The organism is Spirillospora sp. NPDC048823 (assembly GCF_043198445.1).
Classification (GTDB): domain Bacteria; phylum Actinomycetota; class Actinomycetes; order Streptosporangiales; family Streptosporangiaceae; genus Spirillospora.
This window is the reverse complement of the sequence record NZ_JBICUT010000012.1, coordinates 1-55,033: the sequence shown is the minus strand read 5'-3', so window position 1 is coordinate 55,033 and position 55,033 is coordinate 1. Positions and strand designations below refer to the sequence as shown.

The following is a 55,033-nucleotide window of genomic DNA, read 5'->3' as shown; positions in this document are numbered from 1 at the left end:
CCATCGTGTACGCGCGGGAGGACCCGCCGGATCACTGGGAGGCCGCCGTCTTCCTCGCGGGCCCCACACCGCGCTCCGCGGCGGTCGCGTCATGGCGGCCCGCGGCGGTGGGCGAACTGCGCCGCCGGTGGCGCGGGGACGGGCGGCTCGTCGTGTTCGTCCCCGAGCACCGGCACGACCGCTACACCGACTACGACGCGCAGATCGACTGGGAGGAGCGCTGCCTGCACCTGGCCGACGAGGTGATCTTCTGGGTCCCGCGTGAGCCGGTCACCATGCCCGCGTTCACCACGAACGTGGAGTGGGGGATGTGGCACGACAGCGGCCGCGTGGTGTTCGGCGCACCCCCCGATGCGCCGAAGAACCGGTACCTGCTGCACTACGCCGCCGCGTTCGGCGTGCCGACCGCGAACGATCTCGCGGGGACGGTGGCGGCGGCGCTCGAACGGATCGGCGCGGGCGCGTCCCGTACGGGCGGGGAGCGGGAGATCCCCTTGCTGCTGTGGCGCGAGAAGCCGTTCCAGGACTGGTACAGAGGGCAGGCGGACGCGGGGAACACGCTGCTCGGCGCCCGGGTGGTGTTCCGGTTCGGCGCTTGGTGGGGCCTGCACGTCCGGGTGCGCGTGGCGGCCGAAGACCGGATCAAGGACAACGAGATCGTCATCGGGCGGCCGGACGTCTCGGCCGCCGTCCTGTACCGGCCGGGGGAGACGCTCGACGACGCCGAGGTCGTGCTCGTCCGGGAGTTCCGGAGCCCGTGCGCGGAGGGGTTCGTCCATGAGCTGCCCGGCGGTTCGGGGATGGGCACGGCCTTCGAGAACGCCCTTGCGGAGGTCGCCGAGGAGACCGGGCTGCCGCTGGACCCGGCGCGGCTGCGCGAGCACGGGACGCGGCAGGTGAACGCCACGATGTCCGCGCACCGGGCGCACCTGTTCTCGGCCGAGATCACCGGGGACGAGTCGGCGCGGCTGCACGGGTCCGGGCCGCACGGGGTGGCGGCGGACGGGGAGCGCACCTACGTCGAGGTGACCGCGTTCGGGCGGATCAGGCGGGAGCGCCTGGTCGACTGGGCCACCCTCGGGATGATCACGGAGGTGCTGCTGGAGATGGTGCCCGAAGGATGACCCGCCGATCGGCATTCGCTATGGCGATCGGCTGATCCGGATCGCATTTCATGTGCTGCTCGATTTTTTTGACTCGCATCTGCAAGGGGTAGGCTGTGCCTCGTGACGACGTTCAGGATCGGTGAGGCGGCGGCACTGCTGGGGGTCAGCGCGGACACCGTCCGCCGCTGGGTGGACGGCGGGCGGCTCCCGGCGTCCCGGGACGGGCACGGGCACCGGCTGGTGCCCGGCGCCGAGCTCGCGGCCTTCGTGCGCGACCAGGCGCGCGGGGGAGGGCCGTCCGACCAGGCGGAGCGGTTCTCGTCCGCGCGCAATCGGATGCGGGGGATCGTGACCGACGTCGTCCGTGACGGGGTGATGGCGCAGGTGGAGATCCAGGCCGGGCCGTTCCGGCTGGTGTCGCTGATGAGCCGAGAGGCGGCCGACGAACTCGGGCTGCGGGTGGGCGTGGTCGCCGAGGCCGTCGTGAAGTCCACCAACGTCGTCGTCGAAGTGTCCGAGCCGGGCTGACGCCCCGGGGGAGGGTCCGTGTTCAAGCGAACGGCGGCGGGGTTCTTGCTGCTCACGGTCATGACCGGGTGCGGCGACATCGGGGACGGCGGCTCGTCGTCCGGGACGGGGAGCGGTGAGGCGCTGACGGTGTTCGCGGCGGCCTCGCTGACCGGGGCGTTCACCGCGCTCGGCGAGGCGTTCGAGGGCTCGCACCCCGGCGTGCGGGTCAGGTTCAACTTCGGCGGCAGCTCGACGCTCGCGCAGCAGATCACGCAGGGTGCCCCGGCGGACGTGTTCGCGTCCGCGAGCCCCGCCACGATGACCACCGTGACCGGCGCGGGCGGCGCGGGCGGCGCGGCCGGCCCGCCGCGGGTGTTCAGCCGGAACCGCCTGGTCATCGCCGTCCCGCCGGACGACCCCGGCGGGGTGGCGACGGCCGGCGACCTGTCCGCGCCCGGGCTCAAGGTCGTCCTGTGCGCCGTGCAGGTGCCCTGCGGGGCGGCCGCGCAGAAGGCGCTCGGCGCCGCCGGCGTCGACGTGGAGCCGGTGTCGCGGGAGCGGGACGTCAAGGCCGTCCTCACCAAGGTCGTCCTGGGTGAGGCCGACGCCGGGCTCGTCTACCGCACCGACGTCAGGGCGGCGGGGCGGAAGGTCAGGGGGATCGAGTTCCCCGAAGCCGCGCAGGCCGTGAACGACTACCCGATCGTCGAGGTCGCAGGTGCTCCGCACAGTGCGCTCGCCGGGGAGTTCATCCGGCTGGTGCTGGGGGAGCGGGGCAGGGCGGCGCTGAGCCGCGCCGGATTCGAGGCGCCGTGACTCCGAAGCCGAAGGCGCCCCGGGGGGCGCGAAGGGCCTTCCTCCCCCGGCGGGCAGGGCCGTCCGGGGTGCGGGAGGGTGCCCCGCCGGCGGGGCGGCCGCCGGGGATCCTGCTGCTGCCCGCGCTCGCGGGGCTCGCCTTCCTGGTGCTGCCCCTGTTCGGGTTGCTCGTCCGCGCCCCATGGTCCACGCTCGGCACCCGCTTCATGCAGCCGCAGGTGCTGGACGCGCTGCGCCTGTCGCTGGTCACCGCCACCCTCGCCACCGGCCTGTGCGTGCTGCTCGGCGTCCCGCTGGCCTGGACGCTGGCGCGGGTCCGGTTCCCGGGCGTGCGGCTCGTGCGGGCCCTGGTGACCGTTCCGCTGGTGCTGCCGCCGGTGGTCGGCGGCGTCGCGCTGCTGCTGGTGCTCGGGCGGCGCGGGCTGATCGGGGGCTGGCTGGACTCGGCGTTCGGGATCACGTTCCCGTTCACCACCGCCGGGGTCGTGCTGGCCGAGACGTTCGTGGCGATGCCGTTCCTGGTGATCAGCGTGGAGGGCGCGCTGCGCGGCGCCGACCTGCGCTACGAGGAGGCCGCCGCCACCCTCGGCGCGGGCCGCTGGACGGTCTTCCGGCGGGTGACGCTGCCGCTCGTGGCGCCCGGCGTCGCGGCGGGGGCCGTGCTGTGCTGGGCGCGGGCGCTCGGCGAGTTCGGCGCGACGATCACGTTCGCGGGCAACTTCCCCGGCCGGACGCAGACGATGCCGCTGGCCGTCTATCTGGCGCTGGAGACCGACCCGCAGGCCGCGATCGTGCTGAGCATCGTCCTGCTGGCCGTGTCGGTCATCGTCCTCGCCGCCCTCCGGGGCCGCTGGATGGACGCCTCCACATGAGCGGAGCGAACAGGGAGGCATGGGAGGCCGTCCCCCCGCACGGGGCAGGGGACCGGGGGCTGGACGCGCGGCTCGTCGTGCGGCGCGCCGCTTTCGACCTCGATCTCGCGCTCACCGCCGAACCCGGCGAGGTCGTGGCACTGCTCGGCCCGAACGGGGCGGGCAAGAGCACCGCGCTGCGCGCTCTCGCCGGGCTCGTCCCGATGGCCGGCGGCCATGTCCGGCTGGACGGGGCCGATCTGCGCCCGCTGCCGCCCGACCGCCGCGGCATCGGCATGGTGTTCCAGGACTACCTGCTGTTCCCTCACCTCACCGCGCTGGAGAACGTCGCGTTCGGGCCCCGCTGCCAGGGCGCCGGCCGCCGCGCCGCCCGCCGCCGCGCCGCGGACTGGCTGGACCGGGTCGGGCTCGCGGAGTTCGCGTCCGCCCGTCCCCGGGCGCTGTCGGGCGGGCAGGCGCAGCGCGTCGCGCTCGCACGCGCGCTGGCCGTCGAGCCGGGCCTGCTCCTGCTGGACGAGCCGCTCGCCGCCCTCGACGCCCACACGCGGCTGGACATCCGGGCCGCGCTCCGCGGCCATCTCGCCGGGTTCTCCGGCGCGGCGGTGCTCGTCACCCACGACCCCCTGGACGCGATGGTCCTGGCCGACCGCCTCGTCGTGATCGAGGGCGGACGTCTCGTCCAGGAGGGGACGCCCGCCGACGTCGCCCGCCGGCCCCGTACCGACTACGTCGCGCGCCTGGTCGGGCTGAACCTGTACCGGGGCCGCGCGGCTGCCGGGTCCGTGCTGATCGGTGACGGTCCGACCGGCGAGGGCGCGGGGACGCTCGACACTGTGGACTCGCTCGAAGGTGAGGTCTTTCTGGCCTTCGCGCCATCCGCGGTGGCGCTGTACCGGACCCGTCCCGACGGCAGCCCCCGCAACCTCTGGCGCACCCGCGTCGCCGCGATCGAACGGCAGGGAGACCGCGTCCGGGTCCGGCTGTCCGGACCGCCTTTCGACGCCGTCGCGGAGGTGACCCCGGCGGCCGTCGCGGAGCTGCATTTGGCCGAGGGCAGCCTGATATGGGCGGCTGTGAAGGCCACCGAGACACACGTTTACCCAGCTTGACCGTATCTGGACCCGGGCATGGTGGCGCACCGCCCTCAACGGCCGTACGTAAGTGATATCAGCCACAAAAGGGGCAGGGAAGGGCCAATAGCGGACCGGATTGGTCCAGACCAAATGGCAAAAACGGCGGGTCTTGTTCATCATGCAAACATCCTGTGAACAGCTGAAGGAGTTGCCCGTGTCCAACCAGGTCTCCGGCCTCGACCAGGCCCCAACCGGCCACACCGAACTGATCGAGTGGGTACGCGGGATCGCCGAGCTGACCAAGCCGGACCGCGTCGAGTGGTGCGATGGCTCGGATGCCGAGTGGGAGCGCCTGACCGGCCTCCTCGTCGAGCAGGGCACCCTCACGCGTCTCGACCCGGCCAAACGGCCGAACAGCTTCCACGCGGCCTCCGACCCGACGGACGTGGCGCGCGTCGAGGACCGGACGTTCATCTGCTCGGAGAAGGAGGAGGACGCCGGCCCCACCAACAACTGGGTCGCGCCCGCCGAGATGAAGCAGACCCTGGACGGTCTGTTCGACGGCTGCATGAAGGGCCGCACCATGTACGTGGTGCCGTTCTGCATGGGGCCGCTCGGCGGCAACATCTCCCAGCTCGGCGTGGAGATCACCGACTCCGCCTACGTCGCCGTGTCCATGCGGATCATGACGCGGATGGGCGAGGGCGCGCTGCGGCTCATCGAGGAGCGCGGGTCGTTCGTCAAGGCCGTCCACTCCGTCGGCGCCCCGCTTGAGCCCGGCCAGGAGGACGCGAAGTGGCCGTGCAACTCCACCAAGTACATCACCCACTTCCCCGAGACCCGGGAGATCTGGTCCTACGGGTCCGGGTACGGCGGCAACGCGCTGCTGGGCAAGAAGTGCTACGCGCTGCGGATCGCGTCCACGATGGCGCGCGACGAGGGCTGGATGGCCGAGCACATGCTCATCCTGAAGCTGACGCCGCCGTCCGGTGAGACCCGCTACGTCACCGCGGCGTTCCCGTCGGCGTGCGGCAAGACCAACCTCGCCATGCTGGAGCCGACCATCCCGGGCTGGAAGGTCGAGACGATCGGCGACGACATCGCCTGGATGCGGTTCGGCGACGACGGCCGCCTCTACGCGATCAACCCGGAGGCCGGGTTCTTCGGCGTCGCGCCCGGCACCGGCGAGAGCACCAACGCCAACGCCGTGAAGACGCTGTGGGGCAACAGCATCTTCACCAACGTCGCGCTCACCGACGACGGCGACGTGTGGTGGGAGGGCCTCACCGACGAGCCGCCCGCACACCTCACGGACTGGAGGGGCAACGACTGGACGCCGGACTCCGACACCCCGGCCGCCCACCCGAACGCCCGCTTCACCACCCCGGCCGGGCAGTGCCCCATCATCGCCGACGAGTGGGAGGACCCGAAGGGCGTCCCGATCTCGGCGATCCTGTTCGGCGGCCGGCGCGCGTCCGCCGTCCCGCTGGTCACCGAGTCGTTCGACTGGCAGCAGGGCGTGTTCCTCGGCGCCAACGTCGCGTCCGAGAAGACCGCCGCCGCCGAGGGCGCCGTCGGCGAGCTGCGCCGCGACCCGTTCGCCATGCTGCCGTTCTGCGGCTACAACATGGGCGACTACTTCGGCCACTGGCTGGAGATCGGCAAGGCCACCGACGCCGAGAAGCTCCCCCGGATCTACTACGTCAACTGGTTCCGCAAGAACGCCGCCGGAAAGTTCATCTGGCCCGGCTTCGGCGAGAACAGCCGCGTCCTGAAGTGGATCGTCGAGCGCCTGAACGGGCAGGCCGACGCGGTCAAGTCCCCGATCGGGCACCTGCCGACCAGGCAGGCGCTCGACACCGAGGGCCTGAACATCGCCGGCGACGACCTCGACATCCTGCTGTCGGTCGACACCGAGGTGTGGAAGCAGGAGGCCGCCCTGGTCCCCGAGCACTTCGAGAAGTTCGGCGACCACATGCCGAAGGCGCTGTGGGACGAGTACCACGGCCTGGTCCGCCGCCTGGACCACTGACCTGCCCGTCTCCCGCGCGCCCGTCCGCCGATCCGCTCGGCGGGCGGGCGCGCCGCCTTCCCGGGGGAACGCGGCGGGCGGGCGCCCCCCCGGGGAACCTCGACCGCGGTTGAGGTCGCATAGGATCCGGGTATGACGCGGCTTGAGCACCGGGTACACGAACTGACCGTCGGGCAGGTCGCCGAGCGGAGCGGCGTGGCCGTCTCGGCGCTGCACTTCTACGAGTCCAAGGGTCTGATCAGCAGCCGCCGGACGGCGGGCAACCAGCGGCGCTTCAGCCGCGACACGCTCCGCCGGGTCTCGTTCATCAAGGTCTCGCAGCGGGTCGGCATCCCGCTCAGCGACATCCGCGACGCCCTCGCCACGCTCCCCGAGGAGCGCACCCCCACCGTCGCGGACTGGGCGAGGCTGTCGGAGACGTGGCGCAGCGACCTCGACGACCGCATCCGCCAGCTCGAACGGCTCCGCGACGACCTCACCGACTGCATCGGCTGCGGCTGCCTGTCGATCAGCAAGTGCGCCCTCGCCAACCCCTACGACCGGCTCGGCGACGAAGGGCCGGGGCCGCGCAGGCTCCTCGTCGGACACGGCGCCGGCGACACCCCGTCCGGCCCGGCGGCCGGGCCGGACGCGGACTGCGCCGCCCCCTGCGCCCCCGCGGACCAGCGGCCGCAGGGGCGGGCCGGGGCCGCGCCGGCGGGCTAGCTGCTAGCGGCCGCGGGGATCGCGGCCGTGCGGGTCGATGCGGCGCGGGGCCGGCTCCCGTCCCGCCGGCTGCGTCGGCGCCGGACGCGCCGGTATCTGCTCGATCGGCAGCTCGACCGGCTCGGCGCCGAGGGAGAACGGCTCCCCGTGATGCCACAGCTTGATGGCCGGGCCGTCCAGCAGCTCGTAGCAGGCCGCCTCCGAGGCCACGGTGACCTTGATCCGGCTGCCCCGGTACCGCATCCGGAACGCCAGCCGGCTGATGCCGCCCGGCAGCCGCGGCGCGAACCGCAGCCGCCCGCCGCCCGCCCGCATCCCGCCGAACCCGGCGACGAGCCCGCTCCACGCCCCCGCCATCGAGGCGATGTGCAGGCCGTCGCGGGTGTTGCGGTTCAGGTCGTGCAGGTCCATCAGCGCGGTCTCGCCGAGATAGTCGTGCGCCAGCTCCAGCTGGCCGACCTCGGCCGCCACCACCGCCTGCGTCTGCGCCGACAGCGAGGAGTCCCGGACGGTCAGCCCCTCGTAGTAGGTGAAGTTGCGGGCCTTCTGCTCCTCGGTGAACGCGTCCCCGCACAGGTGCATCGCGAGCACCAGATCCGCCTGCTTGACGACCTGCTTGCGGTACAGGTCGAAGTACGGATAGTTCAGCAGCAGGGGATAGTGGTCGGGCTTGGTGGCCGCGAAGTCCCAGCGGGCGTGGTTGGTGAAGCTCTCACTCTGCGGGTGGACGCCCAGCCGCTCGTCGTAGGGGATCAGCATCGCCGCCGCCGCGTCCCGCCACGACGCGGCCTCCTCGGCGTCCACCCCGAGCCGGTCGGCCACGTCCGGGTGGCGCATCGCCATCTCCGCGGCCTCCTCCAGATTACGGCGCGCCATGAGGTTGGTGTAGACGTTGTTGTCCACGACCGCGCTGTACTCGTCGGGGCCGGTGATCCCGTCGATGCGGAACACGCCGCCGACGTCGTGGTGGCCGAGGCTGCGCCACAGCCTCGCGGTCTGCACCAGGATGTCCAGCCCGATCTCCCGCTCGAACTGCACGTCCTCCGTGGCGTCCACGTACCGGACGACGGCGTCGGAGATGTCGGCGTTGATGTGGAACGCGGCCGTCCCGGCGGGCCAGTACCCCGAGCATTCGTGGCCGCGGATCGTCCGCCAGGGGAACGCCGCGCCGTCCAGGCCGAGCTGGGCGGCACGCTCGCACGCCAGCGGCAGCGTCATGTGCCGCCAGGCGAGCGCGTCCGCCGCGGCGCCCGGTGAGGTGTACGTCAGCACCGGCATGACGAACGTCTCGGTGTCCCAGAACGTGTGGCCGTCGTAGCCGGGCCCCGTCAGGCCCTTGGCCGGGATCATGCGGCGTTCCGCGCGCGCGCCCGCCTGGAGGACATGGAACATCCCGAAACGCACGGCCTGCTGGATCTCGGCGTCGCCGTCGACCTCGACGTCCGCGCCCTCCCAGAACTCGTCCAGGTAGTCGCGCTGCTCGGTCAGCAGGCCGTCCCAGCCGGTCCGCCGGGCACCCGCCAGCGCCCCGACCACCTGGTCGTGCAGCGCCGGGCGGGACCGCCGGCTCGACCACCCGTACGCGATGAACTTGACGATGCGCAGCCGCTGCCCGGGCTCCAGCCGCGTCGCGACCGTCAGCCGCCCCACGTCCTTCGAGCTCTCGGTGTCGATCGTCATCGACTCCGGGCCCTGGATGTCGTGCGACATGCCCGCCGCCATCCGCAGCCCGCTCTGCCGCGTCCGGTGCAGCAGCAGGACCTTCGTGCCGTTGGCGACGTGCTCCTCGCCGACCAGCGGGCTCTCCAGGATCGCGGACGCCCGCGGGTCCTTGCCGCCGCCGGGCAGCGCCTCGTTGGCCACCAGCTCCGACTGCGCGACCACCCGGACCGACTCGTCGACCGGCTCGACGTCGTAGCAGATCGCCGCGATGGCCCGCTGCGTCAGCGACACCATCCGGACCGAGGTCACCCTGACCGTCTTGTCCGCCGGGGACGTCCACTCCACATGCCGGGTTAGCGTGCCCGCCCGCATGTCCAGCACCCGCTCGTGATGGTGGACGCGGCCGTAGCGCACATCGAACGGCTCATCGTCCACCAGCAGCCGGATCACCTTGCCGTTGGTGACGTTGATGACCGTCTGGCCCATCTCGGGGTAGCCGTAGGCGGTCTCGGCGTGCGGAAGCGGACGCTGCTCGTAGAAGGAGTTCAGGTACGTGCCGGGCAGCCCGTGCGGCTCCCCCTCGTCCAGGTTGCCGCGCATGCCGACGTGCCCGTTGGACAACGTGAACACCGACTCGGTCTGCGCCAGCCGGTCCAGCCGCAGCTCCGGCTCCCGCAGGCACCACGGCTCCACCATGAACACAGGCCGGTCGACCGCGGCCTGGCCATCCCGCTCCGTCACGGCACCTCCAGCAGTTCCGACAGGTCGGAGACGACGATGTCGGCGCCGTGCCCGGCCAGCGCCTCGGCGTGCGCACCGTCCACCCGGTTGACGCCCACCACGTATGCGAACCCGCCCGCACGCCCCGCCTGGACGCCGGCGAGCGCGTCCTCGAACACCACCGCCCGCGCGGCGGGGACGCCGAGCTCCCGCGCCCCCTCCAGGAACATGTCGGGGGCGGGCTTGCCGGGCAGGTTCCGCTCCGCCGCCGTCACCCCGTCGACCCGCGCGTCGAACAGGCCGGTGATGCCGACCGTCCGCAGGACCTGCACGGTGTTCGCGCTGGACGACACCACCGCCGTCTTCAGGCCCGCCGCCCGCGCCGCGCGGACGTAGTCGATCGAGCCGTCGAACGTCTCGACGCCCTTCTCCTCGATGAACCTGAGCACCAGCGCGTTCTTGCGGCTGCCGAGCCCCCGGATGGTCTCGGTCTCCGGCGGATCGCCGGGGACACCCTCCGGTAGTTCGATGCCGCGCGACTCCAGGAACGAGCGCGTCCCGTCCTCGCGCTTCTTGCCGTCGACGTACCGGCCGTAGTCCTTCACGGCGTCGAACTCGGTGAACGGCTCACCGGTCCGCTCCGCGTGTTCGCGCAGGTAGCCGTCGAACATCTCCTTCCAGGCGGCGGCGTGGACGGCCGCCGTCCGGGTCAGCACCCCGTCGAGATCGAAGAGACACGCCGCCGACTCGTCCGGCAGTCCCAGCATCCATACCCCCTGGAGAATGACACCATCGAAGAGATCCTGAACGCGCCCCGTTCCCGGCCGGACACCGCCACGCGGGACGCGCGCTCGAACGAGAGGATCATGATCCACGTACAACCCCTTGGTCAGGGTCGCACACGAGGAGGAGAGAGCCAATGCAAAAGGCGCGCATAGGCGTCACGGGGCTGGCGGTGATGGGCCGGAACCTCGCCCGCAACCTCGCCCGGCACGGGCATCCCGTCGCCGTGCACAACCGCACCCACGCGCGCACCAAGGCCCTGGTCGAGGAGTTCGGCGACGAGGGCACGTTCCTGCCGGCCGAGACCGCCGAGCAGTTCGTCGCCTCCCTCGAACGCCCCCGCCGCCTCGTGATCATGGTGAAGGCGGGCGGCCCGACCGACGCCGTCATCGACGAGTTCGCCCCGCTGCTGGAGCCCGGCGACATGATCGTCGACGGCGGCAATGCGAACTTCACCGACACCCGCCGCCGTGAGGCCGCGCTCCGCGACCGCGGCGTCCACTTCGTCGGCACCGGCATCTCCGGCGGCGAGGAGGGCGCGCTGCACGGCCCGAGCATCATGCCGGGCGGCTCCGCCGAGTCCTACGCGGCCCTCGGCCCGCTGCTGGAGGACATCTCCGCCAAGGTGGACGGGACGCCCTGCTGCACCCACGTCGGCCCCGACGGCGCCGGCCACTTCGTGAAGATGGTGCACAACGGCATCGAGTACGCCGACATGCAGCTGATCGCCGAGTCCTACGACCTGCTCCGGCACGCCGCGGGCCTCGCCCCCGCCGAGATCGCCGAGGTCTTCCGCACCTGGAACGGCGGCCGCCTGGAGTCCTACCTCATCGAGATCACCGCCGAGGTCCTCGCGCACACCGACGCGTCCACCGGGAAACCGTTCGTCGACGTCGTCCTCGACCAGGCCGAGCAGAAGGGCACCGGCCGCTGGACGGTCCAGACCGCCCTCGACCTCGGCGTCCCCGTCGGCGGCATCGCCGAGGCCGTCTTCGCCCGCTCCGTCTCCGGCCACGCCGCCCTCCGCGAGGCCGCCCGGAACCTGCCGGGCCCGTCCCGCACCGGCGACGCCGGCCCCGGCTTCGCCGACGCCGTCGAGAAGGCCCTGTACGCCTCGAAGATCGTCGCGTACGCGCAGGGCTTCCACGAGATCCAGGCGGGCAGCGCCGAGTACGGCTGGAACGTCGACCTCGGCGCGATGGCCACCATCTGGCGCGGCGGCTGCATCATCCGCGCCCGCTTCCTGGACCGCATCCGCGCCGCCTACGAGGCGGACCCGAACACTCCGACCCTGCTCACCGACGACCACTTCACCGAGGCCGTCGGCGACGCCCAGTCCGCCTGGCGCGACGTCGTCGCCGCCTCCGCGCGCCTCGGCATCCCCGCGCCCGGCTTCTCCACCGCCCTGGCCTACTACGACTCCCTGCGCGCCGACCGCCTCCCGGCCGCGCTCACCCAGAGCCAGCGCGACTACTTCGGCGCCCACACCTACCGCCGCGTGGACCGCGAAGGCTCCTTCCACACCCTCTGGGGCGCCGACCGCACAGAGGTACCCGGCTAGACCAAGAGCTGCCGCTGCGGGCCATGGAGACGGGGAAGCGGTACAGGACGATCCGAGATCCGCCTGCAGGAGCAGGACCGCGCCACCCTGCCAGCTGTATGGATGGCTTCGGAACGCGACCAGCCTTGAGGTTAAAGGGGCTCGTCTCAAGGCTGATGATGATTGGAGAGGTCAGAGAGAGTCTCTGCGGATCCTGTCGAGCAGGGTGCGCCATTCATCCCTGGTGAATTCGAGAGTCGGTCCGTTGCCGTCGAGTTTGGTGTCGCGGACGCCGATCGTGCCATCGGCGGCCTGACCCGCTTCGATGCATCCACCGTTCGGTTCGCTGCGGCGTGACTTGCGCCAGCCGTGAAACTTCTTGGTCATGTCCTCGATCCTGTCTGGTCGGCGAGCCTGTTGGCTACCTGATCGAGGAAGGTCATGCTGTCTTCGCGGGAGAGGGCAGCCTCTCGCAGACGGTTGTAGATTTCGGCGTAGCGGGCGATCTCGCCTTGCTGCGGCAGGACGAGGTCAGTGGTAACGGTATCGATTACCGCTATAGGCGAGTCGCCCGGCTCTGTGAACGTGTAGAGGTAGAACGCTGACTTGGGGAGAAAGCCTCCTGGGACGATGGCATCGTGCCGGAGCACGCGTACCGTGATCCGCTCCTCGTCCGAGACCGTTCTGATCATGAGCCGTAGTTGGGCGATCTTCGCCTGTGGCGGTACGGCCAACCGGTGGATCACGCACTCGTCCAGGACGGTCTCGTAGGACGGCAAGGGAGTCCATGATCTTTGGCTCACGACAAAGTGCTACCGGGGCCCCAGCGCCATCGCCGATCCACGGGGTCACACGCTCGTATAGATCGAGAGGATGCCCACATATGACCGGCGGCAAGACCATCTCACTCCGCCCGATGCCCTTCGCCTAAGCGGCCTGCCGCTCTCGCACCCATCGCCGCGCAAGATCAAGGGCCTCCCGGACGTACTCCTCTGCCGCGCCTTCATCGGATTCTTCTTCGGCGAGCAGTACGTCGAACAGTACGACCATTTGAGCAGCTATTAGATACTCCAGCCCCTGGACGTCCTCAATGGCTTCGACCCTGTCGTCACTTCGGAGGGTCGGATCCCCAAGGGCGCCTCGGATGGCGTTCTCGGCTATACGAGGATTGACGTCATCGTCGCCATGTTCCTTGAGTTCGATCCGCAGCTTGGCTGTATACCGCACGATATCGTGGGCCGTGTACGTCGGTGCGAACTTTCGTCGTACCGCGATGGTGAAGACGGCATGGAACATCTGCATGTAGGCGGCCGCGCCTTGGTCCGTTGACATCTCCTGCCTCTGCAACCGCTCCCATGCCTGGGGGCCGTCCTGGAGAAGCAGGCGCAGGGCTGCAACGTGATCGTCCTCGATAGTCACGGCTGCCCAGTCGATCACTGAAGTGACTCCTCCGCCAGTTCCCGTGCCTCGGCTATGAATGCCGCCAGCTCCGCTTCGCTGAAGTTCTCATCGGCAATCAACATGGTCAGCAGGAGTGCCTTGATCTTGAACGACGCATTGTCGTCCACATCTTTCTTGGCTTCGGGTGAGACCTTGCCGATCGAAAGATTGATGAGAAGTTCGGCGATGTCCGGGGCGATGATTTCTCTCGCGTTCGTGGTCCGTCCTCTTGCGTCGCGGACAAACTCAATTACTTCGACGTCGCCTGCAGCCTTTCCATCTACGATAAAGCGTTGCCGGACCGCGTTGAAGAAGGCGGCTGCAACGAGAGTGGCATAGCCTACGTCCGCCTCTTCTTTGCTCATGTCGTTCAGCATTTGCTTGTATTCGTCGAACCGCCCGGCAAGTTGAGCCTGCAGTGCGGCCGTCTGATTATCGGTTATCCTCATTGTCTCCCCCTCTGCGTCGTGCGATACCCTCAGAAATCTTTTGTTTCACGACAAACGCAATGAATGCGGTAGCGGCAGCGGCGTACATGATGTCACCTACTTGTGGCGCTGCCTGATGCTGAGGAGCGTCGGGTTGCGCGCGTGTGTCCTGACTGGTGGTCGGATTGCCTCGAGGTGCCTGCTCTGGAGCGGCCTCCGCCAGATCGCTTCCGATTCCATTAAGGTGTTTCTGGACGTCGTCCGGACTTTCGCGGAGTGCACGAAACAGCCGGGTTGGCGAATCGCTCTTCTCGGGATCAGGTTCAGACAAGTCTTGGTTTTCGTCCACCGGATCGAGTCTGCCGCGGTGGTACACCCATCGGTCGGTGCCGGGAGGGCCGAATTGTTCGCCGTCCGGCGTGCGGATCCGATAGGTGACCGGATTGTCCTCCTGTGATGCCGGGGATTCGGGTTGCTCCTCGGCATTCCTATCATGGTCGTCGTTGTCGTCGCCGGAACCGTCCGGGATTTCGTTCGCGTCATCTTCATCCACCGGGGAAGGCTCGGGTTCCTCATCCTCACCGGCAGGTTCGGCATCGTCACGTTCCCGGCCGAGGTCGGGAGCCGCCGCCCCTCCGGGAGCGCTGTCGTCATCATCGTCAGCGACAGCCTGTGGTCGCTCGGCGGGCTGGCCAGCGGCCTCCCGATCCGGTTCAGCGAGAGCGCTGGCGTCGGGCCGCTCGGCGGTGGCCGGGTCATCAGCTTCGATGGTGTCGGTGGGGTGCGGCTGGTCGGTGCCGTCGGCGAGAGGGGTGGGTTGCTCGGCTGATTCGGGCCGGGGTTGATCAGCGTTGTCGGTTGGCCCGTCCGTGATCTGTATGCCCTGTTCGGCGGTTCGCGGCGGGTCGGTGGTGCGGTCCTGGGAATCCAGCTCGCCGGTTGTGGTGCCTGGGCGGGGTTCTTGCGGGCCGGTGGGCTGGTCGGTGGTTTCCCCTGTCGGCTGGCGGGCGTGGTCGGTGGGCTTGTCGGCGTCGCGGAGGTTGTGCTCGTGAGTGGGTGGCGCCTCGGAGGTGTCGGGCTTGGGTTCGTCCTCGGTCTTGGCGTCGTCTGTCGGTGTGTCCGCGTCCTGGTTCTCGTCGGCGCCTTCGGCATTGCCTGCTGGCTCCGCTTTCACACCGTCGTTCTCGAGTTGCGGCGTGGCGGATTCGTGGTCGCGCTGCTCAGTGGGACGGCTGCCGGTGTCGCTGCTCTCATTCCGCTGTGCGGCGGCGGCTTGTTGTTGTTCGCGTGCGCGGGCGAGGCTTTCCAGGCGGGAGGGTTGGCCGGGGGAGCCGGGGTTGTCGGGTGGCGGTGTCCACTGTCGTTCGGGTGAGGTTGGCCGTTCGGCGGGTTCGGTGCGGGTGTCTGCTCGCGGTTCGGCGGGTTGGGCTTGGGGGCGGTCGTGGTTGCGGTCGCCGGGTGTGCCGGTGTCGGTCTCGCGGCTGCCGCTGGTGCCCTGGTCTTGGATGCGTGGGTCGTCCTCGCGCTGGTCTTCGTCCTGGCGCTGCTGCTTGTCCTTGGCTCCGGGCCTACCGGATGCCTCTGCATTCTCGGCGGCGCGGCCGGGCTGTTCCGAGGTGGTTTCGTCGTCGCGTTGTTCGCGCGGTGAGCTGCCGGTGTCCTTTTCCTGGGCCTGCTGCGCTCTGGCTTCTTGCTGCTCGCGGGCACGGCGGAGGCTTTCCAGGCGGGACGGCTGGCCGGGGGAGCCGGGGTTGTCGGGCGGCGGGGCGGAGGGGCGCTCCTGCGAGGTGGGCTTGTCGGACGTCTCCGTGCGTGTGTCGGTCTTGGTGGTGTCTTCAACGCCCACGCCCGCGTCCCTTTCCCTGGGGGAGGCGGACCGTCCATCAGGGCAGTGGGGGCGGACGGCTCGCCGTGGGTGTGCCTTGACGCGCGGGGCTGACGCCAGGCCCACACCGGCCCCCATGTAATCGTGCACGTCCGAACTTTGCACGTGCCGATATCGAGCACTCAGCGCCGTACATGCGTTTCACGCGGCATGGTGTCCTATACAGCGTGCTTTCGCCTTCCATGGGCATTGAATGCAGGACGGTCGGTGGTTGAGTTGCCCGATAATAAGCGAAGTGACGACACCCTGTTTGTTTGAATTCATGTCGGATGGGCTGATCGAATGCCATGCGGGACCCGTCGGCAACGGTCGTCCTGACTGAGCGGTGGCGTCGGGTTCTTCGGGGCTCGCAGGCTCAACTTTCAGGCGCCGACGCCGATGAGCCGCATGTCGTTGACCGGATGTGGGCGGGACAGCAACGGCCGGACGACCTTGATCTGCTGGGGATGGCGGCGTATCTGACCGGGCGGGTGGACGCCGCCGGGAGCCGTGACAGCGGGCGAATCGCACCTTCGTTGTGGGCGGTCAGACCTCGTGCGGTGCGGTGCGTGTTCTTGCTCGGCCGTGTCCTAGAACAGCGTGGCGAGCACACGCCCGGAGGCGGGTGGACGGCAGAAGCGGCCCGTGACGGGTCTGTGCGGGTCAACGGCAAACCGCCGGCCGAAGCGCCGGATGGCGGCCGGGGCGTCCGTAATTCGCCGGCGAGCAGAAGAGGCGCCATCTTCTGTGGACGGCATTTGGGTTCTTGTCCTGGTGCGGACGGCGGTGACGTCGACCAGGCCCCGGCGGCGGGCCATCACCGAGCCCCGCCGTCGATGAACAGCCGGGCGCGCTTGGCCGGGTCGTCCTCCGCCGCCTTCCGGACCGACTCCAACGCGGCCAGGACGGCGTCGGGCGCCTCGGCCGTCATGGAGCCGATGAGGCGCTGGTATCCGGCGTCGGTGAGGTTCGCGGCGGTGACGGCGCGCAACGCCTCACTGCCGCGGCGGGCGCGGGTGACGGTCGGCGGGGGGTCGACCTGGCCCTGCCCACCCTGAACATCGGCGCCCCGCACGTCCTGGCGGTGGACGGGTCGGTGTGCCACGAACAACCCGTCGGCGGGTTCGCCGCGATCGACGGGGCCGGCGCAGCGGTCGGCGGCACGTTCCGCGCCGACCCGCGGATGATGGGCCGGTCCCCGCAGATGTCCAGTTGCATCGCCGAACTGCAGGTGCTCCGGATCGGGCTGCGCCGCTACCGCGACGGCACCGACGTCGAGGCCGTCATCGACTCCAAACCCGTCCTGCGGCTGCTGAACATCGCCATGAACGCGGACGGGTTCAACCCGCGCCAATCCTGGCACCCGGCCGCCGAGCGGGAGCTGCGGCGGCACGTGCGGCGCCTCGGCACCATCACCGTCCGGATGGACCACGCCGCCGGTGGCGCCACCGCCACCGACCCGCTCATGGTCGCCGCGCACCGCCTGGCGCTCACGAGCATGCACGTCGGGCGGGACGGCGCCGACTTCGCGGCCGAGGCCGAATGGCTCGCCGCGTTCGCCGCACAACCCCACCGGGGCCCGCGGCAGATCCAACGACAGGCCAGGCAGCGGAGCGCGTCGCGTCTCCACCCCTGCGAAAGCTACGGAAGTTAAGTTTCTGCACATGCCCGCAACCCCACGCACCCGCCGGGCACCGCGGCGGGACCCGCGCCCGCCGGTGCTGCCCAAGACGTTAACGCCCGCCGAGGAACACGACCGGGCCCTGCGCCACGACGGCAAATACCTGTCGCTGGCCTACGGGCCCGACCCGGTCACCACCGGCGACACCGACGACGTTGAGGACGTCGAGTTCGAGCGGTGCCGGTTCGACCGGACCCGCCTGGCCGGCGCCCGGCTGGTCCGCGTCGGGTTCGCCGACGTGGACCTGTCCGGCTGCGACCTGGCCAACGCGCGGATGAACAACTCGCGGATGTTCAACGCCGCGGCCCGCAATTGCCGCATGACCGGGCTGCAGTTCGTCGAGGGCGGTATGCGCGACGTCCGGTTCGAGGGGTGCCGCGCCGACATGGCCACCTTCCGGTTCGCGCACCTGCGGTCGGTGGTGTTCACCGACTGCAACCTCACCGAGGCCAGCTTCCAGAACGCCGAGCTGCACGACGTCCGCTTCGAGGGTTGCCGGTTGAGCGCCGCACAATTCTCCGGCGCGACCATGAAGGGCGGCGTCCGGTTCTCCGGCTGCGACCTGTCCGGCGTGGCCGGGATCCAATCGTTCGCCGGCGCGACCGTCGCGGCGGCCGACGCGATGGCGCTCCTGGACGTCCTGGCCGGAGAGTTCGGCATCACCGTCGAGGACTGACCGCGGGCAAGGGCGTTCCACATGCTCTCTGACTATCCGGAAGGTCTGAATACTCTCACCGCGAACCAGCGATACAGTGAGGCACTGTTCGATAACATAGAGTCATGTGTTCGAGTGAAGTGATCGATGTGGCGTCGATGTCCACCAGTGCGCTGGTGGACGCGGCGGCAGCGATCGCGGCCGAACTCGCCCAGCGCCAGACCCCCGACTCCCCAGCCGCATGCATGCGGGACGCCGAGATGCTCGCCCGCGCCACCGACCTGCACGAGAGCGCCCTGGCCGGGCTGATCGGCCGGGTGGACGCCGCCGGGGAGATGCGCCGCTGGGGCTACCCCTCCGCCCGCAGCTGGCTGCGCTGCCGCATGGGCATGCGCGAGGCGCGCGCCAAGGAACGCATTCACCTGGCCCGCCAGCGGCACCGCCTCCCCGACGTCACCGAGCGGCTCGCCCGCGGGGAACTGTCCTACGGCTACGCCGCCACCATCGCCGCCGCGGTCGCCCGCCTGGACGACCCCGACTGCACAGCGGCAGAGGAAATCCTCCTCGACCTGACCGGGCAGGGACTCTCGGCCGGAAAAGTCGCCGCGTTCGGCGACCGGATCACTGACCTCATCGCCGAACGCGACGGCACCCCAACCCCCGACCCCGACTCCCGCCGCGGCTACGAACGCTCATGGGTCGATTCGACGCGTTCGCTGGACGGCGGAAGGTTCGTGAAGGGATGGCTGAACGCCGAGGACGCCGCCGTCTGGGACGGTACGCTGGGGCCGCTGGCCAAGCCCGCCGGGACGGATGATCCTCGGGATCTGTCGGAGCGGACGGCGGCGGCGTTGATGAGCGTCCTGTCGGGCGGGCACCAGGCCACCAAGGTCACCGTCATCTGCGACCTGGACACCCTGACGGGCGGCTCCGCCCCGGCGCGCCTGACCGATGGGACACCGATCCCGGCCGAGCAGGCACGCCGCATCGCCCTGGCCGCCGGAGTGTCCGCACTCATCCTGGGACGCGGCAACATCCCGCTGTACCTGGGGTACCGGGAACGGTTCGCCTCCCCGGGCCAGCGCCGCGTCCTGGAAACCCTCTATGCGACCTGCGCGGTCGACGGCTGCGAAGTTCCCGGGACGCTGTGCGAGGCCGACCACGTCGAGGGCTGGGCCCTGGGCCACAGCCCCACCGACATCGACCGGCTTGCCCTGGCCTGCGGGTTCCACAATCGCTGGAAGGCGGCCAACCCCGCGCAGATCCACATCACCAGGGGACCGGACGGCCGATACACCTACCGCCTCCGGCCACCCGGCACCCCCTCCCACCCGGCGCCACCGGCCCCGCGCGCCACGGACCAGTGGAATCCGGCCGCACACCACCGGGTCCAGCCACGGCCCCACCGGCTGCGCCCCCACCCGACCCGCGGCCCACGACAGGCAGCAGGCCCCTGAACCCATCGCGGACCATTGACCCCCGGCCACCCGACGGCAACCGCTCTCCTGACCGGGAGTCTGCCGTCCGATTGGAGCACAAGCGGATGGTTCGCGAGGTTCAGGCGACGCCGTGAGGCGTCCCGCACGTTGTTGCCGCAGAGGCAATTCCTAACCGCCGGTCTGGATTAGGGTCGGTCCGTGCGGATTCCAGGGGAAGCGGAGATTCGGGCGCTGCACGAGAGGCACGCGCCCAGCCGGGAGGCGTTCGAGGTCGTCTACACGCACTGCGTGATCGTGTGGCGGATCGCCGAGCGGATCATCAAGGCCGCGGGGCTCGACGTCGACGCCGGGCTCGTGCGGGCCGGTTGCCTGCTCCACGACGTCGGGGTCTACCGGCTGCACGACGGTGGCCTTGTTCCGGGGCAGTACGTGCGGCACGGGGTGCTGGGACACGAGCTGCTGCGCGACGAGGGGTTCCCCGAGGAGATCTGCCGGTTCTGCTCCCGGCACACCGGCATGGGCCTGACGCGCGACGACATCGCGCGGCAGGGGCTTCCGGTGCCGCCCGGCGACTACGTGGCCGAGACCGGCGAGGAACGGCTGGTCATGTACGCCGACAAGTTCCACAGCAAGACGCGCCCGCCGACGTTCGTGTCCGCCGGCTCGTACTCCGTTCACGTGCGCCGGTACGGGGAGGAGAAGGTCGCGGTCTTCGATGCGATGCGCGCGTTCTTCGGCGATCCCGACCTCAAGCCGCTCGTGGACGAATACGGCCACGCCCTCGTGTAGAGCGTCGCGGCGGATTCCCATGGGCGGCCGTGACGCGGGCAGTGGTCGTTCGGGGGCAGGATGGAGGGGTGAGTCTTCTTGATGAGCTTCCTTCTGGAAACGACGCCGACGCCGATTCGTTGTTCGAGGCGTTCGAGCGGTGGGTGTCGGGGCGCGGGATCACGTTGTATCCCGCGCAGGAGGAGGCGCTCATCGAGGTGGTGTCGGGCGCGAACGTGATCCTGTCGACGCCGACGGGGTCGGGGAAGAGCCTGGTGGCGGCGGGGGCGCTGTTCGCGGCGCTGGGCCGGGGGCAGGTGGGGTTCTACACCGCGCCGATCAAGGCGCTGGTGTCGGAGAAGTTCTTCGACCTCTGCGAGATGTTCGGGCGCGACAACGTCGGGATGATGACGGGCGACGCCAGCGTCAACGCGGACGCGCCGATCGTGTGCTGTACGGCGGAGGTGCTGGCCAACATCGCGCTCAGGGACGGCGCCGAGGCCGACATCGGTGTCGTGGTGATGGACGAGTTCCATTTCTACGCCGAGCCCGAGCGGGGGTGGGCGTGGCAGATCCCGCTGCTGGAGCTGCCGCAGGCGCAGTTCCTGCTGATGTCGGCGACGCTGGGGGACGTCGCGTTCTTCCAGAAGGACATCACGCGGCGGACGGGGCGGCAGACGGCCTGGGTGACGTCCGCGGAGCGGCCCGTCCCGCTGATCTACGACTACCGGGTCACGCCGCTGCACGAGACGATCGAGGAGCTGCTGGCCGAGCAGAAGGCACCGGTGTATCTGGTGCATTTCACGCAGGCGGCGGCGATCGAGCGGGCGCAGTCGCTGATGAGCATCAACGTGTGCACGAAGGCGGAGAAGGCCCGGATCGCGGAGCTGATCGGCAACTTCCGGTTCACGACGAAGTTCGGGCGGAACCTGTCGCGGTTCGTGCGGCACGGGATCGGGGTGCACCACGCGGGGATGCTGCCGAAGTACCGGCGGCTGGTGGAGCGGCTCGCGCAGGCCGGGCTGCTGAAGGTCATCTGCGGGACCGACACACTGGGCGTGGGCGTCAACGTGCCGATCAGGACCGTGGTGTTCACCGCGCTGAGCAAGTACGACGGGCACCGGGTGCGGCGCCTGCGGGCGAGGGAGTTCCACCAGATCGCCGGGCGCGCCGGGCGGGCCGGGTTCGACACGGTCGGGTTCGTCGTCGCGCAGGCGCCCGAGCATGTGGTGGAGAACGAGAAGGCACTGGCGAAGGCGGGGGACGACCCGAAGAAGCGGCGGAAGGTGCAGCGCAAGAAGGCGCCCGAGGGGTTCGTCGGGTGGGACGAGGACGTCTTCAAGAAGCTGCAGGAGGCCGAGCCGGAGATGCTCCGGTCGCGGTTCCAGGTCAGCCACGCGATGCTGCTGTCGGTGATCGCGCGTCCGGGCAACGCGTACCAGGCGATGAAGCGGCTGCTGACCGACAACCACGAGGAGCCGGCGGCGCGGCGCAGGCACATCTCGCGGGCCATCGCGATCTACCGGTCGCTGCTGGCGGGCGGTGTGGTCGAGGTGCTGCCCGAGCCCGATGATCTGGGCAGGTACGCGCGGGTCACCGTCGACCTCCAGGAGGACTTCGCGCTCAACCAGGCGCTGTCGACGTTCGCGCTGGCCACGTTCGAGATCCTGGATCCGGCGTCGCCCTCCTACGCGCTGGACGTGCTGTCGGTCATCGAGGCGACGCTGGAGGACCCGCGGCAGATCATCGCGGCGCAGATCAACAAGGCGCGGGGCGAGGCCGTCGCGGAGATGAAGGCGGAGGGCATCGAGTACGAGGAGCGGATGGAGCTGCTCCAGGACGTCGACCATCCGAAGCCGCTGGAGGAGGAGCTCGACGCCGCGTACGAGATCTACCGGGCCGGGCACCCGTGGGTGGGCGACCATCCGCTGCGCCCCAAGTCGGTCGTCCGGGACATGTACGAGCGGGCGATGACGTTCACCGAGTACATCGGGTTCTACGAGCTGGCCAGGGGCGAGGGTCTCGTCCTGCGGTACCTGTCGGGGGCCTACAAGGCGCTGCAGCAGACCGTCCCGGAGTCGATCAAGACGGATGACCTGATCGACCTGATCGAGTGGCTGGGGGAGCTGGTGCGGCAGGTCGACTCCAGCCTGCTGGACGAGTGGGAGCAGCTCGCGAACCCGGCCGACGAGGACCTGGACGAGCCGATCGAGGAGCGGGTCACGAAGGTGACCGCGAACACGCGGGCGTTCCGGGTGCTGGTGCGCAACGCGTTGTTCCGCCGGGTGGAGCTGGCCGCGCTGGAGCGGTTCCGCGACCTGGGCGAGCTGGATCCGGACTTCGGCTCCGACGCGTGGGCCGAGGCCATGGACGGCTATTTCGCCGAGCACGACGAGCTGTTCACCGGCCCGGACGCGCGGGGGCCGAAGCTGCTGCAGATCGAGGAGGTCCCGCAGGACGCGCTGTGGCGCGTCCGGCAGGTGTTCGACGACCCCGAAGGGCATCACGACTGGGGCATCAGCGCCGAGGTCGACCTGGCGGGCTCGGACCAGGAGGGCGAGGCCGTCATCCGCGTGACGGGCGTCGACCGGATGTGACGCGGCACCGGTCGGAGAACTGAGGAGGCAGGGCATGGTGCAGGTCGCGGTGGCGCAGTTCGCGCCGGGGGTCGACAAGGGCGAGAACCTGGCGGCGATCGGCGAGCTCGCGGATGAGGCGGCCGGACGCGGGGCGAAGGTCGTCGTGTTCCCCGAGTTCGCCATGTTCACCGCGCCGAAGATGGACGAGCGGTTCGTCGACTCGGCCGAACCGCTGGACGGCCCGTTCGCCGGCGGGCTAGGGGAACTCGCCCGGCGGCACGGCGTGCACGTCGTCGCGGGGATGAACGAGCGTTTGGACGAGCCGACGCGCCGCATATCCAACACGCTCGTCGCCGTGGGGCCTGGTGGCGACATCGTCGCCGAGTACCGCAAGATCCACCTGTACGACGCGTTCGGGTACAAGGAGTCGTCGCTGGTCCGGCACGGCGACATCGCGAACCCGGAGACGTTCACCGTCGAGGGCGTCACGTTCGGCATGCAGACCTGCTACGACGTCCGGTTCCCCGAGGTGACGCGGCGGATCGTGGACGCGGGCGCCGACGTGCTCGCGCTGCCCGCCGCGTGGGTGCCGGGGCCTTTGAAGGAGGACCACTGGCGGACGCTGGCCCGCGCCCGCGCCATCGAGAACACGATCTACGTGGCCGCGGCCGGGCAGTGCGCCCCGACCGGCGCCGGCAACAGCATGATCGTGGACCCGATGGGCGTGGTCGCCGCCGGGCTGGGGGAGAGCCCCGGTGTCGTGGCGGGGGAGGTGTCGCCGGAGCGCATCGCCGCCGTCCGCGCGAAGAACCCGGCGCTCGGCCTCCGCCGCTTCACGGTCGCCCCGGCGTAGCGGTTGTATCGAGGTGGCAACGTTCCGTGCGTCTCCGTGTCGGAGCGGGCGCGTAGCGTGACGATCGGACGGTGCGTCTTTCCTCCGACCTCCCGCCCGCCGGGTTCACCCGCGCCGAGCCCAGTCCCCCCGGGCGTCCGCGCCCGTTCCGGTCGCCGCGTCCGTTCGTCGCCGTCGTGCTCGTGCTGGGTGCCGGGCTGGCCCTCGGCGTCGGCCACGGGACGACGCGCCCGACCCCGGGCGGCACGCTGACGGAGGGCGCGGCCACGCCGGCCGCCACCCGGCCGCCGCCGTCCGGCCGGGCACCTTCGCCCGGACGGGCGGCGCCGGAACCGGGTGACGTGTCGTCCGGGACCCTCCCGGCGACGCGGAGCCGGCCGTCCCGCCGCGGGCATGCGGTCCCCTCGCGCGGCCGGCTGCCGCCTCGTTCCCGGCCGGATCCCCGCCCCCGGGCCACTCCGCGGGACGGGACCGCGGTTCCGTCCTGGATCGCCGCGGAGTGCCGCCGCCGCTTCCCGGACGACCCGCGCCGCAGGTCGGCCTGCGCCGCGGCCCTCACCGACGCGTTCGGAAGCTGATCGGAAGCTGATCGGGAGCTGATCGGGAACGGCGGGAACTCGCGGGAACTCGGGTGGTTCGCCGGGCGTCGTAAATGACCATGAACTCGAATCCCGACATCGTCGGCATGGCCCTCATAGATGCTTTCGCGCAGCGCGGATACCGGGCCGAGCTGCCCACCCCCGGCACCGTCGCCGTCACGCTCAGGGACGGTACCCGGGTGCAGGCGGACATCGCCGAGTGGCGGAGTCACGCCGGGCGGAACGCGCGTTCCGCGCTGCCCGGCATCGCGGCCCAGTACGCCGACCAGGCGGTGGGGGCGTTCGAAGGACGTCCGGCCCCCGCGCCCGGAGGCGGCGGCCCGGACACCGGTGACCTGCGCGTCCGCCTCTACCACGAGAACGCGCTGGACGAGCGGATGCGTGCGGCCCTCCTGACGCGGCCCCTCGCCGAGGGGCTCCTCCAGACCGTCGTCGTCGACCGTCCCGACTCGATGTCGCCGCTCAACAGGACCGAACTCGGCGGCCTCGGGGAGGCCGAGGCGTTCGGCGCCGCGCTGACGCACTCGATCGAGCGGGAGCCGCACTACGTCCAGGCGAACGACGTGCAGGGGCTCAAGATCGTCACGATCGGCGGGCAGCACCGCTACGTCGCCGCGCACGTGCACGTCCTGCGCCGGTACGTTCCCGGCCCGCTCCCGTTCGGGGCGCTCGTGACGTTCCCGCTCCCGGAGTACGTGATGGTCCACGAGATCGGCATGGACCGCCATGTCGTCGTGGCAATGAAGACCCTCCAGGACACGGCGGGCACGTTCGCGGCCACGGGGGAGAAGCCGATCAGCCCGCGCGTGTACTGGTGGCGGCCGGGGGACTACGAGGCGATGCCCGAGCGCGAGGCCCTCCACGGGGGCCGCGTGCCCGACCTGCGGCTGGTCGGGGTTCAGGTCGAGCAGGGCGAGGAGGGCCTGAAGGTCAGCGTCGCCGGGGAGGCCACCGCGGAGCTGGTCCGGGGCTGGGAGGCCGCGCGCCGCTGACGTGACGCGGCACCGGCCGGGCCGGGCGAGCCGGGCGGGGTCAGGCCGCCGCGGAGGTCACCAGGCGTTCGATGTGGGAGCGCAGCTCCTGGACGTCCGCCCCGGCCTCGGTCGTGAGCCGTACCGACAGGAAGTCGTCGTCGTGCAGGAGGCCGAGCAGGATGTGCCCGCCGCGGATCTGCTTCTGCTTGAGCCGGATCGCGTGCCGCAGGCTCAGCTCCAGGGCCTTCTTCGCCTTCGGTGTGAAGGGGATGTGCCCGCCGCGCAGGCGTGAGAGCTTCCCGGCGGGGACGTCGAGGGCGCCCTCGCCGAAGGTCTCCTCGGTCGCCTCCCGGATGGCGTCGAGGTCGACGCCGATGCTCTTCAGGGCATCGGCGTCGAGCACGTCTCCTCCGGTGGCGTTGACGCGGGTGATCCGGGTCCGCAGGTCGTCCGCGGACAGCCCGTGCTCGCGGAGCGCGCGGGCCACGGCGTCGTCGCCGCGCAGCACCGAGAGCAGGACGTGCTCCGTGCCGATGTGGTGGTCGCCCAGGTTCCGCGCCTCGGCCTGGGCGCCGATGACGGCCGCCCGCGCGTCCTCGGTGAAACGCTCGAACATCGTGTCACTGCTCCTTCTTGAGAAGGCGGCGGCCGCCGCCGTGCTTCTTGTGGACGGCCTGCCTGCTCACACCGAGGCAGACCGCGATCTCCTGCCAGGACCAGCCCTGGTCGCGGGCGCCGGCGACCTGGAGGGCCTCCAGCCGTTCGGCCAGTTCGCGCAGCGCGCGCACGGCCCGCAGCCCGACCGCGGGGTCCCGGCTGCTCGCCTCCTGGGCGAGCTTCACTCCATCGCTCATACTGTCAATGTAGGTTGACATCGGGTGCATGTCAACCAACGTTGACGCCGAGTGTGTGTCAGCGGACGGTCAACAAGGTGGTGAGGAGGTCGTCGAGGGTGATCAGGCCGGCGATGCGGCCGTCCGGGGCCACGGCCAGGCCGAGGTGGCTGTGGTGCGCCTTCAGCATGGCGACGGCCTCGCCGACCGGCGTGTCGACCGGCACCGCCGGCACCGGGTGCGCGAGCTCGCGGGCGGGGGTGCCGCGGCCGCGCGCACGGGCCAGGTAGGCGTCGCGGACGTGCACCATGCGGGCGGCCTGCCGCCCCGAGCCCCGCAGCATGATCCGGAGGCTTCCGGTCCGGACGGCGGTGTCGATGACCTCCTGCGGTGTCGCCGCGGCGGGGACGGACACGATGTCCGAGATCGGCACGACCAGACCGGTCAGCGGAGCGCGAGGCGCGTCCAGCGCGTTGGTGAGGAGCGCCAGCTCGGTCTCCTCGATCAGTCCGAGCCGCCGCGAGTCCTGCGCGATGCTGCGCAGCTGCTCCGGCGTCCGCGACACCTCCCGCGAATCGGCCGGCTCGATGCCGATCATGCGCAGCATCAGGTTCGTCGCGCCGTTCAGGGCGGCCAGGACGGGGCGGGCGGCCGCGGTGAACGCGCGGAACGGCAGGCCCAGCAGGACCGCCGAGCGTTCCGGGTCGGTGATCGCCCACGACTTCGGCGCCATCTCGCCGACCACCATGTGCAGGAACGTCACCACCGCCAGGGCGATGACGAACGCGACCGCGTGCGCCGCCCCGTCCGGCAGTCCCGCGGCGTGGACCAGCGGTGTGAGGGTCGCGGCGAACACCGGCTCGGAGACCAGGCCGAGACCGAGCGAGCACATCGTGATGCCGAGCTGCGCCCCGGCGAGGGTCAGCGACAGTTCGTCGATCCCGGCGATCGCGGCGGACGCGCCCCGGCCGCCGCGCGCGGCCGCCCGTTCCAGGCGGGGCCGCCTGGCCGCCACCAGCGCGAACTCGGTGGCGACGAAGAAGCCGTTGCCGGCAAGCAGCGCCAGGGTGACGAGCGCGCCGAGGGCGAGGCTCACCGGCCCTCCTCGACGGTGCGGACACGGATCAGCTCCGGCACGTGCCGGTGGACGGTCAGGACCTCGACCACCGCGGTGCGGGGCGGCTCGTCCAGCCGCGTCGGCGGAAGGTCCACGGTGACCACGTCCCCGGGCTCGGCCACCCGGCCGAGCCGCTTCAGCAGCAGGCCCGCGACGGTCTCGTAGTCGCCCTCGGGCAGCTCGATGCCGGTCTCGTGGGCGACCTCGTCCATCCGCAGCCCGGCGTCGGTCGTCCACCATTCGCCGGTCCGGATCACGAGGTCGTCGTCGGGCTCGTTCTCGTCGGCGATCTCCCCGACCAGCTCCTCCGCGACGTCCTCCCAGGTGAGGATTCCGGCGAAGCCGCCGTACTCGTCGACCACGCAGGCCAGCGACGCGGCGGCGCTCTGCAGCCGCAGCACCACCTCCGGCAGCGGCAGCGACGACGGCAGCAGCAGCGGCGCCCTGACGATGTCGCGGACCGCGGTCCGGCCGGTGTCCTCCGGGCCGAGCAGGATCAGCTCCTCCAGCCCGACCACCCCGACGACGTCGTCGACGCTCTCACCGACGACCGGGTAGCGGGAGTGCCCGCTCGCGGAGATGACGTCGTCCAGCTCGGCGGCGGACGCCGACGCGGACACGGTCACCACGTCGACGCGCGGGACCATGACCTCCTCCGCGTCCAGGTCGGAGAACGCCAGCGCACGCTCCAGCAGGTCGGCGTGCCCCTCCTGGAGCTTCTCGCCGGACTCGCCGATCATGCGCCCGAGCTCCTCCAGCGTCGCGCCGTGGTGCAGCTCCTCCACGGGCTCGATGCCCACCGCGCGGACGAGCCGGTTCGCGGACGCGTCGAACAGCCGGATCAGCGGCCCGGCCACCATCAGGTAGACGGCGGTGGACGCGGCCAGCGCGCGGGCCAGCCGCTCCGCCCTCGCGAGCGCCAGGTTCTTGGGGAACAGCTCGCCCAGCACCATCTGGATCACGGTGGCCAGCGCGAACCCGAGCGCCACCGCGACGGTGCCGGTCGCCGCGTCCGGTACCCCGCCCGCGCCCAGCGCCGGGGCGATCAGGTCGGCGAGCGCCGGCTTGGCGATGAACCCCACCACCAGTGCGGTGACCGTGATGCCCAGCTGGGCGCCCGACAGCATGAACGACAGCCGCCCCATCACCCGCAGCGCCCGCGCGGCCGACCGGTCGCCCTCCGCGGCGCGCTGGTCGAGGACCGGGCGGTCCGCGGTGACGAACGCGAACTCCTGCGCCACGAAGTACCCGGTGGCGACGGTCAGCAGCAGGACGGCCAGCAGCCCGAGCGCGGCGTCCACCCCGCCCTCCCTCCGCCGCCCGACACGTCCAAGATCTCCTTACCCCGCCCGCGCGGTCTTCCCCGCGATTCCGGGGCGGTTATCGACCGCACTGTGTGGAATGAACCCTGGACGAGTGGAAACTGCCCGCGCGGATGCCGCGGACACGGATGCGAGGGGGCGCCGATGCCCAGACCGTTCGCGTCGTCCGCGGATCTGGGCGACAAGACGCAGACGCTGGAGGTCCTGGCCGACGGGGTGTACGCGCTCACGGCCGAGGGGGACCCCAACGTCGGCGCCATCGAGGGCGAGGACTTCCTCGTCTGCTTCGAGGCCCTCGCCACACCCGCGGCGGCCCGCGACTGGCTCACCGTCCTGCGCGCGCACACCGACAAGCCGATTCGCTACCTCGTCCTGTCGCACTACCACGCCGTCCGGACGCTGGGCGCAAGCGCGTTCGGCGCCCCGGTGGTCATCGCGCACGACCTGACCCGCTCGCTGATCGCCGAACGCGGCAGGCAGGACTGGGAGTCGGAGTACGGGCGGATGCCCCGGCTCTTCAGGGAGCCGGACGGCATCCCCGGGCTCACCTGGCCGTCCGTGACGTTCTCCAGCACGCTCACCATCGACCTCGGCGGCGACCGCGGCGACCTCGACCTGGCGTACTGCGGGCGCGGCCACACCGAGGGCGACATCGTGGCGTGGCTGCCCCGGCACCGGATCCTGTTCGCCGGCGACCTCGTGGAGACGCAGGCCGCCCTCTACACCGGTGACGCGTTCCACCGCGAATGGGCTTCGGGCACGCTCGACCACGTGAACTCGTTCGGCGCCGAGACGCTCGTCGGCGGACGCGGCGCCGTCGCGCACGGCCGGGACGCCGCGCACGCCGCCGTCGGGCAGACCCGCGACTTCCTCGACACGATGCTGCGCGAGACCGGCCGGGTCCGCGACGGCGGCGGCACGCTCAAGGAGGCCTTCGCCGCCGTCCACGCCGCGCTGGCGCCCGCCTACGGCCGCTGGCCGATCTTCGAGCACTGCCTGCCGTTCGACGTGTCCCGCCTGTGGGACGAACTGGACGGCGTCGAACGCCCCAGGATCTGGACGGCCGACCGCGACCGCGAGGTCTGGGCACGGCTGCAGGACTGAGCGTCCCCGTGCGGCGGCGGATCAGTTCTCGGCCAGCACGATGACGCGGTCGTCGGCCGACAGCGTGAGCGGCGCCGTCTTGTCCGGGTTGAGCACCACCCCGTAGGCGGGCGGCTCGTGGAACCGCGCGGTCAGCCGGTAGCCGAGCGCGATCTCGCCGCGCCGCCGCGCCGCCTCGATGAGCGTCGCGAAGTCGGCCTCCTCGCCCGGCGCCAGATAGTCGCAGGCGGGCTTGAGGTAGATCTCCGAGCCGGCCGGGTCGAGCAGGTCGACGAACACGTCGTACAGGTGCCGGTTCTCGCTGAGCTGCGTCAGCATCAGGCTGATCAGCTTCTCGCTGACCACGAAGTCGTCGGCCTTGGTGACCTGCGCGATCTCCCGGTTGGCGTCGTCGTTGATCTCGCTGACGATGGCGAACGGGTCACCGAGGGCGTCCTCCATGTCGCGCAGGTGCAGCAACGTGACCAGCGTGCGGGCGTCGGCGTGCTCGCGGTCGAACCCCTCCGCCGACAGCACGATGACGTGCTGGTAGGAGCCGACGTCGAGGGACTCCAGGGACGGCCGCTCGGTCGGCTCGGCCCGGACGAAGCCGATCTTGAGGCCGGTGCACGGGCGCAGCCGCCCGGTCGGGTCCTCGCGCGGCGCGGCCACCATCAGGGCCGAACCCGGGGCGAGGAACTCGTCCAGCAGCTCGATGATCTTCGGTGCGCGGTGGTTCCAGCCGAGCATCAGCGTGCGCTCGGGGATCGGCTCGCGCGGGGTCGCCGTGGTGATCGCCGCTTCCCGGACCGGCGGCGGGGGCGCGGACGCGAGCCGGATCAGCAGGTCGTCCTCGGCCAGCACGATGATCTCGTCGTCGGCGCGGATGACGGTGTCCATCGGCGGGTTGAGCAGGACGGTCCCGTCCGCGCGCCGCAGCCCCGACGGGATGCCCAGGTCGTAGGCCGACAGCGACGCGCCGAACGTCCGCCCGTCCAGGTCCGGCTCGCGGCGCATGTAGAACTCGTGGCCGGCGAAGTCGAGCAGGTCGGTGCAGACCTGCGACAGGCCCGACTGCCGGTGCGACTGGACGATCAGCCGGATCGCGACGTCGTCGGCGTCGATCACGTGTGCGGAGCCGCCGCCCGCGAGCCGGGCGGCGGGCAGGTTCGCCGAGTCGTGGACGGCGGCGACCACGTGCGGGCGGCTCCGCCCCCACGGCCGGGAGCCGAGCGACAGCAGCACCTTGATGACCCGGGTGTCGGCGTCGTCGGCCTCTGGGGTGACGATCATGATGGAGCGGGCGGTGCCGGGACTGACCAGCTCCACGTCGGCGAGCTTCAGCGGGTCGCCGGTGCGGCACACGATGCGGGTGCGGCCGAGGTCGCCCACCCGGTCCCGGATCGCGTCCTCCATCTCCACCTTGTCGCGGTCGGCGAGGATCGCCACGCACGACCTGCGCTTGCTCTGGTTGGCCTCCACCAGTTCGGCGACCACGGTGAAGACCTGCTCGGACCAGCCGAGCAGCACGGTGTGCCCGTGCTCGACGATCCGCGACCGGCCCTTGCGCAGCTCGGCGATCTTGCCTTCGAGGCCGGTGGTGATCACGCCGATCAGCGAGCTGACGATGAAGATGCCGCCGATCGTGGCGACCAGCATCAGGGCCAGGAACGGGCCGGTGCCGGTGTCGTCGCCCATCGTGCCGGGGTCCAGCGTCCGCAGCAGGCTGCGCCAGACCATGCCGGGCCAGTTCCCGTTGTGGTCGCTGTCGCGCGGCGTGAGGACGACCGCCGTGGTCGCCACCACGAGCACCAGCCCGGCCGAGGCGAGACCGAGCCAGCCGATGAGCGCGGGCGTCCCCTTCGACATGGTCCTGTCGAACCAGTACCGGACCCGGTCCCATCGCGTCGCGCGTCTCAACGGTCTGCCCCCTCGGCCGTTACCCGGGATCTGCCCCCTCGGCCGTTCCCCGGGGATCAGCCTATTGTGTTGCCTTGCACTATTTCCGGCATTCTCCCCGGATCGGGATCGTTCGGGGGCCAGGCCGCTTCCGGGTGAAGCGCCCCCGGCGAATGCCGTGCCGGAAAGGCGATTTGCCCGTTGCGCACGCAAGAGGCCGGGGTGATGAGAATTCCATCACCCCGGCCCCTGGCGCCGTGCCGGAACGCCGCCGGCCACGCGGAGGACCGCTAGTGCGCGGCCTCGTACTGCTCGATCACATTGGCGGGGATACGGCCCCGCTCATTGACCTTGATGCCGCGGCTCTTCGCCCACTCGCGAATCTCCGCGGAGCGCTCACGGCTGCCCGCGGTCCGGGCGGCGCGGCCACCGCGGCCGGTCGGCTTGCGCGCCTTGCGCGCACCGGCCACGAACGGCTCCAGGCCGTTGCGCAGCTTGGCGGCGTTCTTCTTGCTCAGGTCGATCTCGTAAGTGGTCCCATCGAGGGAAAAGCTGACGGTCTCGTCAGCCTCTCCGCCGTCGATGTCGTCCACGAGAAGGACTTCGACCTTCTGTGCCATGCGGGGACTCCCTAGCTATGCGTCCGGCTTGGCGTCCGGATGTGCGTCGATGAATGCAGCATAGACCTCATCCGATATCTTGCCACGTTCAGAGACTTCGATGTCACTTCGCAATGCCCACTCGCGGACATCGCCGTTCGTGTAGCCCTTGATCTTCGCGGTGCGGGACTTGCGTCCCTTCCCGGCGGGCTTCACCTCGGCGGCGTTCTCGATGAAGGGCGCGAGCGCGTCCAGCGTCTCGTTCAGCCGCTTGAAGTTGTCATCGCTCAAGTCGATCGTGAACGTACGGTCCAGGACTTCGAAGTCCCGCTTTGCGACATCGGCCCCTTCGGAGCCGTCCATGTCGTCCACCCTAATGACCTTCTCGGCCATGTGTCTTCAGTCTTCCTTCCCCTGGCCTGCGCGGCGATCCCGACCGTAGCGGATTCCGGGACCCCGCATGACGTCAAGACGCGCCCGGCGGGGAAGTGGCCGTGAAGTGGCGAGGGGAATGGCGGGCGGATCAGGCGCCGTGCCGCTCGATCCAGGTGTGCAGGAGCAGCATCATCTCCAGCCGGATCGCCGGGTCCTCGATGTCGAACCCGAACATGCCGTGCAGCTGCGCCAGCCGGTAGCGGACGGTCTGCGGGTGCACGCACAGGACGTCGGCGGCGCCCGTGGCGTTGAATCCGTGCTTCATGCACTCCAGCAGGGTCACGGCGAGCCGCAGGCCCTGCCGGGGCCCGGCCTCGTCCAGCGGCGCCAGCCGCCGCGAGGCCACGATCGCGGCGAGCGTCCCGCCCTCCCGCAGCAGGAGTTCCGGCAGGTGCTCCTCCGCCCGGACGAGCACCCCGCCGCGCCGCGCGCCCCGGCCGGCGCCCCGGGTGCCCGGCCGCACGCCGGCCCGGCCCGGGGCGGCGGCGGACGCGAGTTCCAGCGCGCGCCGTGCCCACAGCAGCGATGTCCCGGCCTGGTCCACCGGGACCGACGGGCCGATCGCGCCGGTCCAGCCCGCGAGCGTCGCGGCCAGCTCGTCGATCCTGCCCGGCCCGTCGGGGTCGGGCATGATCAGGCAGGGGCGGCCGTGGTCGAGTCCCGTCAGCAGCGACGGCGGCAGCCCCGCCGGGCCCTCGCCGCCGCTGCCCGGACGCGGCCGCAGCACGATCACCGCGAGCCGTTTCGGCAGCGGCCAGCCCGCGCGGGCCGACTGCTCGCGGGCGACCTCGGGCGGCGCGGGCGGGTCCGACAGCAGCAGGGTCAGCAGCCGGCCGCGGCGCTGCTCGCGCTCCCCGGCCGCCTTCTCCCTGGCCCGCGCGTAGCCGTGCGCCGCGGCGGACGCCAGCGCGTCCAGATACGCGAAGTTGGCCTCGGCGAGCAGGCTGATCAGCGCGCGGGGGCGGCCGAGCCGCTCGGCCTCCACCGCCAGGTGCCGCCAGGCGAGCCGCGACCCGACCCGCATCGCGTTCTGCAGATGCTCCAGGCTGCGGCCCTCGACGGCCTCGCCGTAACCCACGTCGAAGAAGACCTGGTACACCTCCTTCCAGGAGGCGTCCGGGTCGGCGATCATGTGCACGAAGTGCTCCATGGCGTGCGCGACCGCAGCCTCGGCCACCCGCGAGTAGGCCGTGTCGCCCGGCCGGTCGTACTCGGGGACGTGCCTCAGCACGCCGTGCACCATGGGGCCGAGAAGGTCGGGGAGATGGGGCCGCATCCACCGGGCCTCCTCCGCGGGCACTTCGCGCCACGGCTCCTCCGTCAGGCCGTCCAGTTCGGACGATCCGGCGTGCGCGTCCTCGTATGCCGTCGTCACGGGGCACCTCCTCGGCCTGGCAACCGGCCTAACGCTCGGTCGTCTCAACCTAGGCACGCAGAGTGAGTCGCGACACTCACCGGCGTTCATCCCGCGGGCCCGTATTTGTCAGCCGTCTGACAAGCCCGCGTCCCGGACGGCGTGATCGTGAGTAAGGGGCGGACCGGGGACGGCCCCCGGTGCGGCGAGCCACCGCGCCGCGCCCCGCCGCATGACCGCATTCTGCCAATTAATTGTGGGCAAGGTCACAGCATCCGCCGTTTTCTGGGTGACGGAACAATAGTTTGAAAATATATCTTGTGCGACCGGCGGGCTAAAATGCCGCGTCGGGTGCGGACAAACGCTCGCGTAACGACCCGCATTGCGGCCTGATGACGTGCGCGCTTCGGCCGCCGGGCCGCCGTGCCGCCGGGCCGGCCCCTCCCGCAAGCGGACGCTGACATGCGCTTTTCGCGCGGGACCCCCTTGCACGGAGCGTGTCCGGGAGACGCCGGGTTGCCGGTCTGGGAAGACTCCCGCCGCCCGGACTGCCCAGGAGTGCAGTTCAGCTGTGCTCATTTCTGTAGCAAGATGACGGCCGTCTCGCCGGTTTTCCGGCCTTTACCGAGAAGGGCTTCCGGTGCCGTTTTCGGCACATGCCGGCGGGGAGCCAGGGGTCAGTAAATGGAGGGAGGGCGCATGGCCGCGTCCGTCATCGATCGATTCCGCGAGCTGGTCGTCGACGAGTCCGATCCCTTCTACTTCGACCATCCGCTCGACCACGTTCCCGGGATGCTGCTGTTCAGCGGCCTGCTCGACCTGGCCGTCCGCGCCGACGCGCTCCGTTCGCGCGGGCGGCCGCCCGGCCGGGTGGTCGCCGGACTCGACTTCACCCGCTTCTGCGAGCTGCGCGGCGCCACGACGCTGTCCTGCCGCGCCATCCCCGGCCCGAACCGGGCGTGGACGGCCGCCGCGCGCCAGGCGGGCGAGGAGGTGTGCGCGGGTTCCATCGCGTTCGCCGACGACGCCCCCGGCGCCCCGGCGGGCATGCGCGGTTCGCGGCCCCGTGGAGATCGTCGAGGCCGGACGGCAGTTCGCCGCGATGCTGGAGCACGAGGAGCACGGCAGGCCCATGGACACGACGCTGCTGTGGGTGGCGCTGCGGCTGGAGATCCCCTGCCGTATCGACCGCGGCGTCCCGCTCCTGCTGCGCTGGCCGATCGCGCACGTCCCGGGGCGCCGCTCCCACTGCAGGGCGACGCTGGCGGACGCCGTGACCGGCGCCGACCTGGGGTCGCTGACCTACGAGGCGTACGCGGCGGACCCGGAGCAGTACGCGCGGACCAGGACGCGGTGACGAGACGATGACCGACAAGCTCCTGGTGCTCGCGCCGCGCCTGCTGTTCGCGGCGGGCGCGGGCGCGCTGACCGCGGGGATCGTCCGCCACGCCGGGGGAGAGGACACGGCGGCCTCCTCTCGCCGCGGTGGGCCTGCTGGCGGCCCACCTGGGCCGGCTCCTCCTGGAGGCCCCGGTGACCTTCCGCAGCGCCGCCGCGGCACCCGCCGACGCGCGGACCCTGCTCCCGTACGCCCTGGCCCGCCTCCTCCTCATCGCGTCGGCATCGCTCGCGCCCCTTCCATGGGACGGCTGCTGGGCGTGCCCGCCGCCGTCGCGGTCGGCGGCGCCGCCGGCCGTATCCCGGACGGCGCCTGGATCGAGCCGGACGGGCGCGCCGGCACGGTCCGGATCCTGGACGAGCGTCCGGTGCGGTGACCGGCGCGCGCGAGGACCGGCACCCCTGAATCACCGGTACCCCCGAACCACCGGGCCCCGGCACGGCCCGGCACACCCCGCAGTAGCAGAGGAGTTGGCACGTGGACGAAGGAGTGTTCGGCAAGGCCGCCCAGGAACGGGCGATCGCCGAGGTCGAGGCGGAGATGGCGCGGCTGTGCGAGGTGCTCGCCGAGGGCCTCGCGATGGGCCTGGACGAGGGCCGGGAGATGGTCGGCGGCGCCATGTCGGAGTTCCTCACGGAGTTCTTCGACCTCGTCCGGGCCAAGGGATCGCGCGCCGGGACGGACGGCATGATCACGCTGCCGCTGCTGGTGCACACCGCCGAGACCGGTCATCAGGGCGATGCCCGTCCGCTGATCGGCGGCGGGTGGGTGCTGGAGGAGCAGAGGCCGGCCCGCCTCGCCGCCGTGGTGCACCTGCTCTGGTGGGCGGCGGCCCGCTATCTCGACGACCTCACCGACACGCCCGGCGCGCCGTCCCCGGGTAACGTCGCCGTCGGCAAGAAGGTGCTCACCGCGCTGGCCGTGGGAAGCCACCTGCCCGGCCGGCTCGTCGCGGACCTGCCCGTCACCGGCGGAGTCCGCGCCGCGCTCGGCGACGAGCTGTCGCGGTGCTGGCTGGACGCCGTGGACGGCCAGCTCCGCGACCTCACCGAACCGGTGTCGGCGGCGACCCCGGAGTCGGTCCTGCGCGGTTACGAGGGCAAGACCGGCTCCCCGTACGCGATGGCCGCGGCGTCGGCGGCGTGCCTGGCCGGGGCGGACGGCCGCCGCGTCACCGGCTGGCGCTCGTTCGGCCGGGCGCTCGGCGTGCTGCGCCAGCTCGTGAACGACCAGCGCGACCTCGCCTCCGGACGGCACGAGGACCTCGCCAACGGGACGGCGACGTACCTGCTCGTCCACCTGCTGGCCTCGCTGCCGGCCGGGCGGCGCCGGGCGGCGCTCGCCCTGCACGCCGCGGCCCGCCACTCCGGCTCCGCGCGCGCGGAGCTGACCGCCTGGATGCTGGACGACGAGGTCATCGACTCCTACGCGGGCTCCGTCGCGCCCCTGATCGAGCGGGCCCACGGCCACCTCGACCGGCTGGGCGGGGAGCCGGGCTGTGTCCGGGAACTGCACCGGCTGGTCGACGAGACCGTCGGCCACATGCCCGGGTTCCGTCTGGCCGTCGCGTAGGAAGGACCGTCGATGACCGCTTCCGGCGGACTACCGGAGATCCTCACGGCGCACTGCCCGCTGCTCGACGCGGCGATCGGCGAGGCCCTGAACGGCCATCCCGCCTACCAGCCGATCAGGCGGGCGGCGGGCCCGATGTTCGGCCGCCGCCGCGAGACGTGCGCCCGCCTGCTGGACCTCGTCCTGGCGGGCGACCCGCTCCCCGAGGACGATCTGGCGCGCTTCCGCGACCTCGGTGCCATGGCGGCGCGGCAGGCGATCCCGCTGCCGGTGCTGTCGGAGGCGTGGGACCTGGCGCTCGCCGCGGCGGCGCGGAGCTGCTGGACGGTCGTGCCCGCCGGGTGCTTCGCCGAGATGGCGGAGCTGACGGCGTGTGCGGCGCGGCTCGCCGGGCGGGCGCGGGAGGGATGCATCCGCGGCTACGCCGAGGCGCCCAGCGAGGGGAGCAGGTCGCGGCCGCTGCGGCGCCTCCTGGCCGAGACCCTGATCGACGGCGCGCCCGCGGACGTCATCGCCGACGCGGCCGGGGTCCGTCTGGCGCCCGCCTACCTCGTCCTGCTGTGCGAGGCCCCGGCGCTCGCGTCGGCCGCGCACTGGGAGCGGACGAGCGAACGCCTGGAGGCATGGGACGGCGTCCTGTACTCCGGTGACCTGTCCAGGCTCGTGGTGTTGTTGCCGGCCGCCGACCCGCTGCGCGCCGAGGACCGTGCCGCCGAGTTCACGGCCGTCCTCACGGGCTGGACGCGCGGACCGGTGCACGCAGCCGCGTCCCTCCTCGGCGGCCTTGAGGACATCCCCGCGGCGCTGGAGGAGGCGTCGCAGGTGCTGACGCTCGTCAAGGCCATCCCCGACGCCGAGGACCGCCCCTACCGGGCGGACGAGCTGCTGGTCGAGCTCGCCATCCTCGGGCAGCCCGGCATCCGCGGCCGGCTCGCCGCCGCGCTGTCCCCGCTCGACGCCGGCACCGACCTCCGCCGCACCCTGGAGGTCCTGCTCGCCTGCAACCTCGACCGGGAACGGGCCGCGCGGGAGCTGTGGATCCACCGCCGCACCCTCCACTACCGCCTGGACCGCATCAGGGACCTGTCCGGCATCGACCCGAGTTCGGCGCGCGGCATCCAGCTGTTCCGGGCGGCGCTCACCTCGGCGCGCCTGACGAGCCTGGACGGCGGCAGCGGCGGCGACGGCGGCGCCGGTGGTGACGGCGCCGGTGTTGATGGCGCGGGTGGTGACGGCGCCGGTGATGGGGGAGGCCGCGCCGGGGACACGTCCCTGCCCCCGCCGCTGAGCGCCTGAGGCGGCACCATGGACTTCCCCCTGCCGTCCCGGTGCTGTCGGCGGGCCTGCTCCTGGCCTGGTCGCGGGCGCCGGCCGGGTGGACCCTCGCCGCGCTGGCCCCGCTCGCCGTGCCCGCGGCCGCCTGGAGATTCGGGCGCGGGCGGGACCGGCGATGGCCGCGCACCGCACCGGCCCTGTATCTGCCGCTGTCCTTCGCGGGCTACATCGTCCTCGGGCTGGCCCGATGACGGAAGGGGCGGACCGCCCTCAGGCCAGGCCCATGTCCCGCTTGACGGCCTCGAACTCCACCGCCATCGCGTCGGAGAGCGCCTTGGCCCCCGACAGCGGCCGGACCATGACGCAGAACTCGTCGATGAGGCCGTCGTCGTCGTGGTGCAGGAAGTCGCAGCCGTGCACCTCCCGGTCACCGACCCGCGCCTTGAAGATCAGCGCGTGGTCGCGGCCGTCGCCGATCTCGTTGACGTACCGGAAGTCCGCGAACACCCGGGTCACCGCGCGCAGGATCGCCGACACCATCGCGCGCCCCTCGTACGGCGCGAACGCCACCGGGCTGAGGAACGTGACGTCCTCGGCCAGCAGCGCCGGGAGGGCGTCGACGTCGCCCTTCTCAATGGCCGCGCGGAACGGGTGCATCGGGCCCACCTCCAGGGTCGGATCATCGGCCCCGCGACGTCCCGGGGTGCCGGAAATCCTAGGGGGGAGGGTCCCGTCCGCGATCACCGGGGCGGCGCGTCAGCCCGCCGGCCGGAGCAGCACCTTGATCGCGCCGTCCTGCTTCTTCTGGAACATCTCGTACGCCCGCGGCGCCTCGGCCAGCGGCCAGCGGTGCGTCGCGAGGTCCATCACGCCGAGCGGGTCGGAGTCGTCGGTGACCAGCGGCATCAGCTCGTCGACCCAGCGGCGGACGTGCGCCTGGCCCATCCGCAGCGTCACGCCCTTGTCGAACATCCGCAACATCGGCAGCGGGTCCGTCATGCCCCCGTACACGCCGATGAGGGCGATCGTCCCGCTCCGCCGGACGACCTCGATCGCGGTGCCGAGCGCGGCGAGCCGGTCCACCCCGACGCGCGACATCAGTGGCGCCGCGGTGTTGCCGGGCATCAGCCCGGTGAGGGTCTGCGCGAACTTGGCGCCCGGCGAGCCGTGCGCCTCCATCCCGACCGCGTCGATCACCGAGTCGGTGCCGCGGCCCCCGGTGATCTGGCGGACCGCGTCGGGGACGTCGTCGGCGTCGTCGGAGTCGATCACCTCGATGCCGTGCCGCCGCGCCATCTCCAGCCGCTCGGGCACGAAGTCCACGGCGATCACCCGGTGCCCCAGATGACGGGCGATCCGGGCGGCCATCTGCCCGATCGGGCCGAGGCCGAGCACGGTGACCGTCCCGCCCTCCGGGATGGCGGCCCAGTCCACGGCCTGCCGCGCGGTGGGCAGCACGTCCGACAGGTACACGAACCGCTCGTCCGGCGGGCCCTCCGGCACCTTGATCGGCCCGAAATGCGCCTGCGGCACCCGCAGGTACTCGGCCTGCCCGCCCGGCACCTGCCCGTACAGCTTGGTGTAGCCGAACAGCGCCGCGCCCATTCCCTGCTCGCGGACCTGCGTGGTCTCGCACTGGGCGTACAGCTGCATGTCGCACATGTGGCAGCGGCCGCAGGAGATGTTGAACGGGATGACGACGCGGTCGCCGGGCCGGATGTGCGCGACGTCCGGACCGGTCTCCTCGACGATGCCCATCGGCTCGTGGCCGAGAACGTCGCCCTCACTGAGGAACGGGCCGAGCACCTCGTACAGGTGCAGGTCCGACCCGCAGATCCCGGACGAGGTCACCCTGATGATCGCGTCGTCCGGCTCCTTGATCTCCGGATCGGGCACGTCCTCGACCCGCACGTCGCGCTTGCCATGCCAGGTGACAGCCTTCATCGTCGTTCCTCCAAGCACAGGGGCCGCCCGGCGGCGAGCGGCAGGGACCGTCGCTGCCGCCCTACCCGGTCGACCGGGGCGAAACGTCGCGGGGCGGCCGGCCGTGCCGCCGCGCCGACTGAGGCGGCCTCAGCGGGGTAGAGCACGCCCATGGAAGTCGCCCCCCTGCGTCTCGGTGTACTCGACATCGGCTCCAACTCGGCTCACCTGCGGGTCGCCGACCTCGATTCCGGGCATCCGCCCCTGCCCGTCCGGTCGGTGAAGACCGCGGTCCGCCTCGCCGAGGCGACCGACAAGCACGGCGTCATCCACCGGCCCGCCGTCGAGCGGCTGATCCACGCGGTGCGGGAGTCGGTCGCCGCCGCGGCCGCGCTCGACGTCGACGAGCTGATCCCTTTCGCGACGTCCGCGCTGCGGGACGCCGCCAACCGCGACGACGTCGCCGCCGAGGTCCGCGCCGCCACGGGCGTCGGCCTCGGATTCCTCACCGGCGAGCAGGAGGCGCGGCTGACGTTCCTCGCCGCCCGGCGGTGGTGCGGATGGTCCGCGGGCCCGATGCTGCTGGCCGACATCGGCGGCGGCTCCATGGAACTGGCCTGCGGCGCGGGCCTGGAACCGGAGATCGCACTGTCGCTGCCGCTCGGTGCCGGCCGCCTCACCCGCCACCACCTTCCGCCGCGCCGGCCCGTGCCGAAACGCACCCGCAAGGCGCTGCGCGCCCATGCCAGATCCGTCCTGGAAGAGGCGACGCGGGGGATGGCGCAGCTGCCGCCGCCGGTCACCGCCGTGGCGACGTCCAAGACGTTCACCCAGCTCGCACGGCTGTGCGGCGCCGCGAAGGCGAAGGCCGGGCCCTACCGGGAGCGGTACCTCGACCGGCGCGAGCTGCACCGCTGGATCCCGAGGCTGGCGGCGCGAACCGACGCGGAGCGGGCCGCGCTGCGCGGGGTGAAGGCGTCGCGGGCCCGCCAGATCCTCGCCGGCGCCATCGTGGCCGAGGCCGTGATGGACGTCCTCTCCCTCGACCGGCTCGCCGTCTGCCCGTGGGCGCTCCGCGAGGGCCTCTTCCTGCACCGGCTGGACGCCCTCGTCGAGGGCCGCCGCCCCGGCGCGTTCCCCGAGCACGGTCCCGTGACCATGCGGGACATGCACCTGCGCGCCGTCCCCTGACCGCGGGCCGGGGCGGTCAGCGGGCGTAGGTGCCGACGAGGGTGGCGGTGGCGAGCACGTTGTCCTTCATGGCGGCGCGCAGGTCGTCCACCGAGAACCCGGAGGTCAGGCCGGACGGCCGGCGCAGCGCGTACAGGGTGAACACGTAGCGGTGCGGCGGGTCCCCGGCGGGCGGCTGCGGGCCGCCGTAGCCGACGTCGCCGAAGTCGTTGCGGCCCTTGGCGATGCGGGGACGGTCCTCCCCGGCCGCGAGCCCGTCGCGCTCCGGCGGAATCCCGCCCAGCATCCAGTGGACGAACGTCCCGCCGGGCGCGTCCGGGTCCTCGCAGGTCAGCAGGAGATCGAGGCAGGCGGCGGGTACACCGGACCATCTCAGCTCCGGGGAGACGTCCCCCGACTCGCGGGAGTGGGCCACCGGGATCGGCCCGTCGGCGGTGAACGCCGGGCTCGTCAGTGTCATCTGCTCCATGGTGCCGTGGTGCCCGCGGGAGGGCCGTCGATGCCCCGTCCCCGCGTTTGAAACGGGACTGCGCGGCAAGTGCCCCGGTGGGTTCGGACGAGGGAGGGGAGGCCGGATGACGGCGGTCCAGGGGAGGGACGAGGCGAGCGTCGCCGACGCGCTCGCGCGGCACCGCCGCGGCACCAGGATCGGGAACGTGCTGGCGACGACGGACCACAAGGTCGTCGGCTACCTGTATCTCGGCACCTCGTTCACGCTCTTCCTGATCGCCGGGCTGATGGCCATGGTCATCCGGGCGGAGCTGCTGGAGCCCGGGCTGCAGGTGGTGGACAAGACGCAGTACAACCAGATGTTCACCATCCACGGCACGATCATGCTGCTGCTGTTCGCGACCCCGCTGTTCGCCGGGTTCGCCAACGTGATCGTCCCGCTGCAGATCGGCGCCCCGGACGTGGCGTTCCCCCGCCTGAACACGCTCAGCTACTGGCTGTTCCTGTTCGGCGCGCTCATGGTGCTGGCGGGGTTCGTCGTGCCGGGCGGCGCGGCGTCCTTCGGCTGGTTCTCCTACTCGCCGCTGTCGTCGGCGACCTACTCGCCGGGCCTCGGCGGCGACCTGTGGGTGATGGGCCTGGTGCTGTCCGGGTTCGGGACGATCTTCACCTCGGTCAACCTGATCACCACGATCATCGCGATGCGCGCCCCCGGCATGGTGATGTTCCGGATGCCGATCTTCTGCTGGAACACCCTGCTCACCAGCGTGATGGTGCTGATCGCCTTCCCCGTCCTCGCCGCCGCGCTGCTGGCCCTGGAGGCCGACCGCAAGCTCGGCGCGCACATCTACGATCCCTCGCACGGCGGCGCGATGATCTGGCAGCACCTGTTCTGGTTCTTCGGGCATCCCGAGGTCTACATCATCGCGCTGCCGTTCTTCGGGATCATCACCGAGATCATCCCGGTGTTCGCCCGCAAGCCCATCTTCGGCTACCTCGGCATGGTGGGCGCCACCATCGCGATCACCGGGCTGTCGATGACGGTGTGGGCGCACCACATGTTCGCCACCGGCCAGGTCCTGCTGCCGTTCTTCTCCCTGACCTCCTTCATGATCGCCGTTCCGACCGGCATCAAGTTCTTCAACTGGGTCGGGACCCTGTGGAAGGGGCAGCTGACGTTCGAGGCGCCCATGCTGTTCGCGCTGGGGTTCCTCGCCACGTTCCTGTTCGGCGGCCTGACCGGGGTGATCCTCGCGTCCCCGCCCATGGACTTCCACCTCACCGACTCCTACTTCGTCGTCGGCCACTTCCACTACGTCGTCTTCGGCACCGTCGTGTTCGCCATGTTCGGCGGCTTCTACTTCTGGTGGCCGAAGATGACCGGCAAGAAGCTGAACGAGGCCTGGGGGAAGGTCCATTTCTGGTCGCTGTTCGCCGGCTTCCACACGACGTTCCTCGTCCAGCACTGGCTCGGCGCCGAGGGCATGCCCCGCCGGTACGCCGACTATCCCGAGGAGTTCGCCGCGCTGAACCTCGTCTCGTCGATCGGCTCGTTCGTCCTCGGCGCCTCGACGTTCGCCTTCCTGTGGAACATCTGGCGGACGCACAGGCGCGGCGAGACGGTCGGGAGGAACGACCCGTGGGGCGCCGGCGCTTCGCTGGAGTGGGCCACGTCCTGCCCCCCGCCGCGGCACAACTTCACGTCGATGCCGCGGATCCGCTCCGTCCGTCCCGCGTTCGACCTGCACTACCCGCCCCTGGAGCCGCCGCAGGAGGCCGAGCCGGCCCTCCCCGAGCCCTCGGACCGGCCCAGGGAGTAGGCGGCCCGGGGGGCTCAGCCGCCGTCCTTCTGCGCGTCGTGGTCGTGGTCCAGGTCGCCCTGGCCGCCGCCGTACGACTCGGTCTGGTAGTTCATGTAGAAGCGGTTGACGCGGGTCCGTACCTGGGTGCGGGCGCGGTCCGGCGTCGGCAGCGGGACGAGGTGGTTCGGGTAGGGGGCGACGAGTTCCCCCGGCCGCCGGGTCCGCAGGAGCGCCTCCTGCTCCTCCGACGTCTGCTCGTGCCGTTCGCTGTAACCGCCGTCCGGGCTCAGCGAGATCAGGCCGCTCTCCACGCCTTCGCGGCGCTCCCGCAGGTCCCGCCGCTGCAGGCTGAGGCAGATCCGCCGGGTGATGGCGAACGCCAGGATCGGCGCGGCGAAGAACCCGATGCGGAAGAACCACGTCGTCCAGTACAGCGGGATGCCGAAGACGTACGAGATGACGTCGTTGCCTCCCGCCGCCCACAGGTTTCCGTACCAGGCGACGGCGGCCATGCCGATCGCGGTCCTGGTCGCGGCGTTGCGCGGGCGGTCGAGCAGGTGATGGAGGCGTTCGTCTCCCGTGGCCCAGCGTTCCACGAACGGGTACATCGCGATGAGCGTGAAGAAGACCCCCGGCAGGACGACGGCGGGCAGCAGCACGTTCCACGAGATGTTGTGCCCGAACAGGGTCGTCTCCAGGGGCGGCATGATGCGCAGGGAGCCTTCGAGGAACCCGACATACCAGTCGGGCTGCGAGCCGAACGAAATCTGGTCCGGCTCGTACGGGCCGTAGAGCCACACGGGGTTGGTCTGCAGGAACGCCCCCATACCTGCCAGCACACCGAACGTGAACAGGAAGTACGCGGCGCTCTGCGCGGCGAAGTGCGGGAACGTCGGCTCGCCTGACACCGCCCGCTCCCGCCGTCCCCTGCCCGGCCAGATCGTGTGCGTCTGGTGCCAGAGGATCATCAGGTGCGCGGTGATGAGCGCGAGCAGGAGCCCGGGGATGAGCAGGATGTGCAGGGTGAACAGCCGCGGGATGAAGCTCTCGCTGGCGGGGAACTCGCCGCCGAAGACCCACAGGCTCAGATAGGTGCCGGCGACGGGGATCGACATCACGATGCCCTGCATGATCCGCAGGCCGGTGCCGGACAGCAGGTCGTCGGGGAGCGAGTACCCGGCGAACCCCTCGGTCAGCGCCAGCACGAACAGCGTCACGCCGATCAGCCAGTTGATCTCGCGCGGCTTGCGGAACGCCCCGGTGAAGAAGATGCGCATCAGGTGGACGCTGATCGCGGCGAGGAAGACGATCGCCGCCCAGTGGTGGATCTGCCGCATCAGCAGGCCGCCCCGCACGTCGAAGGAGATGTGCAGCGTGGACGCGTACGCCTCGCTCATCTCGACGCCCTTCAACGACGTGTACGAGCCGTCGTAGACGACGTGCGCGCCGCTCGGCTTGAAGAACAGCGTCAGGTAGACGCCGGTGATGAGCAGGATGATGAACGAGTACAGCGCGATCTCGCCGAGCAGGAACGACCAGTGCTTGGGGAACGCCTTGCCGATGTTCCTGTGAAGGAACTGCGTCGAGCCGAGCCGGTCGTTGACACCCCAGGCGACCTTCTCCAGCCTCTCGGCCCTCGACCTGCCCTTCCGTCCCGCCATCGCGCATCTCCCCTGGCAGAGCTGTGATCTCCGGAGGGCCGGTACCCGGGGCCGGGTAGGGCAAACGGTCGCCCCGCGGCCCCTCAGGCGCTCGCCGCGTAGAGAATTTCGCGCATGCCGGGAAGCGCTTCTCGGTCGGCGCGCCAGACCAGGCGGAGGCTGAGGCCCGGAGAGTCGAGCGCGAGCCTGGCGAGTGCGCCGGAGCCGAGCCGGTCCGCGACCGCGAACTCGGGGACCAGCGCGATCCCGAGCCCCCGCTCGGCCCACGCCGCCATGACGGTCACGCTGCCGGCCCTGACCCGTTCCACGGCGGAGCCGAAGAGCCGCTCACCGGCCAGCCAGAACGAGCAGGCCGGCACGTTCACCAGCAGCTTCTCGTCCCGCAGGTCGGCGGCGGTGACGGCCGGCGCCCCGGCGAGCCGATGGCCGGGGGCGGCGACGAGGACGAGCGGCACCGGTTCCAGGTCGAGGTGGTCCAGCGGCGCGGGCGGCGGCGCGAACCCGAGTCCGCCGACGCCGTCGCCGGCGTCCAGCAGCAGCGCGGCCTCCAGGTCACCGGCGGCGACCGCGTCCAGCAGCCGGTCTCGGGCACCGTCGGACCGGACGTCGACCCGCAGGTCCGGCCGCCGTCGCGCGAGCCGGGCGAGCACGCCGGGGACGTGGGTGGCGGCGATGCTCTCCAGCGCGCCGAGCCGCAGCACCGGGAGTTCCCCGGCCACCTCGCGGCGGGCCTGCTCCTCCTGCTGAAGCAGCCGTGCCGCCCATCCGCGCATGCGCTCGCCCGCCGGGGTCAGCCGCATGCCCTTCGGGCCGCGGTCGAACAGAGCCACGCCCAGCGACCGCTCAAGGGCCCGGATCTGCTCCGACACCGACGACGGCGCGAGGCCGAGCGCGACGGCGGCGTCGGTGACGGTCCGGTGGGCGATGACGGCCTCGAACGTCCGCAGCTGGCGCAGCTCCATGCCGGTGCCAACCCGGACCGCCCATTCGGATATTCCGAACGCTCCGTGCGGGTCTGCCGGTGGAGCCGGACGGCTCGGATTCCCAGACTTGGCCGCCATGAACTCCGTCCTCTCACGCGTCCCCGCCGGTCCCGCGGAGGCGCGCCGCCGCCCCGCGCTGCTCGGCATCTCCCTGGGCTACTTCATGGTCCTCCTCGACACGACCGTCCTGTCGGTGGCCGAACCCGACCTCGCCCGCTCCCTGCACGCGACGGTCGCGGGCCTGCAGTGGGCCGTCACCGGCTACACCGTCGTGTTCGCGGCGCTCCTGCTGTCGGCGGGCGCGGTCGCCGACCGGTACGGCGCGCACCGGGTGTTCCGCGCGGGCATCGCCGCCTTCGGGCTGGGATCGCTGCTCTGCGCCGCCGCTCCGGACCTGTGGACGCTCGTCGCGTTCCGGGCGCTGCTCGGCGTCGCCGCCGCGGCATGCGTGCCCGCCTCGATGGCCATGATCGCCCGCCTCTACCCGGTGCCCGCCGAACGCGCGAGGGCCGTGGCCACCTGGGCGGCGACCAGCGGCGCCGCGCTCGCCGCCGGACCGCTCGCCGGCGGCGCGCTGGTCGGCCTCGCCGGATGGCGCGCGATCTTCCTGGTCAACGTGCCGCTCGCCGTCGTCGTCCTCGTCCTCGTCGCCGGGCGGGCCGTGCACTGCCCGCGGGGGCCGCGCGCCGTCGACGGGCCCGCCCAGCTCCTCGCGTGCGCGGCGATGGGGTCGGCGACCGACGCCCTCATCGCCCTCGGCTCCGGATCGGGCGTGCACGCACTCTGCTCCGCGGCCGGCGCCGCCGCGGCCATCGCCGCGTTCGCGGTGCGGGAGCGGCGGAGCGCGGCCCCGGTCCTGGTGCCCGCCGTACTGCGGGCGCGCGGGATGCCCGCGGCGCTGGTGGCGGGGGCGGCCGTCAACTTCGTCATGACCGGGGTGCTGTTCGTCCTGCCCCTCGCCCTCCAGCGGGACCTCGGCCTGACGCCGTTCCAGACCGGCCTCGCGTTCCTGCCGATGACCCTGCCGTTCGCGTTCAACCCGCTGCTCACCGGACGCATCGTGGCAAAGACCGGGCCGCGCCGTCCCGTCGTCGCGGGCCTTGCGCTGCTGACCGCCGGGGGAGCGCTGTCCGGTGCCGCTCTGCTGGGCGGCGCGTCCTATCCGCCGCTGGTCGCGGGCCTGCTGTGCACCGGCTTCGGTGTCTCGTTCGCGCTGCCCGCCCTCGCGACCATGGTGGTCACCGCGGCCCCGGAAGGCACGGCGGGCGCGGCCGGCGGAATCCTCAACGCCGCCCGGCAGGCCGGCGCCGCGCTGGGCGTCGCGGCCATGGGCGCGTTCACGGCCGTCGGCTCCACGTCCTCCGGCGACCCCGCCCTCGCCCTGTTCCTCGCCGCCGGCGTCTGCGGTGCCGTCGTGCTGGTCAGGCCACGCGGGGGCGCCCGGCGGACGCGTTGAGGTCCCGGCGCAGGTCCCGGACGTCGGCCCGCAGCCGGTCGGCGGACCGGGGATCGTGTTCGAGTCCGCCGAGACCGTCCTCGATCAGGTCGAGTTCGGTGGCGCGCAGCCGCGCGAGCAGCCGGCGCGGCTCCCCGGCAGGCACGTCCCACCGCTCCTTCCTGCGCCACTTGCGGTAGGCGAGGACATGGCCCTCGCCCGGAACGAGGACGCCGCTTGCGGTCTCGGCGTGCGCCGTCCGCCGGAAATGCGACAGGTAGCGGCGCCTGGAGATCCGGTAGGTGACGATCGCCGCGAGCAGGATCGGGGCGCCCTTCACCGGCAGCAGCAGCACACCGGGCAGAACGGGCGAATCCCACCAGGAATGCAGGGCCATCGCCAGGACGAAACCGCCGGCCGCGACGGCCAGGCTCGCCCGGGACGCCCTGCCGAGCAGGCACCCGAGGCCCGCGCCGCCGACCGCCGTCATCGCCCAGTGGCTCCACCACGCGCCGCCGACCACCCGGCTGCCGAAAGAGAACAACGCCGCGTTCACGTCCTGCGTCGCCCCCGTCAGGACGATGGTGTTGAGGACGTACAGAAAGTTCTCGGACGCCTGGAAGCCCAGCCCGGTCAGCGCGCCGTAGCCCCACCCGTCCAGCGGCCCGCGGATCGCCGACGGCGCCATCAGCGCCAGCGTCGCGACGCCGAGCAGCTTCAGGACCTCCTCGTCGACCGGCGCGGCGATCGACGCGCCCCACGCGGAGTTGAACCCCGGCCCGGCCGTCTTCCCGATGACCGCCTGGAACGCCGCGTTGGTGGGCAGCGCCAGCCCGAACGCGGCCAGCCCGCCCCACGCCACCGCGATGAGCGCGTACCCGGCCGGGCGCGACCGGACCGGATGCAGCCGCCGCAGCCCCCACACCCCCGCCGCCAGCGCCGGCGCGAGCAGCGCGACACCGGCGATCGAACCGGCCGGGAACGCCCGGACCGCCGCGTCCAGGCCCCGCCACGCGAGCCAGGCCCCGAGCAGGCACACCGCCGCCCACAGCCAGAACGCGGGGCGGCGTGTCATGGCCACGACGCCCTGATCCGCACGCTCTGCGCCATGGCCTCGGCCTCCGCGGCCACCTTGCGGAACGCGCGCGGCGGCCCGGCGGCCGTCACCGTGGCCCCGAGCGTGTCGGTGGCGAACACGGCGGCCATGCCCGCGTGGTCCCGCCCCATGAGCCTGCCGGTCAGGCCTGTCAGCCCATGCGCCGTCATGATCGGAGCGGGCCGCGCGCCCAGCCGCGTCTGCCCGCCCACCGCGACGATCCGCCCGAGTCCGTCCCACAGCCTCCGCGCGTCCATCGGGCCCAGCGGGACCACCACGTTCAGGTGGAACACGACGTCGCCGCTGAACAACTCGACGCTGTTCGCCAGGGAGGTGTCCGCCTTGCTGAGCATCCAGCGGGCGGACGGGACGACGAACGTCACCGGGCGGGCGCCTTCGCGTTCCGTTCCGGCGGAAAGGACCGTCCCGGGCGCCAGTGGCGCGCCGCCGCCTCCCAGCGCCCCGTTCAGCAGGGGCAGCCCCGCGCAGAGGATCAGGAGCACGAGCGCCACGACGCCCGTGCCCCACCATCTCACCCGCGTCACGCAGCCCCCCGATGACGTGCGCTGCGGAAATGCCCCCTGGTGACGGCCCTAAACAAGATCAAGGACCGCCCTCCCGGGGCGTGTGTCACCAGTGTGCGGGCCGTCCCAGCGCCTCCGGCGGCCGCGTGGTCGCGTCGCCCCGGGCCGAGTCGAGTTGTGAGCGCGTCACGAAGATGGCCCCGGTGAGGTCGGCGCCGCGCAGGTCGGCGTCCCTCAGGTCGGCGCCGATCAGGTCCGCCTTCCGCAGATCGGCGCCGCGCAGGTCGGCCGCGATCAGGTATGCGCCGCGCAGGTCCGCGCCCCGGAGGTCGGCGCCCTTCAGCCTCGCCCCGATGAGGTCGGCTCCCCGCCGGCTCTTCCCGCGCCCCGGGACACCGGCCCGGACGAGTTCGCTGACCCGCAGCAGCAGGACGTTCACCCTCTCCCGAGCCGCCGGGACGTCTACGTCGGCGAGTTCTCCGGGGCCGCCCTCGGTGAGGCGGACGATTCCGTCCAGGGCCTCACGAAGGCCGCCGCGAAGCGGTTCGGCGGGCGGGAGTGCGAGCGCCTCGTCGAGGTAGTAGAGCAGCTCGTGGAGCTGCCGCATCACCGGGAACACCTGGAACATCTGACGCGCGACGTCCGGGCCCCGCCTCCAGTCGCGCCCGCCGAAGGTTCCCTGCGACACCTTCTGCCCCGCCCCGAAGCAGTCGAAGACCGTGCAGCCCTGGAACCCCCGCTCGCGGAGGTTCGCGTGGATGCCGCAGCGGAAGTCGGCCAGAAGGTTCCGGCACGGTTCGCCCGCCTCCTTGTCCACCGCGAAATCCGCCGACTCGGCGAAAGGCAGCGCGACACAGCACAGCCCGAAGCAGTTCGCGCAGTCGGCCCGCAGGCCCGGCCTCTCCGGCAACCCGTGATCCCCCGTCCCTGGACGACACACCATTGTCCCGCCGTCCGGCCCGTGCTCCGGACGGTTCGCGGCATGCCTGGGATAGTGTTGCCGTCGCCCATGTCGACACCCCTCACCGAGTCCGCCATCGTCTCCAGGCTGCGCGCCGCCGGCTGCGTCTTCGCCGAGGACGAGGCGAGGCTGATCCTTTCCACGGCCCGCACACCGGACGACGCGTCCGCCATGGTGGAGCGGCGCGCCGCCGGGCTGCCCCTCGAGCACGTCCTCGGCTGGGCCGAGTTCTGTGGCCTGCGGATCGCCGTCGACCCCGGGGTCTTCGTCCCACGCCGCCGCACCGAGTTCCTCGTCCGGGAGGCCGCCGCCCTGATCCCGCCGCGTCCCGTCGTCGTCGACCTGTGCTGCGGTACCGGCGCGCTGGGGGCCGCGCTCGTGGCGGGCTTGGACGAGTTCGCCCTGCACGCCGCCGACATCGAACCGGCGGCGGTGGGATGCGCCCGGCGCAACATCGCGCCGTTCGGCGGCCAGGCCCATGAGGGCGACCTCTTCGAACCGCTCCCGGACGCGCTGCGCGGGCGCGTCGACGTCCTGCTCACCAACGTGCCCTACGTCCCGACGGACGATCTCCCGCTGATGCCGCCGGAGGCGCGTGAGCACGAGCCGCGCGTGGCGCTCGACGGCGGCGCCGACGGCCTCGACGTCCTGCGCCGGGTGACCGCGGAGGCGTCACGGTGGCTCGTTCCCGGCGGCCACCTGCTGTTCGAGACGAGCGAACGGCAGGTCCCGGACGCGGTCGCGGCGGTCGAACGAGGCGGGCTGGCCGCCACCGTGACCGTGTCCGATGAGTGGCACGCAACCGTCGTTATCGGGGCAAATCCCGTGTAAAACGCTGTGCACGGGTATGTGGCGCTCTAGGACGACCCAAAGGAGTGAAACCACATGCGCCGCATCAGCGCAGCGCTCAGCGCCATCATCGGAACGATCATCAGTATCGTGACACTGCCGTTCAGGGTTCTCCAGCGGCTGCTGACCCCCGCGCGTGGCCGCCCGGGGCGTTCCCGCCGCAGGGCCGTCTGACGCGGATGACCGCCGCATCGGGGCCCTGCGCGCGTGAGCCGCGCAGGGCCCCGGCGCGGCCCGCGCGAAAAGGCCGCGTGAAAAACGATTGCGCATTGCCCGGCCTGTGCCGGATCATATGAGCAACGAACCGAACCGGCGAGCAGAGAAGGGAGCCGCACGATGACCGCGATTTTCCGCCGACGGCAGCGGCGACCCTTCGGGGTTCGACCGCAGGGCGGTTCCGTCGTGCCCGTGGGCGCCTCTGGATAGGGCCGAAAGGCTTGACCGGAGACCGCCAGGGAGACATGTCCCCGGCGGTTTTTTCATGACCGGAAGGTCACCCGAACCTCTGTAGCTCAGTGGAACAGAGCGTCGCACTACGAATGCGAAGGCCCCAGGTTCGAGTCCTGGCAGAGGTGCTGCGGAGCAGGAATGGAATGCTCCGTGTTGCACGCCGCACAAGCCGAAATGGTGAGGCGCCTGGCTTCCACCCAGGAGAATCGGGTTCGAGTCCCGGGTGCGGCTCTGGACTGGACCGGCGGGAGTAACGACCCCCGGCTGGTCCTCCTGTGCCCAGGCGGGCGGACGCCACCGCCCGCCGGAGGGCACCTGTGCTGGATCATCCAAGGGGAAGGATGCGTGATTCTGGATCACGTCATGCAGGTTCGAGCCCTGCTCCAGCAGCGCGTCCCGGAATGGTCGTCCGGGCGGCGATGACCGGTAGCTCAGTCGGCAGAGCGGCTGTCTTACGAACAGCGGGTCGCAGGTTCGAGTCCTGTCCGGTCAACGACTTTTTCCGATGACGGCTCGTTCCCCCGTCCAGGCGCGCGCCTGATCGCTGAGCGTGATTCCGAGGCCGGGCCGGGACGGGACCTGCATGCGGCCGTCCCGGATGGCCAGGCGTTCGTTGAAGAGCGGTTCGAGCCAGTCGAAATGCTCGACCCACGGCTCGCGCGGATAGGCGGCGGCCAGATGCAGATGGATCTCCATCGCGAAATGCGGTGCGAGCTGCAAATGGCGGTGGTCGGCGAGCGCGGCGAGTCTGAGGAAGTTCGTGATTCCGCCGATGCGCGGCGCGTCCGGCTGGAGGATGTCGGCGGCGCCCCTGTCGATGAGTTCGCAGTGCTCGGCGACGCTGGTCAGCATCTCGCCGGTCGCGATGGGCGTGTCGAGCGTGCGCGCCAGCGCCGCGTGCCCCTCGGCGTCGTAGGCGTCCAGGGGTTCCTCGATCCAGGTGAGGTCGAACGCGTCCAGCGCTCGGCCCATGCGAAGCGCGGACGCGCGGTCCCATTGCTGGTTAGCGTCGACCATCAGCGGGAACGCGTCGCCGAGACGCTCGCGGACGGCGGTGACGCGGCGCATGTCCGCGGCGTGGTCGGGATGCCCCACCTTGATCTTGACGCCGCCGATCCCCGCGTCGGCGGACGCCGCCGCGTTGTCCAGCACCTCCTCCAGGGGCGTGTTCAGGAACCCGCCCGAGGTGTCGTAGCAGCGGACCGAGTCGCGGTGTGCGCCGAGAAGCTTGGCCAGCGGCAGCCCGGCGCGCTTGGCCTTCAGGTCCCACAGCGCGATGTCGATGGCGGCGATGGCCTGGGTGGCCAGGCCGCTGCGGCCGGCGGACGCGCCCGCCCAGGCCAGCTTCGTCCAGATCCTGCCGATGTCGCTCGGGTCCTCGCCGAGGAGGCCGGGCGCGATCTCGGCGGCGTGGGCGAACTGTCCGGGGCCGCCGGCGCGTTTGGAGTAGCCGAACCCGATGCCCTCGTGGCCGTCCTCGGTGCCGATCTCGGCGAACAGGAACACGACCTCGGTCATCGGGCGCTGCCGTCCCGTCAGGACCTTGGCGTCGCTGACCGGGGCGGCGAGCGGCAGCGTGACCGAGGACAGCTCGATCCGGGCGACGCGGTCGAGGGTCGCCTCGCCGGCGGCGTCCGTCACGTCGCCTTCTTCACGAGTTCGGCGAGCGCGTCGAACTCTTCGCCGGTCAGGTCCGTCAGCGGCGGGCGGACGGGCCCCGCCGGGCGCCCGACGGCCCTCATCCCGGCCTTCACGATGCTCACGGCGTATCCGGCGCGGCGGTTGCGGATCTCGCAGTACGGCAGGACGAAGCTCTCCAGGCGGCGCCGCACCTCGTCCCGGTCGCGGGCGCGGACGGCGTCGTAGAACCCGATCGCGAAGTCCGGGACGAAGTTGAAGATGGCCGAGGAGTAGGTCGTCACGCCCATCTCCAGGTAGGGCTGCGCGAACGTCTCGGCGGTGGGGAGCCCGCCGATGTAGACGAGGCGCTCGCCCAGCCGGGCCCGGATCCGCGTCATCAGCTCCAGGTTCCCGACACCGTCCTTGAACCCGACGAGGTTGGGGCACGCGTCGGCGATCTCCGCGACGGTCGTGTCCTGGTAGACGGCGTTCGCGCGGCTGTAGATCGTCACGCCGAGGCTCGTCGCGGCGCAGACGGCGCGCACGTGGGCGGCCAGTCCCTCCTGCGACGCCTCGGTCAGGTACGGCGGGAAGAGCAGGATCCCGTCCGCGCCGGCGCGTTCGGCGTCGCGGGCCATCTCGGCGGCCGTCGCCGTGCCGTATCCGGCGGGCGCGACGACCGGGACGCCGTCCGGTGCGTCCCGCACCGCCGCGCGGACGACCCGCCGGACCTCGTCGGCCGTCAGGGAGAAGAACTCGCCCGTCCCGCCCGCCGCGAACAGGCCCGCGAGACCCTCGCGGCCGAGCCCCGCGATGTTCTCGCGGTAGGCGGGCTCGTCGAACGAGAGGTCGTCGCGGAAGTGGGTGATCGGGAACGACAGGAGGCCGGAGCCGAGCCGGCGGGCGATCTCGTCGGGCGCGGTCTGCTTCATGACCCGAGGCTAGGATGACGGATTGATCCAGGTCCAACACGAAAAAGGCATCCACTGATACCCGTAGGGAATCGATGTTCACGCTCAACCAGCTCGCGAACTTCGTGGCCGTCGCCGAGGAGCTGCACTTCGGCCGGGCCGCCGAGCGCCTGCGGATGACGCAGCCGCCGCTGAGCCGCCAGATCCAGCTGCTGGAGAACGAACTGAAGGTGCGGCTGTTCGACCGGACGAACCGCTCGGTGCGTCTCACCCCGGCGGGACGCGCGTTCCTGATCGAGGCCCGCCGGCTGCTCCACCAGGCCGACCATGCCGCGATGTCGGTGCGGCAGGTCTCGGCGGGGGAGGCCGGGAGCATCGCGATCGGATTCACCGCGGCCGGCGCCTATGCGACGCTCGGCCGGCTGCTGGAGGTGACGCGGGCGGCGTTGCCCGATGTCGGCGTCGTCCTGCGGGAGATGGTGACCAGGGACCAGGTGCGTGCCCTGGCGGAGGGCGGCCTGGACCTCGGCCTGGTCCGCCCGCCGGTCACCGATCCGGACCTGGAGGAGCGTGGCGCCGACCGCGAGGCCCTGCTGGCGGCGGTCCCCAACGACCACCCCCTGGCGGACGGGGACGGCCCGATCCCGCTCGCCGCTCTCGACGGGCAGCGGTTCATCATGTACTCGCCGGTCGAGGCGCGCTACTTCCACGAACTGCTGATCAGCCTGTTCCGGCAGGCCGGCGTCACTCCCGTGTACGCGCAGTATCTCAGCCAGGTGCACAGCATCCTGGCGCTGGTCAACTCCGGCTGGGGCGTCGCACTGGTGCCCGCGGCCGCGGCCCAGTTGCGTTACGCGGGCCTGACGTTCCGGCCTCTCGACCTCGCCGAGCCGGCGCCCGTCGAGCTGAGCCTGGCGTGGCGGCGAAGCAACGACAACCCCGCGCTCGCCAAGCTCCTGCGGCACGTGTGACCGGCGTCGCCTTGACTCGGTGCGGTGCCGTCACTTACTTTGGCGCCAAAATATTGGTCGTCAAAATAAATTGTCACGACAAAGGCCGCCGACCCGGCCGGAACACCGCGGAGGACCGATGAGCGACTTTCCCACGTACGCGCCGTCCGAGGAGCATGAGCTGCTGCGGCGTACGGTGCGTGAGCTGGCCGATGCCAAGATCGCTCCTTTCGCGGCGGA

Annotated in this window: 55 protein-coding genes, 4 tRNA genes and 1 pseudogene (1 of these 60 cut by a window edge); 33 read left to right on the top strand and 27 right to left on the bottom strand. The window is 71.7% G+C overall.

Annotation, left to right across the window (positions count from 1 at the left end; translation table 11 throughout):
- The 7 genes from ACGFK0_RS25560 to soxR all read left to right on the top strand — a co-directional run.
- Positions 1–1,124 carry the 3' portion of a nucleoside 2-deoxyribosyltransferase domain-containing protein gene (locus ACGFK0_RS25560; protein WP_392908952.1) on the top strand. It extends 28 nt beyond the left edge of the window, so 1,124 of the gene's 1,152 nt are visible here — the last part of the coding sequence; its start codon lies off the left edge, out of view; its stop codon occupies positions 1,122–1,124.
- A gap of 102 nt (positions 1,125–1,226) precedes the next feature.
- On the top strand, positions 1,227–1,634 hold the full coding sequence (locus ACGFK0_RS25555; protein WP_392908950.1) for a molybdopterin-binding protein: 408 nt from the start codon (positions 1,227–1,229) through the stop codon (positions 1,632–1,634).
- 60 nt (positions 1,635–1,694) lie between these two features.
- Positions 1,695–2,432 (top strand): molybdate ABC transporter substrate-binding protein, encoded by a 738-nt coding sequence (gene modA / locus ACGFK0_RS25550; protein WP_392909258.1) that lies wholly within the window; start codon positions 1,695–1,697, stop codon positions 2,430–2,432.
- 68 nt (positions 2,433–2,500) lie between these two features.
- Positions 2,501–3,304, top strand: a complete 804-nt coding sequence (locus tag ACGFK0_RS25545) for an ABC transporter permease (protein ID WP_392908948.1) — start codon at positions 2,501–2,503, stop codon at positions 3,302–3,304.
- Complete coding sequence (locus tag ACGFK0_RS25540) at positions 3,301–4,413, top strand: ABC transporter ATP-binding protein (protein WP_392908946.1); 1,113 nt, start codon at positions 3,301–3,303, stop codon at positions 4,411–4,413. The genes ACGFK0_RS25545 and ACGFK0_RS25540 overlap by 4 nt, the downstream gene beginning before the upstream one ends.
- Before the next feature lie 178 nt (positions 4,414–4,591).
- The gene (locus ACGFK0_RS25535) at positions 4,592–6,409 is read left to right on the top strand and encodes a phosphoenolpyruvate carboxykinase (GTP) (protein WP_392908944.1); all 1,818 of its coding nucleotides are present in this window, start codon (positions 4,592–4,594) and stop codon (positions 6,407–6,409) included.
- A 132-nt stretch (positions 6,410–6,541) separates the two neighbouring features.
- Positions 6,542–7,114 (top strand): redox-sensitive transcriptional activator SoxR, encoded by a 573-nt coding sequence (gene soxR / locus ACGFK0_RS25530; protein ID WP_392908941.1) that lies wholly within the window; start codon positions 6,542–6,544, stop codon positions 7,112–7,114.
- A 3-nt stretch (positions 7,115–7,117) separates the two neighbouring features.
- Here the strand turns inward: soxR and ACGFK0_RS25525 are convergent, their stop codons facing one another.
- A complete protein-coding gene (locus ACGFK0_RS25525; RefSeq protein ID WP_392908939.1) occupies positions 7,118–9,517 on the bottom strand; it encodes a glycoside hydrolase family 65 protein in 2,400 nt (799 codons plus the stop codon).
- The gene (locus ACGFK0_RS25520; protein WP_392908937.1) at positions 9,514–10,263 is read right to left on the bottom strand and encodes an HAD family hydrolase; all 750 of its coding nucleotides are present in this window, start codon (positions 10,261–10,263) and stop codon (positions 9,514–9,516) included. The genes ACGFK0_RS25525 and ACGFK0_RS25520 overlap by 4 nt, the downstream gene beginning before the upstream one ends.
- Before the next feature lie 152 nt (positions 10,264–10,415).
- Between ACGFK0_RS25520 and gndA the strand changes: the two genes are divergently transcribed.
- Positions 10,416–11,840 carry an NADP-dependent phosphogluconate dehydrogenase gene (gene gndA, locus ACGFK0_RS25515; RefSeq protein WP_392908934.1) on the top strand — a complete coding sequence of 475 codons (1,425 nt, stop codon included), beginning with the start codon at positions 10,416–10,418 and terminating at the stop codon, positions 11,838–11,840.
- Between the two features lie 171 nt (positions 11,841–12,011).
- On the opposite strand, the gene ACGFK0_RS25510 is transcribed toward gndA, so the two are convergent.
- The 6 genes from ACGFK0_RS25510 to ACGFK0_RS25485 form a co-directional block, all read right to left on the bottom strand.
- Positions 12,012–12,206, bottom strand: coding sequence for a DUF397 domain-containing protein (locus ACGFK0_RS25510; RefSeq protein WP_392908932.1), 195 nt, complete (start codon positions 12,204–12,206; stop codon positions 12,012–12,014).
- Entirely contained in the window at positions 12,203–12,598 is a 396-nt protein-coding gene (locus ACGFK0_RS25505) for a Scr1 family TA system antitoxin-like transcriptional regulator (RefSeq protein WP_392908930.1), read from the bottom strand. The genes ACGFK0_RS25510 and ACGFK0_RS25505 overlap by 4 nt, the downstream gene beginning before the upstream one ends.
- Before the next feature lie 148 nt (positions 12,599–12,746).
- A complete protein-coding gene (locus ACGFK0_RS25500; protein ID WP_392908928.1) occupies positions 12,747–13,256 on the bottom strand; it encodes a hypothetical protein in 510 nt (169 codons plus the stop codon).
- The gene (locus ACGFK0_RS25495; RefSeq protein WP_392908926.1) at positions 13,253–13,708 is read right to left on the bottom strand and encodes a hypothetical protein; all 456 of its coding nucleotides are present in this window, start codon (positions 13,706–13,708) and stop codon (positions 13,253–13,255) included. Before ACGFK0_RS25495 ends, ACGFK0_RS25500 begins: the two co-directional genes overlap by 4 nt.
- Entirely contained in the window at positions 13,692–15,533 is a 1,842-nt protein-coding gene (locus ACGFK0_RS25490; RefSeq protein ID WP_392908924.1) for a hypothetical protein, read from the bottom strand. Before ACGFK0_RS25490 ends, ACGFK0_RS25495 begins: the two co-directional genes overlap by 17 nt.
- 835 nt (positions 15,534–16,368) lie before the next feature.
- Positions 16,369–16,656, bottom strand: coding sequence for a hypothetical protein (locus ACGFK0_RS25485; RefSeq protein ID WP_392908922.1), 288 nt, complete (start codon positions 16,654–16,656; stop codon positions 16,369–16,371).
- On the opposite strand from ACGFK0_RS25485, the gene ACGFK0_RS25480 reads away from it, so the two are divergent.
- The 8 genes from ACGFK0_RS25480 to ACGFK0_RS25445 all read left to right on the top strand — a co-directional run bounded on the left by ACGFK0_RS25480 (position 16,648) and on the right by ACGFK0_RS25445 (position 25,117).
- Positions 16,648–17,205, top strand: a complete 558-nt coding sequence (locus ACGFK0_RS25480; protein ID WP_392908920.1) for a hypothetical protein — start codon at positions 16,648–16,650, stop codon at positions 17,203–17,205. The genes ACGFK0_RS25485 and ACGFK0_RS25480 overlap by 9 nt on opposite strands.
- 10 nt (positions 17,206–17,215) lie before the next feature.
- Positions 17,216–17,908 carry a pentapeptide repeat-containing protein gene (locus ACGFK0_RS25475; protein WP_392908918.1) on the top strand — a complete coding sequence of 231 codons (693 nt, stop codon included), beginning with the start codon at positions 17,216–17,218 and terminating at the stop codon, positions 17,906–17,908.
- A gap of 104 nt (positions 17,909–18,012) precedes the next feature.
- Positions 18,013–19,344, top strand: coding sequence for a DUF222 domain-containing protein (locus tag ACGFK0_RS25470; RefSeq protein WP_392908916.1), 1,332 nt, complete (start codon positions 18,013–18,015; stop codon positions 19,342–19,344).
- Between the two features lie 180 nt (positions 19,345–19,524).
- Positions 19,525–20,115, top strand: a complete 591-nt coding sequence (locus ACGFK0_RS25465) for an HD domain-containing protein (RefSeq protein ID WP_392908914.1) — start codon at positions 19,525–19,527, stop codon at positions 20,113–20,115.
- Between the two features lie 68 nt (positions 20,116–20,183).
- Positions 20,184–22,691 (top strand): DEAD/DEAH box helicase, encoded by a 2,508-nt coding sequence (locus tag ACGFK0_RS25460; RefSeq protein ID WP_392908912.1) that lies wholly within the window; start codon positions 20,184–20,186, stop codon positions 22,689–22,691.
- A 34-nt stretch (positions 22,692–22,725) separates the two neighbouring features.
- A complete protein-coding gene (locus ACGFK0_RS25455) occupies positions 22,726–23,526 on the top strand; it encodes a carbon-nitrogen hydrolase family protein (RefSeq protein ID WP_392908910.1) in 801 nt (266 codons plus the stop codon).
- Positions 23,527–23,597: 71 nt separating this feature from the next.
- A complete protein-coding gene (locus tag ACGFK0_RS25450) occupies positions 23,598–24,104 on the top strand; it encodes a hypothetical protein (RefSeq protein ID WP_392908908.1) in 507 nt (168 codons plus the stop codon).
- An 80-nt stretch (positions 24,105–24,184) separates the two neighbouring features.
- Positions 24,185–25,117, top strand: coding sequence for a hypothetical protein (locus ACGFK0_RS25445; protein ID WP_392908906.1), 933 nt, complete (start codon positions 24,185–24,187; stop codon positions 25,115–25,117).
- A 40-nt stretch (positions 25,118–25,157) separates the two neighbouring features.
- Here the strand turns inward: ACGFK0_RS25445 and ACGFK0_RS25440 are convergent, their stop codons facing one another.
- Genes ACGFK0_RS25440 through ACGFK0_RS25425 form a run of 4 tightly spaced genes read right to left on the bottom strand, consistent with a single transcriptional unit; the run spans position 25,158 to position 28,350 of the window.
- Entirely contained in the window at positions 25,158–25,715 is a 558-nt protein-coding gene (locus ACGFK0_RS25440) for a Clp protease N-terminal domain-containing protein (protein WP_392908904.1), read from the bottom strand.
- Positions 25,716–25,719: 4 nt separating this feature from the next.
- The gene (locus ACGFK0_RS25435; protein WP_392908902.1) at positions 25,720–25,953 is read right to left on the bottom strand and encodes a helix-turn-helix domain-containing protein; all 234 of its coding nucleotides are present in this window, start codon (positions 25,951–25,953) and stop codon (positions 25,720–25,722) included.
- 58 nt (positions 25,954–26,011) lie between these two features.
- Positions 26,012–27,028, bottom strand: a complete 1,017-nt coding sequence (locus ACGFK0_RS25430; RefSeq protein WP_392908900.1) for a hemolysin family protein — start codon at positions 27,026–27,028, stop codon at positions 26,012–26,014.
- Entirely contained in the window at positions 27,025–28,350 is a 1,326-nt protein-coding gene (locus ACGFK0_RS25425; protein WP_392908898.1) for a hemolysin family protein, read from the bottom strand. The genes ACGFK0_RS25430 and ACGFK0_RS25425 overlap by 4 nt, the downstream gene beginning before the upstream one ends.
- Before the next feature lie 165 nt (positions 28,351–28,515).
- Here ACGFK0_RS25425 and ACGFK0_RS25420 point away from each other — a divergent pair, with 165 nt between their 5' ends.
- Positions 28,516–29,475, top strand: coding sequence for an MBL fold metallo-hydrolase (locus tag ACGFK0_RS25420; RefSeq protein ID WP_392908896.1), 960 nt, complete (start codon positions 28,516–28,518; stop codon positions 29,473–29,475).
- Positions 29,476–29,496: 21 nt separating this feature from the next.
- Here the strand turns inward: ACGFK0_RS25420 and ACGFK0_RS25415 are convergent, their stop codons facing one another.
- From ACGFK0_RS25415 to ACGFK0_RS25400, 4 genes are all read right to left on the bottom strand, one after another.
- The gene (locus ACGFK0_RS25415; protein WP_392908894.1) at positions 29,497–31,374 is read right to left on the bottom strand and encodes a potassium transporter TrkA; all 1,878 of its coding nucleotides are present in this window, start codon (positions 31,372–31,374) and stop codon (positions 29,497–29,499) included.
- A gap of 269 nt (positions 31,375–31,643) precedes the next feature.
- Positions 31,644–31,973 (bottom strand): Lsr2 family protein, encoded by a 330-nt coding sequence (locus ACGFK0_RS25410; protein WP_392908892.1) that lies wholly within the window; start codon positions 31,971–31,973, stop codon positions 31,644–31,646.
- 15 nt (positions 31,974–31,988) lie between these two features.
- On the bottom strand, positions 31,989–32,345 hold the full coding sequence (locus ACGFK0_RS25405; protein WP_392908890.1) for a histone-like nucleoid-structuring protein Lsr2: 357 nt from the start codon (positions 32,343–32,345) through the stop codon (positions 31,989–31,991).
- A gap of 130 nt (positions 32,346–32,475) precedes the next feature.
- Complete coding sequence (locus ACGFK0_RS25400) at positions 32,476–33,762, bottom strand: PucR family transcriptional regulator (RefSeq protein ID WP_392908888.1); 1,287 nt, start codon at positions 33,760–33,762, stop codon at positions 32,476–32,478.
- A gap of 663 nt (positions 33,763–34,425) precedes the next feature.
- Between ACGFK0_RS25400 and ACGFK0_RS25395 the strand changes: the two are divergent.
- Positions 34,426–34,512, top strand: a pseudogene (locus ACGFK0_RS25395) (hypothetical protein); the annotation flags it as partial.
- Here the strand turns inward: ACGFK0_RS25395 and ACGFK0_RS25390 are convergent.
- Positions 34,500–34,751 carry a hypothetical protein gene (locus ACGFK0_RS25390; protein WP_392909281.1) on the bottom strand — a complete coding sequence of 84 codons (252 nt, stop codon included), beginning with the start codon at positions 34,749–34,751 and terminating at the stop codon, positions 34,500–34,502. The pseudogene ACGFK0_RS25395 and the gene ACGFK0_RS25390 sit on opposite strands and share 13 nt — an antisense overlap.
- A gap of 56 nt (positions 34,752–34,807) precedes the next feature.
- Here ACGFK0_RS25390 and ACGFK0_RS25385 point away from each other — a divergent pair, with 56 nt between their 5' ends.
- The 5 genes from ACGFK0_RS25385 (at position 34,808) to ACGFK0_RS25365 (ending at position 38,238) form a co-directional block, all read left to right on the top strand.
- Positions 34,808–35,098, top strand: coding sequence for a hypothetical protein (locus ACGFK0_RS25385; RefSeq protein WP_392909279.1), 291 nt, complete (start codon positions 34,808–34,810; stop codon positions 35,096–35,098).
- Positions 35,099–35,105: 7 nt separating this feature from the next.
- A complete protein-coding gene (locus ACGFK0_RS25380) occupies positions 35,106–35,516 on the top strand; it encodes a hypothetical protein (protein WP_392908886.1) in 411 nt (136 codons plus the stop codon).
- A 101-nt stretch (positions 35,517–35,617) separates the two neighbouring features.
- Positions 35,618–36,712 carry a polyprenyl synthetase family protein gene (locus tag ACGFK0_RS25375; protein ID WP_392908884.1) on the top strand — a complete coding sequence of 365 codons (1,095 nt, stop codon included), beginning with the start codon at positions 35,618–35,620 and terminating at the stop codon, positions 36,710–36,712.
- 12 nt (positions 36,713–36,724) lie between these two features.
- Positions 36,725–38,008 carry a PucR family transcriptional regulator gene (locus ACGFK0_RS25370; RefSeq protein ID WP_392908882.1) on the top strand — a complete coding sequence of 428 codons (1,284 nt, stop codon included), beginning with the start codon at positions 36,725–36,727 and terminating at the stop codon, positions 38,006–38,008.
- 32 nt (positions 38,009–38,040) lie between these two features.
- Positions 38,041–38,238, top strand: coding sequence for a hypothetical protein (locus ACGFK0_RS25365; protein ID WP_392908880.1), 198 nt, complete (start codon positions 38,041–38,043; stop codon positions 38,236–38,238).
- Between the two features lie 19 nt (positions 38,239–38,257).
- On the opposite strand, the gene ACGFK0_RS25360 is transcribed toward ACGFK0_RS25365, so the two are convergent.
- Together ACGFK0_RS25360 and ACGFK0_RS25355 are read right to left on the bottom strand one after the other, a co-directional pair.
- Positions 38,258–38,644: a nuclear transport factor 2 family protein gene (locus tag ACGFK0_RS25360; RefSeq protein WP_392908878.1), complete on the bottom strand. Its 387-nt coding sequence runs from the start codon at positions 38,642–38,644 to the stop codon at positions 38,258–38,260.
- A gap of 99 nt (positions 38,645–38,743) precedes the next feature.
- Complete coding sequence (locus ACGFK0_RS25355; RefSeq protein ID WP_392908876.1) at positions 38,744–39,931, bottom strand: zinc-dependent alcohol dehydrogenase; 1,188 nt, start codon at positions 39,929–39,931, stop codon at positions 38,744–38,746.
- Between the two features lie 150 nt (positions 39,932–40,081).
- On the opposite strand from ACGFK0_RS25355, the gene ACGFK0_RS25350 reads away from it, so the two are divergent.
- Positions 40,082–41,101 (top strand): Ppx/GppA phosphatase family protein, encoded by a 1,020-nt coding sequence (locus tag ACGFK0_RS25350; RefSeq protein WP_392908874.1) that lies wholly within the window; start codon positions 40,082–40,084, stop codon positions 41,099–41,101.
- 16 nt (positions 41,102–41,117) lie between these two features.
- Here ACGFK0_RS25350 and ACGFK0_RS25345 read toward each other — a convergent pair whose 3' ends face one another.
- The gene (locus tag ACGFK0_RS25345; RefSeq protein ID WP_392908872.1) at positions 41,118–41,561 is read right to left on the bottom strand and encodes a YbhB/YbcL family Raf kinase inhibitor-like protein; all 444 of its coding nucleotides are present in this window, start codon (positions 41,559–41,561) and stop codon (positions 41,118–41,120) included.
- A 115-nt stretch (positions 41,562–41,676) separates the two neighbouring features.
- Here ACGFK0_RS25345 and ctaD point away from each other — a divergent pair, with 115 nt between their 5' ends.
- On the top strand, positions 41,677–43,371 hold the full coding sequence (ctaD, locus tag ACGFK0_RS25340) for a cytochrome c oxidase subunit I (protein ID WP_392908870.1): 1,695 nt from the start codon (positions 41,677–41,679) through the stop codon (positions 43,369–43,371).
- 14 nt (positions 43,372–43,385) lie between these two features.
- Here the strand turns inward: ctaD and ACGFK0_RS25335 are convergent, their stop codons facing one another.
- The gene (locus tag ACGFK0_RS25335; protein WP_392908868.1) at positions 43,386–45,014 is read right to left on the bottom strand and encodes a cytochrome bc complex cytochrome b subunit; all 1,629 of its coding nucleotides are present in this window, start codon (positions 45,012–45,014) and stop codon (positions 43,386–43,388) included.
- Between the two features lie 83 nt (positions 45,015–45,097).
- Positions 45,098–45,976 (bottom strand): LysR family transcriptional regulator, encoded by an 879-nt coding sequence (locus ACGFK0_RS25330; RefSeq protein WP_392908866.1) that lies wholly within the window; start codon positions 45,974–45,976, stop codon positions 45,098–45,100.
- Positions 45,977–46,073: 97 nt separating this feature from the next.
- Here ACGFK0_RS25330 and ACGFK0_RS25325 point away from each other — a divergent pair, with 97 nt between their 5' ends.
- Positions 46,074–47,453, top strand: a complete 1,380-nt coding sequence (locus tag ACGFK0_RS25325) for an MFS transporter (RefSeq protein ID WP_392908864.1) — start codon at positions 46,074–46,076, stop codon at positions 47,451–47,453.
- Here ACGFK0_RS25325 and ACGFK0_RS25320 read toward each other — a convergent pair.
- The 3 genes from ACGFK0_RS25320 to ACGFK0_RS25310 form a co-directional block, all read right to left on the bottom strand.
- Entirely contained in the window at positions 47,419–48,507 is a 1,089-nt protein-coding gene (locus ACGFK0_RS25320; protein WP_392909256.1) for a PrsW family intramembrane metalloprotease, read from the bottom strand. The two genes, ACGFK0_RS25325 and ACGFK0_RS25320, sit on opposite strands and share 35 nt — an antisense overlap.
- Positions 48,504–49,073 carry a hypothetical protein gene (locus tag ACGFK0_RS25315; protein WP_392908862.1) on the bottom strand — a complete coding sequence of 190 codons (570 nt, stop codon included), beginning with the start codon at positions 49,071–49,073 and terminating at the stop codon, positions 48,504–48,506. The genes ACGFK0_RS25320 and ACGFK0_RS25315 overlap by 4 nt, the downstream gene beginning before the upstream one ends.
- Positions 49,074–49,158: 85 nt before the next feature.
- Complete coding sequence (locus ACGFK0_RS25310) at positions 49,159–49,995, bottom strand: pentapeptide repeat-containing protein (protein ID WP_392908860.1); 837 nt, start codon at positions 49,993–49,995, stop codon at positions 49,159–49,161.
- Between the two features lie 66 nt (positions 49,996–50,061).
- Between ACGFK0_RS25310 and ACGFK0_RS25305 the strand changes: the two genes are divergently transcribed.
- The 6 genes from ACGFK0_RS25305 (at position 50,062) to ACGFK0_RS25280 (ending at position 51,805) form a co-directional block, all read left to right on the top strand.
- Positions 50,062–50,844, top strand: coding sequence for a putative protein N(5)-glutamine methyltransferase (locus ACGFK0_RS25305; protein WP_392908857.1), 783 nt, complete (start codon positions 50,062–50,064; stop codon positions 50,842–50,844).
- A 54-nt stretch (positions 50,845–50,898) separates the two neighbouring features.
- Positions 50,899–51,036, top strand: coding sequence for an LPFR motif small protein (locus ACGFK0_RS25300; RefSeq protein WP_392908855.1), 138 nt, complete (start codon positions 50,899–50,901; stop codon positions 51,034–51,036).
- A gap of 327 nt (positions 51,037–51,363) precedes the next feature.
- Positions 51,364–51,437, top strand: a tRNA-Arg gene (locus ACGFK0_RS25295).
- 34 nt (positions 51,438–51,471) lie between these two features.
- Positions 51,472–51,543: transfer RNA gene (locus ACGFK0_RS25290), tRNA-Gly, on the top strand.
- A gap of 87 nt (positions 51,544–51,630) precedes the next feature.
- Positions 51,631–51,702 (top strand) — tRNA-Gln (locus ACGFK0_RS25285).
- Between the two features lie 30 nt (positions 51,703–51,732).
- Positions 51,733–51,805, top strand: a tRNA-Val gene (locus tag ACGFK0_RS25280).
- Here the strand turns inward: ACGFK0_RS25280 and ACGFK0_RS25275 are convergent.
- The gene (locus ACGFK0_RS25275; protein WP_392908853.1) at positions 51,802–52,953 is read right to left on the bottom strand and encodes a mandelate racemase/muconate lactonizing enzyme family protein; all 1,152 of its coding nucleotides are present in this window, start codon (positions 52,951–52,953) and stop codon (positions 51,802–51,804) included. The two genes, ACGFK0_RS25280 and ACGFK0_RS25275, sit on opposite strands and share 4 nt — an antisense overlap.
- Positions 52,950–53,864 (bottom strand): 5-dehydro-4-deoxyglucarate dehydratase, encoded by a 915-nt coding sequence (kdgD, locus tag ACGFK0_RS25270; protein WP_392908850.1) that lies wholly within the window; start codon positions 53,862–53,864, stop codon positions 52,950–52,952. The genes ACGFK0_RS25275 and kdgD overlap by 4 nt, the downstream gene beginning before the upstream one ends.
- A gap of 74 nt (positions 53,865–53,938) precedes the next feature.
- On the opposite strand from kdgD, the gene ACGFK0_RS25265 reads away from it, so the two are divergent.
- A complete protein-coding gene (locus tag ACGFK0_RS25265; RefSeq protein ID WP_392908848.1) occupies positions 53,939–54,814 on the top strand; it encodes a LysR substrate-binding domain-containing protein in 876 nt (291 codons plus the stop codon).
- Positions 54,815–55,033 lie beyond the last annotated feature (219 nt).

Excerpts from the sequence above, each read along its gene's own strand:
- ACGFK0_RS25470 (WP_392908916.1), top strand. The coding sequence starts at position 18,013 with ATGTGTTCGAGTGAAGTGATCGATGTGGCGTCGATGTCCACCAGTGCG.
- ACGFK0_RS25495 (WP_392908926.1), bottom strand. The coding sequence starts at position 13,708 with ATGAGGATAACCGATAATCAGACGGCCGCACTGCAGGCTCAACTTGCC.
- ACGFK0_RS25455 (WP_392908910.1), top strand. The coding sequence starts at position 22,726 with ATGGTGCAGGTCGCGGTGGCGCAGTTCGCGCCGGGGGTCGACAAGGGC.
- ACGFK0_RS25410 (WP_392908892.1), bottom strand. The coding sequence starts at position 31,973 with ATGGCACAGAAGGTCGAAGTCCTTCTCGTGGACGACATCGACGGCGGA.
- ACGFK0_RS25345 (WP_392908872.1), bottom strand. The coding sequence starts at position 41,561 with ATGACACTGACGAGCCCGGCGTTCACCGCCGACGGGCCGATCCCGGTG.
- ACGFK0_RS25435 (WP_392908902.1), bottom strand. The coding sequence starts at position 25,953 with ATGAGCGATGGAGTGAAGCTCGCCCAGGAGGCGAGCAGCCGGGACCCC.
- ctaD (WP_392908870.1), top strand. The coding sequence starts at position 41,677 with ATGACGGCGGTCCAGGGGAGGGACGAGGCGAGCGTCGCCGACGCGCTC.
- ACGFK0_RS25320 (WP_392909256.1), bottom strand. The coding sequence starts at position 48,507 with ATGACACGCCGCCCCGCGTTCTGGCTGTGGGCGGCGGTGTGCCTGCTC.
- ACGFK0_RS25355 (WP_392908876.1), bottom strand. The coding sequence starts at position 39,931 with ATGAAGGCTGTCACCTGGCATGGCAAGCGCGACGTGCGGGTCGAGGAC.
- ACGFK0_RS25445 (WP_392908906.1), top strand. The coding sequence starts at position 24,185 with ATGAACTCGAATCCCGACATCGTCGGCATGGCCCTCATAGATGCTTTC.
- ACGFK0_RS25440 (WP_392908904.1), bottom strand. The coding sequence starts at position 25,715 with ATGTTCGAGCGTTTCACCGAGGACGCGCGGGCGGCCGTCATCGGCGCC.
- ACGFK0_RS25540 (WP_392908946.1), top strand. The coding sequence starts at position 3,301 with ATGAGCGGAGCGAACAGGGAGGCATGGGAGGCCGTCCCCCCGCACGGG.
- ACGFK0_RS25350 (WP_392908874.1), top strand. The coding sequence starts at position 40,082 with ATGGAAGTCGCCCCCCTGCGTCTCGGTGTACTCGACATCGGCTCCAAC.
- modA (WP_392909258.1), top strand. The coding sequence starts at position 1,695 with ATGACCGGGTGCGGCGACATCGGGGACGGCGGCTCGTCGTCCGGGACG.
- ACGFK0_RS25330 (WP_392908866.1), bottom strand. The coding sequence starts at position 45,976 with ATGGAGCTGCGCCAGCTGCGGACGTTCGAGGCCGTCATCGCCCACCGG.
- ACGFK0_RS25305 (WP_392908857.1), top strand. The coding sequence starts at position 50,062 with ATGTCGACACCCCTCACCGAGTCCGCCATCGTCTCCAGGCTGCGCGCC.
- ACGFK0_RS25420 (WP_392908896.1), top strand. The coding sequence starts at position 28,516 with ATGCCCAGACCGTTCGCGTCGTCCGCGGATCTGGGCGACAAGACGCAG.
- ACGFK0_RS25510 (WP_392908932.1), bottom strand. The coding sequence starts at position 12,206 with ATGACCAAGAAGTTTCACGGCTGGCGCAAGTCACGCCGCAGCGAACCG.
- ACGFK0_RS25360 (WP_392908878.1), bottom strand. The coding sequence starts at position 38,644 with ATGCACCCGTTCCGCGCGGCCATTGAGAAGGGCGACGTCGACGCCCTC.
- ACGFK0_RS25405 (WP_392908890.1), bottom strand. The coding sequence starts at position 32,345 with ATGGCCGAGAAGGTCATTAGGGTGGACGACATGGACGGCTCCGAAGGG.
- ACGFK0_RS25300 (WP_392908855.1), top strand. The coding sequence starts at position 50,899 with ATGCGCCGCATCAGCGCAGCGCTCAGCGCCATCATCGGAACGATCATC.
- ACGFK0_RS25475 (WP_392908918.1), top strand. The coding sequence starts at position 17,216 with ATGCCCGCAACCCCACGCACCCGCCGGGCACCGCGGCGGGACCCGCGC.
- soxR (WP_392908941.1), top strand. The coding sequence starts at position 6,542 with ATGACGCGGCTTGAGCACCGGGTACACGAACTGACCGTCGGGCAGGTC.
- ACGFK0_RS25520 (WP_392908937.1), bottom strand. The coding sequence starts at position 10,263 with ATGCTGGGACTGCCGGACGAGTCGGCGGCGTGTCTCTTCGATCTCGAC.
- ACGFK0_RS25265 (WP_392908848.1), top strand. The coding sequence starts at position 53,939 with ATGTTCACGCTCAACCAGCTCGCGAACTTCGTGGCCGTCGCCGAGGAG.
- ACGFK0_RS25370 (WP_392908882.1), top strand. The coding sequence starts at position 36,725 with ATGACCGCTTCCGGCGGACTACCGGAGATCCTCACGGCGCACTGCCCG.
- ACGFK0_RS25310 (WP_392908860.1), bottom strand. The coding sequence starts at position 49,995 with ATGGTGTGTCGTCCAGGGACGGGGGATCACGGGTTGCCGGAGAGGCCG.
- ACGFK0_RS25390 (WP_392909281.1), bottom strand. The coding sequence starts at position 34,751 with ATGGAACCCGCGCACACCTCCTCGCCCGCCTGGCGCGCGGCGGCCGTC.
- gndA (WP_392908934.1), top strand. The coding sequence starts at position 10,416 with ATGCAAAAGGCGCGCATAGGCGTCACGGGGCTGGCGGTGATGGGCCGG.
- ACGFK0_RS25380 (WP_392908886.1), top strand. The coding sequence starts at position 35,106 with ATGACCGACAAGCTCCTGGTGCTCGCGCCGCGCCTGCTGTTCGCGGCG.
- kdgD (WP_392908850.1), bottom strand. The coding sequence starts at position 53,864 with ATGAAGCAGACCGCGCCCGACGAGATCGCCCGCCGGCTCGGCTCCGGC.
- ACGFK0_RS25325 (WP_392908864.1), top strand. The coding sequence starts at position 46,074 with ATGAACTCCGTCCTCTCACGCGTCCCCGCCGGTCCCGCGGAGGCGCGC.
- ACGFK0_RS25335 (WP_392908868.1), bottom strand. The coding sequence starts at position 45,014 with ATGGCGGGACGGAAGGGCAGGTCGAGGGCCGAGAGGCTGGAGAAGGTC.